The 56,055-nt window shown below is 66.4% G+C and carries 57 protein-coding genes (2 of these 57 only partly in view); 26 read left to right on the forward strand and 31 right to left on the reverse strand.

Annotated features, from left to right (window positions below; genetic code table 11):
* A protein-coding gene (gene queE, locus V9L21_RS01385; RefSeq protein ID WP_337308497.1) for a 7-carboxy-7-deazaguanine synthase crosses the window boundary here: on the forward strand, positions 1-10 show its 3' portion. The gene continues 629 nt to the left of window position 1, outside the view; 10 of the gene's 639 nt are visible here — the last part of the coding sequence; the start codon falls outside the window, past its left edge; it ends in the stop codon at positions 8-10.
* Positions 11-29: 19 nt separating this feature from the next.
* Complete coding sequence (locus V9L21_RS01390; RefSeq protein ID WP_258502028.1) at positions 30-392, forward strand: 6-carboxytetrahydropterin synthase; 363 nt, start codon at positions 30-32, stop codon at positions 390-392.
* Positions 393-516: 124 nt separating this feature from the next.
* Here V9L21_RS01390 and nadA read toward each other — a convergent pair whose 3' ends face one another.
* The 6 genes from nadA to V9L21_RS01420 all read right to left on the reverse strand — a co-directional run bounded on the left by nadA (position 517) and on the right by V9L21_RS01420 (position 4,918).
* Positions 517-1,638 carry a quinolinate synthase NadA gene (nadA, locus tag V9L21_RS01395; protein WP_337308501.1) on the reverse strand — a complete coding sequence of 374 codons (1,122 nt, stop codon included), beginning with the start codon at positions 1,636-1,638 and terminating at the stop codon, positions 517-519.
* An 11-nt stretch (positions 1,639-1,649) separates the two neighbouring features.
* Positions 1,650-2,528: a carboxylating nicotinate-nucleotide diphosphorylase gene (gene nadC, locus V9L21_RS01400; protein WP_337308502.1), complete on the reverse strand. Its 879-nt coding sequence runs from the start codon at positions 2,526-2,528 to the stop codon at positions 1,650-1,652.
* 26 nt (positions 2,529-2,554) lie between these two features.
* A complete protein-coding gene (locus tag V9L21_RS01405; RefSeq protein WP_337308504.1) occupies positions 2,555-3,601 on the reverse strand; it encodes an NAD(P)H-dependent glycerol-3-phosphate dehydrogenase in 1,047 nt (348 codons plus the stop codon).
* 24 nt (positions 3,602-3,625) lie between these two features.
* Entirely contained in the window at positions 3,626-4,090 is a 465-nt protein-coding gene (gene secB / locus V9L21_RS01410) for a protein-export chaperone SecB (protein WP_126748400.1), read from the reverse strand.
* Between the two features lie 127 nt (positions 4,091-4,217).
* A complete protein-coding gene (gene grxC, locus V9L21_RS01415) occupies positions 4,218-4,478 on the reverse strand; it encodes a glutaredoxin 3 (protein WP_126748399.1) in 261 nt (86 codons plus the stop codon).
* A gap of 20 nt (positions 4,479-4,498) precedes the next feature.
* Entirely contained in the window at positions 4,499-4,918 is a 420-nt protein-coding gene (locus V9L21_RS01420) for a rhodanese-like domain-containing protein (RefSeq protein WP_337297164.1), read from the reverse strand.
* Between the two features lie 72 nt (positions 4,919-4,990).
* Between V9L21_RS01420 and gpmA the strand changes: the two genes are divergently transcribed.
* From gpmA to V9L21_RS01435, 3 genes are all read left to right on the forward strand, one after another.
* On the forward strand, positions 4,991-5,734 hold the full coding sequence (gene gpmA / locus V9L21_RS01425; RefSeq protein ID WP_126748397.1) for a 2,3-diphosphoglycerate-dependent phosphoglycerate mutase: 744 nt from the start codon (positions 4,991-4,993) through the stop codon (positions 5,732-5,734).
* A gap of 104 nt (positions 5,735-5,838) precedes the next feature.
* Positions 5,839-7,281: a S41 family peptidase gene (locus tag V9L21_RS01430; RefSeq protein WP_337308852.1), complete on the forward strand. Its 1,443-nt coding sequence runs from the start codon at positions 5,839-5,841 to the stop codon at positions 7,279-7,281.
* 96 nt (positions 7,282-7,377) lie between these two features.
* Complete coding sequence (locus tag V9L21_RS01435; protein WP_337308507.1) at positions 7,378-8,139, forward strand: HesA/MoeB/ThiF family protein; 762 nt, start codon at positions 7,378-7,380, stop codon at positions 8,137-8,139.
* Positions 8,140-8,182: 43 nt separating this feature from the next.
* On the opposite strand, the gene V9L21_RS01440 is transcribed toward V9L21_RS01435, so the two are convergent.
* Positions 8,183-10,195, reverse strand: a complete 2,013-nt coding sequence (locus V9L21_RS01440; protein ID WP_337308509.1) for an AsmA family protein — start codon at positions 10,193-10,195, stop codon at positions 8,183-8,185.
* A gap of 233 nt (positions 10,196-10,428) precedes the next feature.
* On the opposite strand from V9L21_RS01440, the gene V9L21_RS01445 reads away from it, so the two are divergent.
* Positions 10,429-10,833, forward strand: a complete 405-nt coding sequence (locus V9L21_RS01445) for a response regulator (protein WP_281151393.1) — start codon at positions 10,429-10,431, stop codon at positions 10,831-10,833.
* Between the two features lie 67 nt (positions 10,834-10,900).
* Here the strand turns inward: V9L21_RS01445 and V9L21_RS01450 are convergent, their stop codons facing one another.
* Positions 10,901-11,533 (reverse strand): response regulator, encoded by a 633-nt coding sequence (locus V9L21_RS01450; protein ID WP_015866882.1) that lies wholly within the window; start codon positions 11,531-11,533, stop codon positions 10,901-10,903.
* 131 nt (positions 11,534-11,664) lie between these two features.
* On the opposite strand from V9L21_RS01450, the gene V9L21_RS01455 reads away from it, so the two are divergent.
* The 6 genes from V9L21_RS01455 (at position 11,665) to V9L21_RS01480 (ending at position 15,235) form a co-directional block, all read left to right on the forward strand.
* Positions 11,665-12,984 (forward strand): sensor histidine kinase, encoded by a 1,320-nt coding sequence (locus tag V9L21_RS01455; RefSeq protein ID WP_337308513.1) that lies wholly within the window; start codon positions 11,665-11,667, stop codon positions 12,982-12,984.
* Positions 12,985-13,188: 204 nt separating this feature from the next.
* Entirely contained in the window at positions 13,189-13,353 is a 165-nt protein-coding gene (locus V9L21_RS01460) for a DUF1328 domain-containing protein (protein ID WP_157615369.1), read from the forward strand.
* 53 nt (positions 13,354-13,406) lie between these two features.
* Positions 13,407-13,781, forward strand: a complete 375-nt coding sequence (locus tag V9L21_RS01465; protein ID WP_126748392.1) for a hypothetical protein — start codon at positions 13,407-13,409, stop codon at positions 13,779-13,781.
* 35 nt (positions 13,782-13,816) lie between these two features.
* Positions 13,817-14,200, forward strand: a complete 384-nt coding sequence (locus tag V9L21_RS01470) for a hypothetical protein (RefSeq protein ID WP_337308515.1) — start codon at positions 13,817-13,819, stop codon at positions 14,198-14,200.
* Entirely contained in the window at positions 14,187-14,681 is a 495-nt protein-coding gene (locus tag V9L21_RS01475; RefSeq protein WP_337308516.1) for a hypothetical protein, read from the forward strand. The genes V9L21_RS01470 and V9L21_RS01475 overlap by 14 nt, the downstream gene beginning before the upstream one ends.
* A complete protein-coding gene (locus V9L21_RS01480; protein WP_337308518.1) occupies positions 14,678-15,235 on the forward strand; it encodes a ferritin-like domain-containing protein in 558 nt (185 codons plus the stop codon). Before V9L21_RS01475 ends, V9L21_RS01480 begins: the two co-directional genes overlap by 4 nt.
* Positions 15,236-15,318: 83 nt before the next feature.
* Here the strand turns inward: V9L21_RS01480 and V9L21_RS01485 are convergent, their stop codons facing one another.
* The 19 genes from V9L21_RS01485 to serA form a co-directional block, all read right to left on the reverse strand.
* Positions 15,319-15,840 carry a BON domain-containing protein gene (locus V9L21_RS01485; protein ID WP_337308520.1) on the reverse strand — a complete coding sequence of 174 codons (522 nt, stop codon included), beginning with the start codon at positions 15,838-15,840 and terminating at the stop codon, positions 15,319-15,321.
* A 149-nt stretch (positions 15,841-15,989) separates the two neighbouring features.
* Positions 15,990-16,823, reverse strand: a complete 834-nt coding sequence (locus V9L21_RS01490; protein ID WP_337308522.1) for a DUF429 domain-containing protein — start codon at positions 16,821-16,823, stop codon at positions 15,990-15,992.
* Position 16,824: 1 nt separating this feature from the next.
* Positions 16,825-17,706, reverse strand: a complete 882-nt coding sequence (locus V9L21_RS01495; RefSeq protein WP_337308524.1) for a DMT family transporter — start codon at positions 17,704-17,706, stop codon at positions 16,825-16,827.
* A 108-nt stretch (positions 17,707-17,814) separates the two neighbouring features.
* Positions 17,815-18,237 (reverse strand): BLUF domain-containing protein, encoded by a 423-nt coding sequence (locus V9L21_RS01500; protein ID WP_126748385.1) that lies wholly within the window; start codon positions 18,235-18,237, stop codon positions 17,815-17,817.
* Positions 18,238-18,239: 2 nt separating this feature from the next.
* Positions 18,240-18,971 (reverse strand): GTP cyclohydrolase I, encoded by a 732-nt coding sequence (gene folE / locus V9L21_RS01505; protein ID WP_337308527.1) that lies wholly within the window; start codon positions 18,969-18,971, stop codon positions 18,240-18,242.
* 64 nt (positions 18,972-19,035) lie between these two features.
* Positions 19,036-19,788, reverse strand: coding sequence for an endonuclease/exonuclease/phosphatase family protein (locus V9L21_RS01510; RefSeq protein ID WP_337308529.1), 753 nt, complete (start codon positions 19,786-19,788; stop codon positions 19,036-19,038).
* Positions 19,785-20,258, reverse strand: a complete 474-nt coding sequence (nudB, locus tag V9L21_RS01515) for a dihydroneopterin triphosphate diphosphatase (protein WP_337308531.1) — start codon at positions 20,256-20,258, stop codon at positions 19,785-19,787. Before nudB ends, V9L21_RS01510 begins: the two co-directional genes overlap by 4 nt.
* Positions 20,259-20,265: 7 nt before the next feature.
* On the reverse strand, positions 20,266-22,071 hold the full coding sequence (gene aspS, locus V9L21_RS01520) for an aspartate--tRNA ligase (RefSeq protein WP_337308533.1): 1,806 nt from the start codon (positions 22,069-22,071) through the stop codon (positions 20,266-20,268).
* Between the two features lie 33 nt (positions 22,072-22,104).
* On the reverse strand, positions 22,105-22,725 hold the full coding sequence (locus tag V9L21_RS01525) for a DUF502 domain-containing protein (RefSeq protein WP_126748380.1): 621 nt from the start codon (positions 22,723-22,725) through the stop codon (positions 22,105-22,107).
* A 23-nt stretch (positions 22,726-22,748) separates the two neighbouring features.
* Entirely contained in the window at positions 22,749-23,093 is a 345-nt protein-coding gene (locus V9L21_RS01530; protein ID WP_337308536.1) for an FmdB family zinc ribbon protein, read from the reverse strand.
* Between the two features lie 187 nt (positions 23,094-23,280).
* Positions 23,281-24,720, reverse strand: coding sequence for a sodium:solute symporter family protein (locus tag V9L21_RS01535; RefSeq protein ID WP_337308538.1), 1,440 nt, complete (start codon positions 24,718-24,720; stop codon positions 23,281-23,283).
* A 12-nt stretch (positions 24,721-24,732) separates the two neighbouring features.
* Positions 24,733-26,298, reverse strand: coding sequence for a ubiquinone biosynthesis regulatory protein kinase UbiB (ubiB, locus tag V9L21_RS01540; protein WP_337308540.1), 1,566 nt, complete (start codon positions 26,296-26,298; stop codon positions 24,733-24,735).
* Positions 26,295-26,864: a ubiquinone biosynthesis accessory factor UbiJ gene (locus V9L21_RS01545; protein WP_157615399.1), complete on the reverse strand. Its 570-nt coding sequence runs from the start codon at positions 26,862-26,864 to the stop codon at positions 26,295-26,297. The genes ubiB and V9L21_RS01545 overlap by 4 nt, the downstream gene beginning before the upstream one ends.
* A 48-nt stretch (positions 26,865-26,912) precedes the next feature.
* A complete protein-coding gene (locus V9L21_RS01550; protein ID WP_337308542.1) occupies positions 26,913-27,938 on the reverse strand; it encodes a Tim44 domain-containing protein in 1,026 nt (341 codons plus the stop codon).
* 34 nt (positions 27,939-27,972) lie between these two features.
* On the reverse strand, positions 27,973-28,704 hold the full coding sequence (gene ubiE, locus V9L21_RS01555) for a bifunctional demethylmenaquinone methyltransferase/2-methoxy-6-polyprenyl-1,4-benzoquinol methylase UbiE (RefSeq protein WP_337308544.1): 732 nt from the start codon (positions 28,702-28,704) through the stop codon (positions 27,973-27,975).
* A 154-nt stretch (positions 28,705-28,858) separates the two neighbouring features.
* Positions 28,859-29,272: a gamma-butyrobetaine hydroxylase-like domain-containing protein gene (locus tag V9L21_RS01560; RefSeq protein ID WP_126748373.1), complete on the reverse strand. Its 414-nt coding sequence runs from the start codon at positions 29,270-29,272 to the stop codon at positions 28,859-28,861.
* A complete protein-coding gene (locus tag V9L21_RS01565) occupies positions 29,272-29,793 on the reverse strand; it encodes an HIT family protein (protein ID WP_337308547.1) in 522 nt (173 codons plus the stop codon). Before V9L21_RS01565 ends, V9L21_RS01560 begins: the two co-directional genes overlap by 1 nt.
* The gene (locus V9L21_RS01570; RefSeq protein WP_337308549.1) at positions 29,790-33,668 is read right to left on the reverse strand and encodes an FAD/FMN-binding oxidoreductase; all 3,879 of its coding nucleotides are present in this window, start codon (positions 33,666-33,668) and stop codon (positions 29,790-29,792) included. Before V9L21_RS01570 ends, V9L21_RS01565 begins: the two co-directional genes overlap by 4 nt.
* A gap of 228 nt (positions 33,669-33,896) precedes the next feature.
* Positions 33,897-35,129, reverse strand: coding sequence for a phosphoglycerate dehydrogenase (serA, locus tag V9L21_RS01575; RefSeq protein WP_337308551.1), 1,233 nt, complete (start codon positions 35,127-35,129; stop codon positions 33,897-33,899).
* 226 nt (positions 35,130-35,355) lie between these two features.
* On the opposite strand from serA, the gene ugpB reads away from it, so the two are divergent.
* The 14 genes from ugpB (at position 35,356) to V9L21_RS01645 (ending at position 53,830) form a co-directional block, all read left to right on the forward strand.
* The gene (gene ugpB, locus V9L21_RS01580) at positions 35,356-36,669 is read left to right on the forward strand and encodes a sn-glycerol-3-phosphate ABC transporter substrate-binding protein UgpB (protein ID WP_337308553.1); all 1,314 of its coding nucleotides are present in this window, start codon (positions 35,356-35,358) and stop codon (positions 36,667-36,669) included.
* A gap of 94 nt (positions 36,670-36,763) precedes the next feature.
* On the forward strand, positions 36,764-37,645 hold the full coding sequence (gene ugpA, locus V9L21_RS01585; protein WP_337308555.1) for a sn-glycerol-3-phosphate ABC transporter permease UgpA: 882 nt from the start codon (positions 36,764-36,766) through the stop codon (positions 37,643-37,645).
* 45 nt (positions 37,646-37,690) lie between these two features.
* Positions 37,691-38,539 carry a sn-glycerol-3-phosphate ABC transporter permease UgpE gene (gene ugpE / locus V9L21_RS01590; RefSeq protein WP_258502073.1) on the forward strand — a complete coding sequence of 283 codons (849 nt, stop codon included), beginning with the start codon at positions 37,691-37,693 and terminating at the stop codon, positions 38,537-38,539.
* Positions 38,540-38,674: 135 nt separating this feature from the next.
* Entirely contained in the window at positions 38,675-39,682 is a 1,008-nt protein-coding gene (gene ugpC, locus V9L21_RS01595; RefSeq protein WP_258502074.1) for a sn-glycerol-3-phosphate ABC transporter ATP-binding protein UgpC, read from the forward strand.
* A gap of 6 nt (positions 39,683-39,688) precedes the next feature.
* Positions 39,689-40,435, forward strand: coding sequence for a glycerophosphodiester phosphodiesterase (ugpQ, locus tag V9L21_RS01600; RefSeq protein WP_337308557.1), 747 nt, complete (start codon positions 39,689-39,691; stop codon positions 40,433-40,435).
* A gap of 76 nt (positions 40,436-40,511) precedes the next feature.
* On the forward strand, positions 40,512-42,923 hold the full coding sequence (locus V9L21_RS01605; protein WP_443304491.1) for a DUF3772 domain-containing protein: 2,412 nt from the start codon (positions 40,512-40,514) through the stop codon (positions 42,921-42,923).
* A 134-nt stretch (positions 42,924-43,057) separates the two neighbouring features.
* Positions 43,058-44,200, forward strand: coding sequence for a flagellar biosynthesis protein FlhB (gene flhB / locus V9L21_RS01610; protein ID WP_337308561.1), 1,143 nt, complete (start codon positions 43,058-43,060; stop codon positions 44,198-44,200).
* Positions 44,197-46,284 carry a flagellar biosynthesis protein FlhA gene (gene flhA, locus V9L21_RS01615; protein WP_337308563.1) on the forward strand — a complete coding sequence of 696 codons (2,088 nt, stop codon included), beginning with the start codon at positions 44,197-44,199 and terminating at the stop codon, positions 46,282-46,284. The genes flhB and flhA overlap by 4 nt, the downstream gene beginning before the upstream one ends.
* A complete protein-coding gene (flhF, locus tag V9L21_RS01620; RefSeq protein WP_337308564.1) occupies positions 46,281-48,680 on the forward strand; it encodes a flagellar biosynthesis protein FlhF in 2,400 nt (799 codons plus the stop codon). The genes flhA and flhF overlap by 4 nt, the downstream gene beginning before the upstream one ends.
* Before the next feature lie 8 nt (positions 48,681-48,688).
* The gene (locus tag V9L21_RS01625) at positions 48,689-49,558 is read left to right on the forward strand and encodes a MinD/ParA family ATP-binding protein (protein WP_337308566.1); all 870 of its coding nucleotides are present in this window, start codon (positions 48,689-48,691) and stop codon (positions 49,556-49,558) included.
* The gene (locus tag V9L21_RS01630) at positions 49,515-50,264 is read left to right on the forward strand and encodes an RNA polymerase sigma factor FliA (protein WP_337308568.1); all 750 of its coding nucleotides are present in this window, start codon (positions 49,515-49,517) and stop codon (positions 50,262-50,264) included. The genes V9L21_RS01625 and V9L21_RS01630 overlap by 44 nt, the downstream gene beginning before the upstream one ends.
* 60 nt (positions 50,265-50,324) lie before the next feature.
* The gene (locus tag V9L21_RS01635) at positions 50,325-51,389 is read left to right on the forward strand and encodes a MerR family transcriptional regulator (protein WP_337308570.1); all 1,065 of its coding nucleotides are present in this window, start codon (positions 50,325-50,327) and stop codon (positions 51,387-51,389) included.
* Positions 51,386-52,870, forward strand: a complete 1,485-nt coding sequence (locus V9L21_RS01640) for a carotenoid oxygenase family protein (protein ID WP_337308572.1) — start codon at positions 51,386-51,388, stop codon at positions 52,868-52,870. Before V9L21_RS01635 ends, V9L21_RS01640 begins: the two co-directional genes overlap by 4 nt.
* A 33-nt stretch (positions 52,871-52,903) precedes the next feature.
* Positions 52,904-53,830: a CsgG/HfaB family protein gene (locus V9L21_RS01645; protein ID WP_443304487.1), complete on the forward strand. Its 927-nt coding sequence runs from the start codon at positions 52,904-52,906 to the stop codon at positions 53,828-53,830.
* 51 nt (positions 53,831-53,881) lie between these two features.
* Here V9L21_RS01645 and cheZ read toward each other — a convergent pair whose 3' ends face one another.
* The 4 genes in view from cheZ to cheD are tightly spaced (at most 30 nt apart) and all read right to left on the reverse strand, a layout consistent with a single transcriptional unit that may run on beyond the window.
* A complete protein-coding gene (cheZ, locus tag V9L21_RS01650) occupies positions 53,882-54,538 on the reverse strand; it encodes a protein phosphatase CheZ (RefSeq protein ID WP_258502086.1) in 657 nt (218 codons plus the stop codon).
* A 1-nt stretch (position 54,539) separates the two neighbouring features.
* A complete protein-coding gene (cheY, locus tag V9L21_RS01655) occupies positions 54,540-54,935 on the reverse strand; it encodes a chemotaxis response regulator CheY (protein ID WP_185868148.1) in 396 nt (131 codons plus the stop codon).
* A 30-nt stretch (positions 54,936-54,965) separates the two neighbouring features.
* On the reverse strand, positions 54,966-56,045 hold the full coding sequence (locus tag V9L21_RS01660; protein WP_337308575.1) for a protein-glutamate methylesterase/protein-glutamine glutaminase: 1,080 nt from the start codon (positions 56,043-56,045) through the stop codon (positions 54,966-54,968).
* A protein-coding gene (cheD, locus tag V9L21_RS01665; protein ID WP_337308577.1) for a chemoreceptor glutamine deamidase CheD crosses the window boundary here: on the reverse strand, positions 56,042-56,055 show its 3' end. Its footprint extends 625 nt past the window's final position; the window shows 14 of its 639 coding nt (coding positions 626-639); its start codon lies beyond the right edge, outside the window; it ends in the stop codon at positions 56,042-56,044. Before cheD ends, V9L21_RS01660 begins: the two co-directional genes overlap by 4 nt.

Raw genomic sequence — 56,055 nt, forward strand, 5'->3', positions numbered from 1 at the left:
AATCCGCTGAGCGCGGAGAGACTTTTCAGATGCGATTCACGATCAGCCAACGCTTTTTCTTCGATGCCGCCCACACGCTGAAGCGCGACATCGAGGTGGAAGGCAGCCGCCGTATTCACGGCCATACGTACCACGCCGAAGTGTGGCTCGCGGGCCAGCGCGATCCCATCACCGGCATGGTGGTCGACCTGGGGCTACTGCGCCGCCGGCTGGATGACGTGCGCGAGCTGCTGGACCATCACCTGCTGGACGACGTGGAGGGGCTGCATCCGCCGACGCTGGAAAACCTGTGCCTGTTCATCGCGGATGCGCTGCCGGACTTTCGCGCTTCGCTCGCGCGGGTGCGCGTGTGGAGAGAGGCGCTGGGGGATAGCTGCACGCTGGAGTTCTAGGGTTTTGCTCCCTCTCCCCTCGGGGAGAGGGTTGGGGTGAGGGCCGCGGCAGCAAAGCCAGCGCGATGTTGTGAGGCCGTTGCCCTCACCCTAGCCCTCTCCCGGAGGGAGAGGGAACAAGACTTCAGGCGGCGCCGATGCCTGTGATCAAACTGCCTGCCGCCTGGCCATTCTTCAGGCCCGCAGTAAACGCCAGCATCCGATCAATCGGCACCCGCGCCCGCAGCCCCAGCGCCGGGTCGACATGAATTTCACCCGCCCCCGTTTCCAGCGCATTCGCCAGCTCCACCAGCCCATTCATCGCCATCCAGGGGCAATGCGCGCAGCTCTTGCAGGTGCCGCCGTTGCCGGCCGTGGGCGCCTCGATGAAAGTCTTGCCCGGGTTCAGCGTGCGCAGCTTGTGCAGCATGCCGCTGTCGGTGGCAACGATGAACTCGTTCGCATCCATGCGCTGCGCCGCGTTCAGGATTGCCGAGGTGGAGCCCACCGCATCGGCGAGCGCAATCACGTCGGCCGGCGACTCGGGGTGCACCAGCACCTTTGCGGCGGGGTGCGCCTTCTTCAGCAGTTCGAGTTCCAGCGCCTTGAACTCGTCGTGCACGATGCAGGCGCCGTTCCAGCTGACCATGTCGGCGCCCGTCTGGCGCTGGATATAGTCGCCCAGGTGGCGGTCGGGGCCCCAGAGAATCTTGCGGCCTTGCGCGTGCAGCGCGCTCACCACGTCGAGCGCGCAGCTGGAGGTGACCAGCCAATCGGCCCGTGCCTTCACAGCCGCGCTGGTGTTGGCGTAGACGACCACGGTGCGGTCCGGGTGCTGGTCGCAGAACGCGCTGAACTCATCGACCGGGCAGCCGAGGTCGAGCGAGCAATTGGCGTCCAGGTCGGGCATGAGCACGCGCTTCTCGGGCGAGAGGATCTTGGCGGTTTCGCCCATGAAGCGCACGCCCGACACCACCAGCGTCTGCGCCGCGTGGTCGCGGCCAAAGCGCGCCATTTCGAGCGAGTCGCTCACGATGCCGCCGGTTTCCTCGGCCAGATCCTGCAGGTCGGGGTGCACGTAGAAGTGCGACACCATCACCGCATTGCGCTCGCGCAGCAGGCGGCGAATGCGCTCCTTCAAGGCGATGCGCTCGTCGGCCGAAGGTTCGGGCGGCACGCGCGCCCATGCGTGGCGGGTGCCGCAGGCCGAGCCGGCTTCAGCCACCGGTTGTTCGTAGTCGACGTCGATGACGAAAGAAGAAGCCACGCCCGTCGCCCTCAGCTTTCCTGAAAGCGCATCGAGAAATCGATCGCCTTCACGTCCTTGGTGAGCGCGCCGACCGAGATTCGGTCCACCCCCGTTTCGGCCAGGGCGCGCAGGCCTTCGAGCGTGACGCCGCCCGATATCTCGAGCACGGCCTTGCGTTCGCTACCGGCCGCGTCGTTGATGCGAACCGCCTCGCGCAGCGTGGGCAGGTCCATGTTGTCGAGCAGCACCATGCGTGCACTGGCATCCAAGGCCTCGCGCAGTTGCGCCAGCGTTTCGACCTCGACTTCGACAAAGGCCGCTCGATCCGCCACCGGTGCCACGGCACGCAGCGCCGCGGCCACGCCGCCGGCCGCCGCAATGTGGTTTTCCTTGATGAGCACCGCGTCGTAAAGACCGATGCGGTGGTTCACGCCGCCGCCGGTGCGCACCGCGTATTTCTGCGCCAGGCGCAGGCCCGGCAGGGTCTTGCGGGTGTCGACGATGCTTGCGCGCGTGCCGCGAACGGCATCGGCATAAACCGCGGTCTTGGTGGCGACCGCACTCAGCAGCTGAAGAAAATTGAGCGCGGTGCGCTCGGCCGTCAGCAACGCGCGGGCCGAGCCTTCGATCTCGAGCACCGTCTGGTCGGCCGCGCAGCGCTCGCCCTCGGCGCACAGCCATTCGATGCGAGCTTGCGGATCGAGCTGCCGCACCGTGGCTTCGACCCAGGGCGCACCGCACAGCACGGCCGATTCGCGCGCCAGCACGCGGGCGCGGGCCCTGCGGCCCGGGTCGACCAGGGAGGCGGTCAGGTCGCCGTCGGCCACGTCTTCCTGCAAGGCGCGGGCAGCATCGGCTTGGGCCAGCGCGGCCAAGGCCGGCGCCGAAAAATCAAAGCGAGGGCTCATGGCTCTTTTTTGTCTCTTCTGTCTTGTCAGGGTGAACCGTGGGCCCCGTGGGCACGGACGGTTTCAGGCACCGGGTCGCGACCGGTCAGCGAGGCGACGGCTTCCCGCGGGCTCACCCGGCCGTCGAGCAGCGCAACCACGCCTTCGGCGATGGGCATTTCCACGCCCAGGCCGCGCGCGCGCTGCACCACGGTGCGTGCGCAATACACGCCTTCGGCCACATGGCCGAGCGAGGCCACCGCTTGCGCCAAGGTTTGCCCTTGCGCCAGCAGCAGGCCCACCTTGCGGTTGCGCGACAGGTCGCCGGTCGCGGTCAGCACCAGGTCGCCCAGGCCCGAAAGGCCCATGAAAGTCTCGGCCCGCGCGCCGAGCGCCAGCCCGAATCGGGTCATTTCGGCCAGGCCGCGCGTGATGAGCGCGGCGCGTGCATTGAGCCCCAGCGCCAGGCCGTCGCACAGCCCGGTGGCAATGGCCAGCACGTTCTTGACCGCGCCGCCCACCTCGACGCCGACGATGTCGTCGTTGGCATAGACGCGCAGGGCCGGGCCGTGGAATGCCTCGACCAGCGCATCGCGCACCACGGCATGCGGGCTCGCGGCCACCAGCGCGGTGGGGCGGCCTTCGGCCACTTCTTGCGCGAAGCTCGGGCCGCTGAGCACGCCCGCTATCAAATCTGGAGCAACCTGCGCCCAGATCTCGTGGGCAAGCAGTCCGAAGGATGAGGGGGAAGAAGCGTCGAGCGCGGGCTCCACGCCCTTGCAGAGCCATGCGACGGGCACGGTGCAACCGCGCAGCGCAATGAGCTGTTCACGCAGGGCCGCCATGGGCGTGGCCACGATGACGAGGTCGGCGCCGGCATGCGCCTGGCCGATGTCGCCCGCATGCACCGCGAGCGAGGGCGGCAAGGCCAGCCCCGGCAGGTAGCGGGTGTTCTCGCGCGCCTTCGAAATGGCGTCGGCCTGGGCGGCGTCGCGCGCCCAGAGCGTGACCTCGTGGCCGACGGCGGTGTTGAGGGCCGCATTGACGGCCACCGCCGTGCCCCAGGCACCGGCGCCATGAACGCAGATCTTCATCGGCGTTGGCGGCGTTGTGCCGGTTTACTGTGCGAGGGTCGGGGCGGGCTGGCCGGCGGCCTGCGCCTGCTGCTGCTCGTACATGGCCTGGAAGTTGATTTCGGCCAAGTGCACGGGCGGGAAGCCGCCGCGCTGGATCACGTCGGCCACGTTGCCGCGCAGGTACGGGTACACGATCTGCGGGCAGGCAATGCCGAGGATCGGGCCCATCTGGTCTTCGGGCAGGTTGCGGATCTCGAAGATGCCGGCTTGCTTGGCTTCGACCAGGAACACGGTCTTGTCCTGGATCTTGGTCTGCACGGTGGCCGACACGGTGATCTCGAAGATGCCTTCAGCCACCGGCTGGGCGTCCACGCCAAGCTGGATATCGACCGTGGGCTGCTCTTGTTCGAGCAGGATGCCGGGCGAATTGGGCTGTTCGAGCGACAGGTCCTTGAGGTAGACGCGCTGGATCTGGAAAATGGGATCTTGGGCTTGCTGGTCGGCCATGGCTGAACTTTCGAGAATCAAAACAATGCCCGCCGGGGAGAGGTTCCCGCAGCGGGCTGCAGATGAATGAGCAGGCGATTATCGCCCGGCGCCCGGACCGCTTCCGTGACACCCGGCCGATTCGTTTTCAGGCGGCTTGCAGCAGGGGCACCAGGCCGCCGCGGCTGTCGAGCGCCATCAGGTCGTCGCAGCCGCCCACGTGGGTGTCGCCGATGAAAATCTGCGGCACCGTGCGGCGCTGGGTGATTTCCATCATGGTGCTGCGGGCCTCGGGATCGGTGTCGATGCGAATTTCTTCGATCTCGTCGACGCCCTTGGACTTGAGGATCTGCTTCGCACGAACACAGTACGGGCAGAACGCGGTGGTGTACATCTTTACGGCTTGCATACACAGTACCTTGGGAAGACTTAAGCTTTTTCAACCGGCAGGTTAGCCTCTTTCCACGCCTTGAGGCCGCCGGAGACGGCTTGGGCCTGCTCGTAACCGAGTTTCTTGGCCATGGCCACGGCGCGCTGGGCGCGGGCGCCGGTGGCGCACACCAAGAGCAGCGGCACATTCTTGTTCTTGACCGCGCCGGTCAGCTTTTCTTCCAGCAGGTTGAGCGGCACGTTCTTGGCACCGATCATGTGGCCGGTGGCGAACTCTTCGGGTTCGCGCACGTCGACCAGCACCGCGCGTTCGCGGTTGATGAGGTGCACCGCGCCCTGGGCCGTGAGGGTGCCGCCGCCCGCTCCGCCGCGAATCAGCGGCCAAGCCAGCATGCCACCCGAGCTGAGTGCGATCAGGATCAGCATCCAGTTCGCGGTGACGAATTCGATCAATTTCACGGGGGTTCCTTGGATGGCAAACCCGGGATTTTAGAATGCTGGTTTTCCCAAGCGCTGCCAAAGGCCTCCCACATGCACAAACTGGTACTGATCCGCCACGGCGAATCGACCTGGAATCTCGAAAACCGCTTCACCGGCTGGACCGACGTCGACCTGACCGAAACCGGCATCGAGCAGGCCAAGCAGGCCGGCCGGCTGCTCAAGGCAGAGGGCTACGACTTCGACGTGGCCTACACCAGCGTGCTCAAGCGCGCCACCCGCACGCTCTGGCACACCCTGGACGAACTCGACCGCACCTGGCTGCCCGTGGTGCACTCGTGGCGCCTGAACGAGCGCCACTACGGCGCCCTGCAGGGCCTGAACAAGGCCGAAACCGCCAAGAAATATGGTGACGAGCAGGTTCTGGTCTGGCGCCGCAGCTACGGCACCCCGCCGCCGGCCCTGGAAGCCGACGATCCGCGCAGCGAACGCAGCGACGTGCGCTACGCCAAGCTCTCGCCCGAGCAGATTCCGCTCACCGAGTGCCTGAAGGACACCGTGGCGCGCGTGCTGCCGTTCTGGAACGAATCGATGGCGCCGGCCATCCGCACCGGTCGCCGCCTGGTGGTGGCCGCGCACGGCAACTCGATCCGGGCGCTGGTCAAGTACCTCGACGGCATTTCGGACGACGCGATCGTGGGGCTGAATATTCCCAACGGCATTCCGCTGGTCTACGAGCTCGACGACGACCTCAAGCCGCTGCGGCACTACTACCTGGGCGACGCCGCAGCCGCCGAAAAGGCCGCCGCGGCGGTTGCCTCGCAAGGCAAGGGCTGAAGAATTAAAACCCCTCGGCGGCGCTCCCCCGTGGAACCCCGGCAGGCAATTTGCTTCCAAGCTGTGTATATTGGTTCGACAGCCGACAAGGACAATCACTCATGATGGGCCACAAATTGAAGATTACCGGCTGGGTCGCCGCCGGCGCCGTTGCCGGCGTCTTGACCACCGTCTCTTTGCAGACGGTCGCACGCGGCTCGCTCGCGCCGCTCCCGCTCGAGGAATTGCAGCAACTCGCCGCCGTTTTCGGCATGGTCAAGAGCGACTATGTCGAACCCGTCGATGAGAAGAAGCTCATTTCCGACGCCATTTCCGGCATGGTCGCCGGCCTCGACCCGCATTCCCAGTACTTCGACAAGAAGTCCTTCAAGGAATTCAGGGAAGGCACGACCGGCCGCTTCGTCGGCGTGGGCATCGAAATTTCGCAGGAAGACGGTCTCATCAAGGTGGTGTCGCCCATCGAGGGCTCCCCGGCCTTCCGAGCGGGCCTGAAGCCGAACGACCTGATCACCAAGATCGACGACACCGCCGTGCGCGGCCTGTCGCTCAACGAGGCCGTTAAGCGCATGCGCGGCGAGGCCAACACCAAGGTGCTGCTGACCATCTTCCGCAAGGACGAAAGCCGCACCTTCCCGGTCACGATCACGCGCGAGGAAATCCGTACCCAGTCGGTGCGCGGCAAGGTCGTGGAGCCGGGCTACGGCTGGATCCGCCTGTCGCAGTTCCAGGAACGCACGGTGGACGACTTCGTGAAGAAGGTCGAAGACATCTACAAGGAAGACCCCAACCTGAAGGGCCTGGTGCTCGATCTGCGCAACGACCCGGGCGGCCTGCTCGACGCGGCGGTGGCCATCTCGGCGGCCTTCCTTCCCGAGAACGTGACCGTGGTCTCCACCGACGGCCAGCTGGCCGAAAGCAAGTCGGTCTACAAGGCGGCGCCCGAGTTCTACCAGCGCCGTTCGGGCAGCGACCCGCTGCGCAACCTGCCCGCGGCCCTCAAGACCGTGCCGCTGGTGGTGCTGGTGAACGAAGGCTCGGCTTCTGCGAGCGAAATCGTGGCCGGCGCGCTGCAAGACCACAAGCGCGCCACCATCATGGGCAGCCAGACCTTCGGCAAGGGCTCGGTGCAGACGGTGCGCCCCCTGGGACCGGACACAGGCCTCAAGATCACCACGGCGCGCTACTACACGCCGAGCGGCACCTCGATCCAGGCCAAGGGCATCGTGCCCAACGTGCTGATCGACGAGAGCGCCGAGGGCAGCCCCTTCGCCGCCCTGCGCATGCGCGAGGCCGACCTCGAAAAGCACCTGGCCAGCGGCCAGGGCCCCGAAACGAAGGACCCGGAACGCGAAAAGGCACGCGACGAAGCCCGCAAGCGCCTCGAGGAAGAAGCCAAGAAGCCGCCGCAGGACCGCAAGGTGCCCGAGTTCGGCACCGACAAGGACTTTCCGTTGATGCAGGCGCTCAACCGCCTCAAGGGCCAGCCGGTGCTGGTCAGCAAGACGCAGGTCATCGTCGACAACAAGGAAGAGAAAAAAGAGAACTGATCGGGAGCTCGGCGCTTTCAGATCCGGAAATACCGCGGAACCGGCGCTGCCGGGCCGCGGTATTTTTTCGTTTGGCACAAGCCGGGGTGAGCCACCATGAATGACGACGACCTGCTGCGCTATTCGCGCCATATCCTGCTCGAAGAATTCGGCATCGACGGCCAGGCGCGCGTCAGCGCCGGCCGCGCGCTGGTCATCGGCGCGGGCGGCCTGGGCTCGCCGGTGGCGCTGTACCTTGCCGCGGCCGGTGTCGGGCACGTCACGCTGGTGGACGACGACGAAGTCGACCTGACCAACCTCCAGCGCCAGGTGGCCCACACCCATGCGCGGGTGGGCAGCCTGAAGGTCGAATCGGCCGCACAGGCCATGCGCGACATCAATCCCGGCATCTCCATCGAGACGCACGCCACCCGTGCCGACGAGGCGCTGCTGTCACGGCTCGTCGAGGCAGCGGACGTGGTGATCGACTGCTGCGACAACTTTGCGACGCGGCACGCGGTGAACCGCGCCTGCGTGGCGCACGGCAAGCCGCTGGTGGCGGGCGCCGCCATCCGCTTCGACGGCCAATTGAGCGTCTACGACACGCGCGATGAAGCCTCTCCCTGCTACGCCTGCATTTTTCCGCCCGATGCGGCCTTCGAGGAAACGCTCTGCGCGGTGCTGGGCGTGTTCGGTCCCGTGGTGGGCACCATCGGCACGCTGCAGGCGAGCGAGGCGCTGAAGCTGCTGGCGGGCATCGGGCCGTCGCTGGCGGGCAAGCTGCTGATGTTCGACGGGCGCCGCACGGCGTTCGACACGCTGCAGGTGGCGCGCGACCCGCACTGCAGCGTGTGTGCGCACCGCAAAGGCGCCGCCTGACGGCAGCTCATTCCTTCGGCGCTCTCCTCGTTTTTTCCCGGCTTCAGCGCTGCTTGGCGCCCTTGGCCCTAGCCGCTCCGGCGGCCGCCGCGCCGGTGCTGGGCTTATTGGCCTGCGACAGCACTCCCTTGCAATCCGCGTCTTCGCCCGGCCCGGTCTCGATGGTCGCCGCCAGCGCCAGCAGAGGGTTGAGCGCGCCCAGCACCAGCGCTGCCAGGCCGCGCTCCGCCAGCGGAACCACCTGAACCCCGCCGGACGGCGAGCCGAAGGTGCCTCCGATGACCAGCGGCGTGCGCAGCGAGAGGAAGCTCGCGTCCTTGGGCTCGGGCCGCACCACGAAGTCGAGCTTCTCGGTGGCAAGGTTGGCTTGGCCGGTGGCATAGAAGACGGTGTCGGCGGTGTCGAGCACCACGCTGCGGCTGGTCATGAGGCCCTTGTTGACGTCGAACGCCATCGCGGCGCAGCGCAGTTCGACGTTCTGGTCGCCGCGCAGCAAAAACTTGATGATCTCGGCGCCGTCCAGCCCCATGAACTCCAGCAGCAGGTTGCTGAACCGCCCTCGCCCGGTCAGGGCGGCCACGTCGCCCGAGGCGCCGCCGAGCCAGCTGGCCACCGAGTTGCCCCGCCCCGCAAGGTTGACCCGGCCGTCGAGCCGGCTGAAGCTGCTGCGCATGGTCTCGATCTTCGGCACCACGCGGTTGAGCTGCATGTTGCGCAGGTCGAGCGAGGCGCGAATGTCCGCCGGGTTCTGGGTGGCGTCGATTCGGATGGCACCGGCCAGCTTGCCGCCGGCCACGCCCAGGTCGAGCGGGTCGAGGGCGAGCACGCCGTCGGTGAGCTTGACCTGCACGCTGCCGCGGTCGAGCGGCACGTCGCGCACGTTACGGATGCGATCGGCCGTGTACTTCACGTCGGCGTTCATCGCGCGCAGGCGGTCGAAGTCGAGCGTGGCAGTGGGCAGCACCTTGTTGCCCGCCGCCCGCTTGGCCTGCTTGATGGTGGGTGGCGGCGCCACGCCTTCGACCGCCTTGGCGGAGCGCTCGGTGGGCGGCAAGCCGATGAGGGGGCCCAGGTCGTCCATGTCCATCAGTCTCGACCGCAACTCGCCCGCGAGGCGCGGCAGCTTTCCGGCCTGGTCGAAGCGCATGTCGCCGGCAATGTCTGAAAGGCCGAGCCTGCCCTTGAGCCCCGCCACTTCCCACAGCTTGGCGCGCTTGCGCAGGTCGCCGCTCAGTGCATAGGGCGAGGTCTCCGGCAGCGCGATGCCAAGCAGCGGAAACAGGGCACCAAGCGTCTGGCCCTTGAGTTCGAACTTCGCGTCGATGCCGTCGAGGTCGGCAAAGTCGGTCACAGTGCCTTCGGCCTTGAAGCGGGTCTGCCCCGCCGCGGCATCGATCTCCATCGGAAACGGCTGCTGGCCGGCCGACTTGAGCTGCAGCACGTTGCCGGTGCGACCCTCGGCCGTGAGCGGCTGGCCCTTGTAGCGGCCCTTGATGCGGTAGCTGAGCGGCAGCGTGCCGCGGCCCGTGTCGTAGCTCACGTCGGCGTGCAGATCGACACCCAGGTGCGTGGCCAGGAAATCGATCGTGCCGTTGTCGACCTGCATCAGGCCAATAACAGGCACGGTTCCGGGATCGGAGGTGTCCTTGCCGAGCGCCCATGTGCGGCGCCCGTCCGGTTCCATCTGGAGCCCCAGCGTCGGCGAGAACAGTGCCAGGCGCGGAATCACGATCTTCTGCGTGAGCAGCGGCCACAGCCGTATGTCGAACTCGGCGCGCTCGGCCTTCACCAGATAGGGATCGCGCGCCCACGGTGGATTGGCAAACTCGATGCCGTCGAACTTCACCGTGGCGCCGCGCAGCCCCACGCCCACATCGAGCCGGCGCGTGATCTCGAACTTGCGTCCCGTCTTTTCGCTGACGTAGCGGTTGATGGGCTCGCGCAAGGTGTCCCACGGAAAGAACGCGATCACCACCGCCAGCGCGGCGAACAGCAGCACCAAAGCCGCGAGCAGCTTGAGCCAGAGCGGCCGGTTGCGAAGGACGTTCGTTGCCATGGAGTCTGGATATACCCGCCCGCTCTTGCGCCGGGTCGGCAATGGACCGCAAAAACCGTGCGGCATTGCCTACGGAAGGGCTTCGCGACGCCGGCTCGTCAGAACCCGCCTACAACACCCATCCTCCGAACCCTGCATGATGCGTGTCGGCGACGCCTCAATCTTCGATGCGCAGGCAATCGCCAGCAGGGGCATTCGCGAGACACCTGCCAACAGAGGAAGCGCGGTTCGGCATGGATACCAGATTGCAGACATACATCGTCGAAGACAACCTCACGATCCGTGAAAACCTCATCGGTACCCTGGAAGAACTCACCTGCACGACGGTTGTCGGCTTTGCCGAGACCGAAGCGCACGCGCGCCAATGGCTGCAGGACCACAGCGACGAGTGGGACCTGGCGGTGGTCGATCTTTTTCTCAAGCAGGGAAGCGGCCTGGGCGTGCTCCAGGCCTGCACCTCGCGCCGGCCGAACCAGAAGGTGGTGGTGCTCAGCAACTACGCCACGCCCGACATCCGGCGGCGCTGCGCCGAATTCGGAGTGGATGCGGTGTTCGACAAATCGAACGAGATCGACGCGCTGGTCGACTTCTGCATCCTGGAGGCGGTGGCTCACCGCCCCGCCACCGGCACGGAATGAAAAAGAGGCAGAAGAAGCCCCGTCGGACCTCCCCGCCTCCTTCTTCAGCCGCCGGCTGTTTGTCTGCTCAATCGATCAGCTTGTTCTTCAGCGCGTAGTACGTGAGGTCGCTGTTGGAAGACAGGTTCATCTTCTCCATGAGGCGCGTGCGGTAGGTGCTCACGGTCTTGACCGACAGCGACAGCGTCTTGGCGATGTCGCCCGCGGTCTCGCCCTTGGCAAGCTTCAGGAACACCTGGAATTCGCGCTCCGAGAGCTGCTCGTGCGGCGCGGCGTCGTCCTTGCGGTCGAGCTGGCGGGCGAGCAGTTCCGCCACGGCCGGCGTGATGTAGCGGCGGCCCAGCGAGATGGTGCGGATCGCGTTGACGATCTCCATCGGGTCGCACTCCTTGTTGAGATACCCGCTCGCGCCCTGACGGATGAGGTTCATCGCGTAGTGCTCTTCGGGGTAGCCGCTGAGAATGAGAATGCCCACGTCCGGCGCCTTGGCGCGGATCATTGCAAGCGCGTCGATGCCGCTCTGCCCGGGCATGGAAAGATCCATCACCAGCACGTCGAGTTCGGTGGTGCGCACCAGCTCGATGGCCTCGCGCCCGCTGGCGGCCTCGCCGGCCACGCGCAAGTCGACGTGTTCAGAGAAGAACTGCCGCAGGCCCGAACGCACGATAGCGTGGTCGTCCACAATTCCAATTTTGATCATCTGTTACTTTCTTCGTTGTGTCGTGGCCGAGGAAGCCGCAACATGCCGATCCCCTGGTTGTTATCAATTATTCACGAACTTGTGCTGAAAGCACCTTTGAAAGTTTCATGCACTGGCTAGCTCCTCCAAAAATGGCCGTGAGCCTACTGCTCGCGGCACTGGCTGCGCTGGCCCTCGTCGGTATCAACGAGGCCGGCTACCGCCAGTCGACCCAGGCCCTGGCGAACATCGACGAGGCGCAAAAAGTGCGCGCCACGGTCAACCTGATCCTGCAAAGCATGCTCGATGCCGAAACCGGGCAGCGAGGCTACCTCCTGACCGGTGAAACCAGCTACCGCCAACCCTACGACACGGCCGTCAAGCAGGTCGACGGATACCTTGCCACACTGCGCCAACTTTACGCCCAACGGCCGGCCGAGCGTACCCAATTGGCGGAGCTCTCCAAGCACGTGCTGCGCAAGATAGCCGAAATGGACATGAGCGTGCGCCTGCGGCAGGACGGCAAGGAGGATGCCTGGAAGTTCGTCATCACCACGGACGTGGGGCGCGAGGAAATGGACGCCATCCGCAACAGTGCCCACCACCTTGTGGCCGCGAGCAACAAGACCCTGCAGGAAAGCCAGGTGCAGGTGATGAATTCGCTGCGGCTGTCGCGTATCGGCACCGCCATCGTGGCCCTTGCCGCCCTTATCGCGTTCTTCCTGTACCTGCGGCAGACGCATGCACTGCGCTCCATTGGCGAGCGCCAGCAGGAAACGCTGCAGCGCGAGCGCAACGCACTCGAAGACGAGGTGCGCGAACGCACAGCCTCGCTGGCCGAGCTGGCCACCCACCTGCAGGACGTGCGGGAAACCGAGCGCGGCTATCTCGCACGGGAGCTTCACGACGAACTCGGCTCGCTGCTGACCGCGGCCAAGCTCGACGTCGCCCGCCTCAAGTCGAGGCTGCTGGAGGCGCCGGACGCCACGCAGCGGCTGCAGCACCTGACCGAGCTGCTGAACAGCGGCATCGCGCTCAAGCGCCGCATCATCGAGGACCTGCGGCCGTCGTCGCTGTCGAACCTCGGGCTGGTGGCGTCGCTCGAGATCCTCGGGCGTGAGTTCGCTGAACGCTCGGGCATCCAGGTGCAGATGGCGCTGGAGCCCGTGACCATGGACGAGTCGCGCCAGCTCACCATCTACCGCATGGTGCAGGAGAGCCTCACCAACATCGGCAAGTACGCCGAAGCCAGCGAGGCGACGATCGTGCTGAAGAACTACGAGAACCACGTGATCGTGGAAGTTGCCGACAACGGCAAGGGCTTCGACCCCCGGCGCATCCACCCTTCGACGCACGGCCTCGCGGGCATGCGGCACCGGGTGGAGGCCGCACGCGGCAAGCTCACGATCTCTTCGACGCCGGGCCGGGGCACGCGCCTGAGCGCGATGCTGCCGGTCGTCAAGCCGCTCTGACGCACAGCCGGCTGCGCGGCCGGTGCGAACGGCGGCACCCATGCGCGGCAGGTGAAGGGGGAACTCGGTCGTCTCCTACGTTCCACGCGCCCAGCCGCTGACAGGGCCTTGCAAGGGCGCCACTTAAGGTTGCTCCTGTGCCGTTCATTTCATCTCTTGAACGCGCAGTCCCACAACAACGAGCGAAGTCTCGAAGGAGTCCACATGTTGCATTACACGGTGGTGTTTCTGGTCATTGCGCTGATTGCCGCAGTGTTCGGCTTCGGCGGCATTGCCGCCAGCGCGGTAGGAATCGCAAAGATCCTTTTCGTGATCTTCGCCGTACTTGCCATTGCCAGTTTCCTGGCCGGCTTGCTCAGGCGCAAGTAGCGTAGTTACGATCAACAGGCTCCCGCAATTCATCTCCCCGGAAAGGAAATTCTATGAACACGACCAAGACTCCCTCGCAACTCGCCGACGACGCACGCCAGACCGCCAACGAGGCTGTCGAGTCCACCCGCGCCTACGCACAGAACGCCGTGAATGCGGCCGGCGAGAAGGTCCGCGAACTGCGCCGCGACGCAGAACCGGCGGTCGAACAGCTGGCAGCGCGCGTGCAGCAAGCCGTGCAGCGCGGCCTCGACGCCGCCTCGACCACCAGCGCACGCGCACAGCGCCGCCTGGAGCAGGCCGCTGACGTCACGGGCCGCTACATCTCCGACCAGCCCGTTCGCTCGGTGCTGATTGCCGCCGCAGCCGGCGCCGCAATTACCGCACTCATCGTGCTGGCCAGCCGCAGCCGCCGGGACGAATACTGATCTGCTGACGCCCCGTTCCACCGATTCCGCGCACCATGCTTCATCCGATTTTTTCTACGGTGCTCGGGCATCCGGAACTCATCGCCGAACACGCAGCCAACTACGCGGCTCTCGTGAGGCAGGAGGCCTCCGAGGCGGGGCGCGGGCTCGTCGCCCGCATCATTGCCGGCGTGGTCGCTGCCGCGAGCGCCATGCTCGCGCTCGGGCTCATCGGGGTTGCGGTATTGATGGGCGTGCTGCATGGCAGCTTCCATTGGGTGCTCGTGGCGGTGCCGGGCGTTGCGCTGGTAATTGCCGGCATTTGCGCCTGGGTGGCAAGCCGGCCGTTTTCGGGCTACGCGTTCGACGATCTTCGCGCCCAGGTCGACGCCGACCTGCAGGCGTTGCACGAAGCAGGAGCCCGCCATGAACGGCACTGACCGAAGTTCGCTCACGCCGCAGGAACGCCTTGCGCTTTCGCGCCGCGCGCTCGTGCGGCATCTGAACGGCGAAGACGACGAGCCGCGCGAGAACCGCCGCGGCAGGCGGTACGCGGCACCCGAAGACCATCCGGAGATGTACGCCGCAGAAGGCGCGCAGCAAGAGTCGCCGCCGCGCAGCAGCCGGCATCGTTGGACGTCGATGGCGCGCAGCATGACCGAGCGCTGGTGGCGCCGGCATCCGGCCCATGCGGTGGGCCAGCTCGCGCGCCCGTTGCTCGAGCACTATGCGCGCAAGGAGCCGGCCAAGCTCATGGCCATTGCCGCCGCCACGGGCGCCGCCATCGTGCTGGTCAAGCCATGGCGCCTGCTCTCGTTCACGGCGGTGCTGGCAGCGGTGCTCAAGACATCCGATGTGGCAGACGTCGTCAACACGTTGATGCATCAGAAAAACACCAGCCCACGAAAGGACCCTCCATGAATGCGAATTCCCCGGGTACCAACCCGGCAAGGCACGAGCACTTGGTGCTCGACGAAAAAGCCATCGAGGCGGCGGCCAACAGCCTCGACGAAGGCGCGGTCACGCCGAGCTACGGCCCGTGGCGCGACGATGTCGTTAAGCTGCTGAACGACGCGCTGGCCACCGAACTGGTGTGCGTGCTGCGCTACAAGCGCCACTATTTCACCGCCAACGGCGTGTCGTCGCCCGCCATTGCGGAAGAATTCCTGGTGCACGCCAACGAAGAGTCGGCCCACGCCGACCGCATTGCCGAACGTATCGTGCAACTGGGCGGCGAGCCCGACTTTGCCCCCACGCACCTGCTCGAACGCAGCCACGCCGGCTACGACGAATCGACCGACCTGCAGGCCATGGTGCGCGCCAACCTCGTGGCCGAGCGCATTGCCGTGGAAACGTACCGGCAGATGATCGCGCTCATCGGCGACAAGGACCCGACCACACGGCGCATGCTGGAAGACATTCTTTCCGACGAGGAAGAGCACGCGGACGAGCTCAAGGACTGGCTCGGCCACTGATCTCCAAGGGCCCCTCGCCCAGGGGCTGTGCAACAAAAAAGCCCGGACGATCCGGGCTTTTTGTTTGGGACAACGCAGCGCGCTCAGCTCTTCACTTCCAGCTGGTTGTCCACCGAGGTCACGCCCTGCACGCCCTTGGCGATTTCCTCCGCGCGCGCCTTCGCAGCGGCCGTGGGTGCCGGGCCCTTCAGGCTGACGGCGCCGGCCTTGGTGTCCACGTCGATCTTGATCGCGCTCAGGTCGGGGTCCTTGGCCAGGCCTGCGGCCACCGATGCGGTGATCGCGGCATCGTCCACCGTCGCGCTCGCGGCTGTGCCGGCTCGCTTTGCGGCGTCCGTCATGTTGGCCATGCCGTCCTTCACTTCGGCGGTGGTGCCGGAGGCATCGATCTTGGCCTTGGCGTCCTTGACGGCTTCCCCCGTCTTGGCGGCGGCAGTCTCGGCCGCCTTCTCGGTCTTTGCGATGGCGCTGTCGAGCTTCTCGCCCGCGGTGCGGTTGTCCGAGGCGTCGCAAGCGGCAAGCGTCAATGCCGCGCCCGCCAGCAACAGCACGGTGAGCCATGCGCGCGAAAACGGCATGGCGATGGTGTGACCAGTTTTTTTCATTGAATCCTCCGTTTCGCTCCGAAGAGCGGGTGACGCGCGCAGGTTGCGCGCAGGGGGTCCGGACAAGGCCGGAGCGCCTTTTCAATCTAGCTTTCGGGCCAAAGACGCGGGAGTCGCGGCCGGCGCGAAACCCTGTAGGACAAGGAGGCTCAGGCCGTGACGATCCATCCCTCGATCGGATCGACGCTCTCCGGCAGCCCGAAACCCGGCCCGGGCGTGGAGGCGCGCTGTGCGCTCCACGCAGCCTGGACAAGGCACAGCACCGCATCGATGTGATCGCCGCGCGCATCGCCCAGCAATTCGGTGCGTTGCGCCTTGCTGAGCGCCACCCGCAGGCCCAGCCGCGTGGTGCCTGCCCCGAGCGCGGCGAGCAGGCTCGTGCGCGCCGCCAGCCGCTCGGGCGTCTGCTTGGCCGCCTCGTCGCTCTTGTAGCTGCGGCGGCCGATCAGCTCGCGGGCCAGCAGCCCGGGATAGGCCTCGAGCGCGATGCGGTTTTTGTTGCTGCCGATGTGCAGCCCCGGAAGGCTCGCGCCGACGGCCAGGAGCGGCGGCACGCCCGCATGAAGCATGAACGCCACCGGCGGGTTGACCCATTTCATCGACGTGCTCGAACCGGCAGGCGCATCGGTAGCGCGGTGCGCAAACTTGCCGCCGACCGGGCGCGCGGCACAGAAGGCGGCAAAGGTGGCGCGGATCTCCGCGCGGCTCAGGCTCGCATAGTGGGCCATGAGCGCGTTCCATTCCCGGGGCCACCGCAGATGCTCGACCAGTTCGCGCGGCAGGCCGAACGGAAAATCGAAGCCGCCGATCCACGCCGGCTCGCTACCCAGCCACTCGGCCCAGGCGTCGAGGGTGGTGAAGCGCTGGAGGCCCGTCAGCGCCAACTCTCCCGCGTCGCCCATGCGGCCGCTCGCAATGACGATCGGTTTGCGCGACGTGGGCGCGCAGGAAAAATCGCATCCGAACAGCAGCGGCGCGTTCATCTCACCCCAGCGCGAGCGCCACCACCCCGGCGGCAATGAAGGCGGCGCCCAGCAGCCGCAGCAGGCGGTCGCCCTCGCGCAGCAGATGGCCGCCGATCAGCGCAGCGAAAAGCATCGAGACTTCGCGCGCCGGTGCGACATGGGAAATGGGTGCCTGCTGCACCGCATAGAGCACCAGCACATACGAAACGGGGCTGATCACCGCCACCAGGAGCGCATATTTCCACTGCGCGCGCCACATCCGCGCGGTTTCGGCGCGGTCGTGCAGCCCGGCGGGCAGCAGCAGCCCCACGCGCACCAGGTTGCCGAAGTAGTCGAGCAGGATCGGGGACATGGCCAGGAATTTCACCGCATAGCTGTCGGCCACCGTATAGGCCGCGATGAAGGCCCCCGTCAGCATGCCGTAGCGAACGCCCTTGTGAACGCGCGCACGCTGGGCCGGGTCATGCTTCTTTCGCCACAGGCCCGGTCCGCCGGCCACAAGGAACACGCCCAGCACCACGCCCGCAATGCCCGCAACGCCAACCAGGCTGATGCGCTCGCCGAGAAACAAGATCGCAACCAGGGACGACAGCAGCGGGCCCGAACCGCGCGCCAGCGGATAGACCACGGTGAGATCGGACTTGCGGTAGCCGCGCAGCAGAATGACGTAGTAGATGACATGCAGCACGCCGCTCAGCGCGACGAAGCCCCACTCGGTGACACCCCAGGTCGGCACCACGCTCCAGCCCAGCGTAAGGCCCACGGGGGCCCACACAACGGCCATGAAGACGCCGCTTTGCAAGGCGAAGCGCGCGTCGCCGTTCGCCTTCTTGGCGGCGATATTCCAGCTGGCGTGAATGATCCCGGCGAGCAGGATCAATGCGAAGGCGGAGAGCGGCACCCAGTAGACGCGCTATACGCGACCGAGCGCCGCCGGGCCGCCCCAAGGCGCGAGCGGCCCCCTCGGGGGGCAGCGAGGACACGAAGTGCCGAGCGTGGGGGCCACGCCTCAGTGGCGGCCGACGATGGCCGCGGTGGCCATCAGTTCCTCGAGCAGCGCCAACGAGACCTTGCCCGACACTGCGTACGGATTCAGCTCGGGCTTTTCCGAGTACTTGAGCAGCGTCGAGGCGTTGAGCTTGGAGAGGTTGACCTGCCCCATGGTCCAGCCGCCGAAGCGGCGCTCGGAAATTTCTTCGTAGTGCAGCAGCACCACATCCTTGTGGCGGGCATCGCGCTGGATGTGGCCGTAGAGTTCGCTCACGGCCATGCGTCCACCTTCGATGGCCTGCAGGAAGGTGCCCGCGCCGTAGCAAAGAATGCCCGTGATGCCGCAGGAAGGGTTGTGCGTGCGCGATTGCGCGAGGATGGCGTCGATGGCCTCGGGGCTGGTGTCGACGGCGCGGCTGGCGTAGAGAAGTCGCACGAGCATGCTCAGCTCCTCCTCGGCAGCAGGGAAAGAAATTCGCGGCGCAGGCTCGGGTCTTTCAGGAACACGCCGCGCATCACGGAGTTGATCATCTTGCTGTCCATTTCCTTCACGCCGCGCCAGGCCATGCAGAAGTGCTCGGCTTCCATGACGAGCGCCAGGCCGTCGGGCTGGGTTTTTTCCTGGATCAGGTCGGCCAGCTGCACCACGGCCTCTTCCTGGATCTGGGGCCGGCCCATTACCCATTCGGCAAGGCGCGCGTACTTCGACAACCCGATCACGTTGGTGTGCTCGTTGGGCATGATGCCGATCCACAGCTTGCCGATGATCGGGCAGAAGTGGTGCGAGCACGCGCTGCGCACGGTGATCGGGCCGACGATCATCAGCTCGTTCAGGTGCTCGGCGTTGGGAAACTCGGTGAGCGAAGGCGGCGCCACATAGCGGCCCCTGAACACTTCGTTGAGGTACATCTTGGCCACGCGGCGGGCGGTGTTGCCGGTGTTGTGGTCGTTCTCGAGGTCGATCACCAGGCTTTCGAGCACGCCCTTCATCTTCACTTCGACTTCGTCGAGCAGCGACTCGAGCTCGCCGGGTTCGATGAACTCCGCGATGTTGTCGTTGGCGTTGAAGCGCCTGCGCGCGGCAGTCAGGCGTTCACGGATCTTCACCGAGACGGGGGTGCCCTCGTCGTCGTTGTTTCCGTCAGGGCGCGGTTCCACGTCGGTTTTCCTCAGCATCCGCGCATGGTATCAGCGAACGCATTTTGCAGACTCCGCAGGGAGAAGCCAGCGAAAGCGGGACTCATGCCAGCACAAAGTCGGCGACCAGCGGCAGATGGTCGGACATGCGCGCCCAGATCGGCCCGCGCGGCACCGAGCAGGCCACCGGCTCCAGCTGACGCCCATAGACGAAATCGAGCTGCGCCACCGGCAGGCGCGAGGGATAGGTGAGCGTTCGCGCACCACGCAGGTCGCTGGTGTCGCGCAGGCCCATGGCGTTCATGGCGTAGCGCATGCGCGCGCCCCAGTCGTTGAAGTCGCCCGCGACCACCACCGCCTCGCCGGCCGGCACTTCGCGTTCGATGAACTCGCGCAGCCGCGCGACCTGCCGCACGCGGCTGCCCTTGATGAGCCCCAGGTGCACGACGATGGCATGCACGGGCCGGCCCTCCACCTCGATGACGACGTGCAGCAGCCCGCGCTGCTCAAAGCGATGGTCGGAAATGTCCTGGTGGCCGGTGCGGATCACCGGCCAGCGGGTCAGCAAGGCGTTGCCGTGCTCGCCGTGGCGGGTGATGGCGTTGGTTTCATAAACGGCGGTGTAGCCCTCGGGCGCCAGGAAGTCGGCCTGCGGAAGCTCGGGCCAGCGCTCAAAGCGGAGCGCGGCCTGCCGGTTCATCTTGCGCACCTCCTGCAGGCAGACGATGTCCGCGTCGAGCTGCTCGATGGCATGCCCCAGGTTGTGGATCTCCAGGCGCCGCGCCGGGCCGATGCCCTGCACACCCTTGTGGATGTTGTAGGTTGCGACCCGGAGGGTGTGTGCCGGCAGGTTCATCGGGCAAATTCTGGCAGCAACAGAATGGCTTCGGCGTTCGACGGAGAAAAGCACGCGTCGGCCGCCTCGCGGTAGGGCAGCCACTTCCAGTCGGTGTGCTCGCGCGGCGCCAGGGTGGGCACCAGGCGGTCGGGCACGCACAGGCCGAACAGGTGCTCGGTGTTGTGCGTCACGCCCGGTTCATAGCGGGCCCGCCAGCCCGGGTAGATTTCGTAGACGTTGCTCAGCTGCCAGTCGACCAGCCGCTGCGCCAGGGGTGTGCCCTCTCCGCACTGGATGCCGGTTTCCTCGGCCACCTCGCGCGCTGCGGTGAGCATGAGCGGCTCGTCGGCGAGGTCCTTGCTGCCGGTGACCGACTGCCAGAAGTCGTTGGCATCGGCGCGACGGATCAGCAGAACGTCGAGCGCCGGGGTATGAATGACAACCAGCACCGACTCCGGAATTTTCCAGGGCCGGACGCTCGTCGTCATGGGCGCATCAGGCGGTTTGGGGCGTGTTGCGCAGCTTGATGTGCAGCTCGCGCAACTGCTTCTCGTCGACCGGGCTCGGCGCCTGCGTGAGCAGGTCTTGCGCGCGCTGGGTCTTGGGGAATGCGATCACGTCGCGGATCGACTCGGCGCCGGTCATGAGCATGACGAGGCGGTCGAGGCCGATCGCGATGCCGCCATGCGGCGGGGCGCCGTATTGCAGTGCGTCGAGCAGGAAGCCGAACTTGAGCTGGGCGTCTTCGGCGCTGATCTTGAGCGCGCGGAACACCTTGCTCTGCACTTCCTCGCGGTGGATACGCACCGAGCCGCCGCCCATCTCGATGCCGTTGAGCACCATGTCGTAGGCCTTGGCAATGCACTTCTCGGGCGCGGTGTCCATGAGGTCTTCATGGCCGTCCTTCGGTGCGGTGAACGGGTGGTGCACGGCGCTCCAGCGCTGGCCTTCCTCGTCGAACTCGAACATCGGGAAGTCGACCACCCACAGAGGTGCCCAGCGGTCGTCGAACAGGCCGGCCTTCTTGCCGAAGGCGCTGTGGCCGATCTTCACGCGCAGCGCGCCGATGGCGTCGTTGACGACCTTTTCCTTGTCGGCACCGAAGAACAGGATGTCGCCGTTGCGCGCGCCCGTGCGGGCAATGATCTCGGCCAGCGAGGCGTCGTCGAGGTTCTTGACGATCGGGCTCTGCAGGCCTTCGCGGCCGGCGGCTGCGTCGTTGACCTTGATGTAGGCCAGGCCCTTGGCGCCGTAGATCTTGACGAATTCCTGGTACGCGTCGATTTCGCCGCGCGACAGGCCGCCTTCGGCACCGCCGCCGGGCACGCGCAGCGCGACCACGCGGCCGCCCTGCATGGTGGCGGCGTTGGAGAACACCTTGAATTCCACACGCTTCATGAGCTCGGTGAGCTCGGTGAACTCGAGCTTCACGCGCAGGTCGGGCTTGTCGGAGCCGTACTTGAACATGGCGTCCGCGTACGTCATGGTCGGGAACACCGGCAGGTCGATGCCCGCGGCATTGCGGAACACGTTGCGGATCATGCCCTCGAACATCTCGCGGATTTCTTCTTCGGCGAGGAACGAGGTCTCGATGTCGATCTGCGTGAATTCAGGCTGGCGGTCGGCGCGCAGGTCTTCGTCGCGGAAGCACTTCACGATCTGGTAGTAGCGGTCGTAGCCGGCCACCATCAGCAGCTGCTTGAAGAGCTGGGGCGACTGCGGCAGCGCAAAGAAGCTGCCGTCGTGCACGCGGCTGGGCACCAGGTAGTCGCGCGCGCCTTCGGGCGTGGACTTGCCGAGCATCGGCGTCTCGATGTCGATGAAGCCGTTGGCGTCGAGGAACTTGCGCGTTTCCATCGTCACCTTGTAGCGCAGCATCATGTTGCGCTGCATGGCCGGGCGGCGCAGGTCGAGCACGCGGTGCGTGAGGCGCGTGGTTTCCGACAGGTTGTCGTCGTCCAGCAGGAACGGGGGCGTGACCGAGGGGTTCAGCACCTTGAGCTCATGGCACAGCACTTCGATCTTGCCACTCTTGAGCTGGTCGTTGGTGGTGCCTTCGGGGCGCGCGCGCACCAGGCCGGTGATCTGAACGCAGAACTCGTTGCGCAGGTTCTCGGCCACGGCAAAGGTGGAGGCGCGATCGGGGTCGCACACCACCTGCACGTAGCCTTCGCGGTCGCGCACGTCGATGAAGATCACGCCGCCATGGTCGCGGCGGCGGTTGACCCAGCCGCACAGGGTGACGGTTTGGCCCATCAGGGCTTCGGTCACAAGACCGCAATAGTGAGTACGCATGGCCATATCTTGATTTCCAGCGCCGCAAAGGCGCGTTTCTTACTTGTTCGCGAGGGTCGAGGGGCCGCCGGGAACGACCACGCCCATCGAGACGATGTATTTGAGCGCTTCGTCCACGCTCATCTTGAGTTCGATGCAGTCGCTGCGCTTGAGCATCACGAAATAACCGCCCGTCGGGTTGGGCGTTGTGGGTACATAGACGCTGAGGTAGTCGCCGCCGCCCAGGTGCTCGACCACGTCGCTACCCGGCGCGCCGGTCACGAAGGCGATGGTCCACACGCCCTCGCGCGGCCACTGCACCAGCACGGCCGTCCGGAAGGCATTGCCGTTCTCGGAAAAAAGCGTGTCGGAGACCTGCTTGACGCTGGAATAGATCGAGCGGACGACCGGGATGCGCCGCACCACCGCGTCGCCCCAGCCCAGCAGGCGCTTGCCCACGAAGTTGCTTGCAATGGCACCCACGCCCAGCAAGATGGCCAGCGTGAGCAGCACGCCCAACCCGCGCACGTTGTTTTCGTGCAGCCATGTTTGCCAACCCAGCGGCAGCACCCAGAGCGTCTGGTCCAGCGTGTCGATGATCCACTTCAGCACCGCCAGGGTGATGAACAGCGGAACGATGACCAGCAAGCCGGAAAACAGCCATTTGCGCAGGGCGAGCATGGTGTGTTGTTCTCGGTCGCTCGTCAGTCGCTCTTGGCCGCGGCAGCTGGCGCCGGCGCAGGGCTGGAGGCAGGGGCGGGTGCAGGCGCGGGGCTGGAAGCCTCTGCGGTCTTGGCGGCTGGCGCAGCGGCGCTGTCGCCATTGTTCGCGGGTGCAGCGGTGGCGGCTTCGGCCTTCTTGCCGCCTCCATCGCGGAAATCGGTCACGTACCAGCCGGAACCCTTGAGCTGGAAACCGGCGGCGGTGACCTGCTTTTCGAAGGCACTCGCGCCGCATGCCGGACACACCGTGAGCGGCGCATCGGACATTTTTTGCAGGGCGTCCTTGGCAAAGCCGCAGGCGCTGCACTTGTAGGCGTAAATGGGCATGGAATTGAGTAAAAAAGCGGCGCAAAAACCGAGCAGAGGCCGCTCGCAAAGCCCTCGATTATAAGGGTGCCCCCGCCAGGCATGAACCCGCATGGCCCGGCCAGTGCACCCGTGGAACCGGCTCTGCCGGGCCGCCGGGTGCGCCCCCCAGTGGGGGGAGGCGCCAAGGGCGCTTCGGGGGGCGTTCCTAGGCTGCGAGCATCCGGTGCGGGGTGCGGGTGTTGGTCACCCACTGCGGCGCCAGCGATCCGGCCACCATGCCGCCGAACGAGGCGAGCACGCCGGCCAGCTGGGCCGGAAACACGGCGCTCCAGGGCATGGACAGGAACAGCAGCCAGGTGCCGATGCCGAACAGGATCGAAGCGAGCGCCCCCTGCGTGGTGGCGCGGCGCCAGTAAAGCCCGCACACCAGCGGCACGAAGGCGCCGACCAGCGGCACTTGGTAGGCGCCCGACACCAGCTCATAGATGGGAGTGCCCTGCATGCGGATGGCATAGGCCAGCACGGCCGCACTGAAGACCAGCACGGTGATGCGCATGGTCATGAGGTTCTGGCGGTCGGTGCCCGACGGGCGGAACTGGCGCCAGATGTTCTCGGTGAAGGTAACGCTCGGCGCCAGCAGCGTGGCCGAGGCGGTCGACTTGATGGCCGACAGCAGCGCGCCGAAGAACAGCACCTGCATCACGAAAGGCATCTTCTCGAGCACCAGGGTCGGCAGCACCTTCTGCGGATCGTCCTTCAGCAGCGCGGCAGTCTGCTCCGGCATGATCAGCAGCGCGCTGGCCACCAGGAACATCGGCACAAAGGCGAACAGGATGTACGCCACGCCGCCGATGACCGGCCCGCGCGTTGCGGCCTTGACGCTGTTGGCCGACATGACACGCTGGAACACGTCCTGCTGCGGAATGGAGCCGAGCATCATCGTGATGGCCGCGGCAAGGAAGAACACCATGTCGTGCCAGTTGGGCTCGGGCCAGAACTTGAAGAGGTCCTTGCTGACCGCGAAGGCCACCACCTTGTCCGCCCCGCCAGCCATGTTGCCGGCGAACACGGCAATGATGGCAAGCCCCGCGACGAGGATGATCATCTGGATGAAGTCGGTCACCGCCACCGACCACATGCCGCCGAACAGGGTGTAGGCCAGGATGGAAACCACCCCGATCACCATGCCCACCGGAATGCTGATGGCGCCGGCGGAAAGCACGTTGAACACCAGCCCCAGCGCCGTGACCTGCGCCGACACCCAGCCCAGGTAGCTCAGCATGATGATGAGCGAGCAGGCCACCTCGACGCCGCGGCCGTAGCGCTCGCGGTAGTAGTCGCTGATGGTCAGGAGCGTCATGCGGTAGAGCTTGCCCGCAAAGAACAGCCCGACCAGGATGAGGCAGGTGCCCGCGCCGAACGGGTCTTCGACCACGCCGTTCAGCCCGGTTTCGATGAACTTGGCCGGAATGCCGAGCACCGTTTCGGAGCCGAACCAGGTGGCGAAGGTGGTCGTCACGATCATGAAGAGCGGCAGGTGCCGCCCCGCAATCGCGAAGTCGGTGGTGTTCTTCACCCGCTTGGCGGCGTAGAGGCCGATCGCAATGGTGACCAGCAGATAAACGACAACCAGCGTCAGCAACACGGGGACTCTCCTCTAGAACAACTTCACGCGCACCAGCACCTGCATGGCGAGCAATCCCAATACAAATCCTATGCCACCGTAGATGATGGTCTGCAGCAACCGGTTGGTGCGCTTTTGTGCGGCCAGCAGTTCGAGCAGCTCGCGGCGGTTGTCGGCGGGCCGATTCTCAAGGAAATCGTGCAGCAGCCGCGGCAGTTGCGGCAACAGTTTTGCGTAGCGCGGCGCCTCGGCCTTAAGCTGCTGGAACAGCTTCTTGGGGCCGATCTGGTCGACCATCCACTTCTCGAGGAAGGGCTTGGCGGTGTGCCAGAGGTCGAGCTCCGGGTCGAGCTGGCGGCCCAGGCCCTCAATGTTGAGTAGGGTCTTCTGCAGCAGCACCAGCTGCGGCTGAATCTCGACGTGGAAGCGCCGCGAAGTCTGGAAGAGCCGCATCAGCACCATGCCGAGCGAGATTTCCTTCAACGGCCGGTCGAAATACGGCTCGCACACGGTGCGGATCGCCGCCTCCAGCTCGTCGATGCGGGTGCCTTCGGGCACCCAGCCGCTTTCCAGGTGCAACTCGGCCACCCGCTTGTAGTCGCGCCGGAAGAAGGCCACGAAGTTCTGAGCGAGGTATTCCTTGTCCGACTCGGTGAGCGTGCCGATGATCCCGAAATCGAGCGAGATGTAGCGCCCGAAGGTCTCCGGCGCGAGGCTCACCTGGATGTTGCCCGGGTGCATGTCGGCGTGAAAGAAGCCGTCGCGGAACACCTGGGTGAAGAAGATCGTGACGCCGTCGCGAGCGAGCTTGGGAATGTCGACACCGGCCGCGCGCAGCCGGTCGAGCTGTGCAATGGGCACGCCGTTCATGCGCTCCATCACGATCACCTCGGGGTGGCAGAAGTCCCAGAACATCTCGGGGATCAGCACCAGGTCGAGTTCGGCCATGTTGCGGCGCAGCTGGGCCGCATTGGCCGCCTCACGCACCAGGTCGAGCTCGTCGTGCAGGTATTTGTCGAACTCGCCGACCACCTCGCGCGGCTTCAGGCGCTTGCCGTCGGGCGAGAGCCGCTCGACCCAGCCGGCCATCATGGCCATGAGCGCGAGGTCTTTCTCGATCACGCCGCGCATGCTGGGACGCAGCACCTTGACGGCAACCTCCCGCACTTCTCCGTGGTTGGTGCGGATGGTCGCGAAGTGAACCTGGGCGATCGATGCGCTGGCAATCGGCGTTTCGTCGAACTGCACGAACACGTCGCCCACTGGCCGGCGGAAGGCCCGCTCGATGGTGGCGATGGCCACGGACGACGGGAACGGCGGCACCCGGTCCTGCAAGAAGGCAAGCTCGTCGGCAATGTCGGGCGGCAGCAGGTCGCGCCGGGTGGAGAGCACCTGGCCGAACTTCACGAAGATGGGGCCCAGCCGCTCGAGCGCCTCGCGCAGGCGCTGGCCGCGCGGCGCGTCGAGGTTGCGGCCGATGGAAACGACCCGCGCCACCACGCGCAGCCAGGGCTTCTGGAAGCTCGTGAGCACGAGCTCGTCGAGGCCGTAGCGCAGTGCGACCCAGACGATGAAGAATCCGCGGTAGAAGCGCCTCATTCGGCCGTGCTCGCCGGGCCGGCCGCCGAACCGCCGGCTTGCGGGGGCTTGCCGCCGACGAACTGGCGCAGCGCGCCCGCCACCTTGCGGGCGCCGTTGGCAATGGTGTGCGCCGGCACGTCGCCGATCAGGCGCGCAAGGTCGTCCTCGACATCCCAGCGCACATGATCGACCAGCCAGTTGACCTCGGCCGCGAGCTGCACGTCGCCGATGATCTGCACTGAAGGCTTGTCGCCGCGCAGCGTGGCGCGCGCCAGGTCGAAGGGGGACTCATCCGTGACGGTGAGGGTGAGCTCGGGCACCGAGCCCGGCGGAGCCAGGTCGAGCAGGCCGGCGGGCGTGGCCACCAGCTCCATCGTGACAAAGCGCCACTGGAAGCGCACCACCCGCCCCTGCTGCCGCAGCAGCCGCTGCTGGGCCTCGGGCTCCTGCTGCAGCACATGGTTGAGAAACAGCACCGCGCGGTGCTGGATCTCGTGCACAGCCCAGGCGGGCGGCTGCAGCCGTTCGCCGATGCGATTGAACAGGTCGTCGAGAAAAGAAAATGGGGACGATGGTGTGGCCATGTCCCCATTATCGGTTCTGTAAGCGGCCTCATGGCCGCCGGAATGCGCTTACTGCAGCGCTTGCACGCCTGCCACCAGCCAGCCGCTGTTGCCGCTGACGGGCTTGGTCATGTTCCAGACTTCGCGGAACGGACCCGGGCCGGCCGAGTCGTCCTCGCGGATCATGCCGGAGAACTCCACGCTGGCCATGTAGGCGTCGGCCAGTTCCTCGATACCGAGCAGCTTGGCGTCGAGCATCACCACCTCGGTCTTGTTCGGCGCGCCGCCGGTGTGGCTGGCACGGTCGGCCAGCTGCGTGCGGATCTCGTCGACCATGCTGTCGGTCATCATGGAGCGCAGCGTGGTGACGTCGGCGCGGTCCCAGGCGTCTTGCAGCGTGACGAAATTGCGCTTGGCGGCGCCAAGGAAGCCGTCCACGTCGAAGCCGACAGGAATACCCCACGACTGCGAGCCCGAGAGCGCCGAGCCGATCATGCTGCCGCCGGCCGCGGCACCCGCCGCGGAAAGGCTGCTGCCATGCCGCTCGTCAGCCTGGGTGGGCGATGCATCAAAAGCGGTTGCGTTGCGCTCCCACGGCCGTGCCGAGGCGTCGTTGCCGACGTTGGCGGGGCTGTACTGCGCAGGCGCGCTGGCGTTGGCCGGGTTGCCCGCGCCCTGGAAGGCGAAGCCGCCCTGGCGGTTGGCGCCCGACGAGGCGGCCGAACGCGCCTTGAACATGCGCCACACAAACAAGCCGGCCATGACCAGCAGGCCGATCAGCAGGATGTTGGCAAAGCCGGCGCCAAGGCCGAGCGAATTTGCGAGCCAGGCCAGGCCCAGGCCGGCGGCCAGGCCGCCGAGCATTGCACCCCACGGGCGCTTGGGCGCCGCGGCAGCGGGCGCCGGCGTTGCGGGCCGCGGCGCGGCATTGGTTGCGTTTTGCTGCGCGGGCGCGCTGGGCGATGCGGATTCGCGCTGCGTCACGTTGGACGATTGGCGGCCGACCGACTTGCCGCCGCCGATACGGGCGGCGTCGGCCTGCACGCTGACCAGGGCCAGCACGCAAGCCAGGAACAAAGAACTCAAACTTTTCATGTCGTCTCCTCTTTAGAGCGAAGAATTCGCGTCATCAACACTTGATTCCAACATGAAGGGCGACCACGCCCCCCGTCATGTTGTGATAGTCCACATGCCCGAAACCGCCCTCTTTCATGAGGGTCTTGAGTTCGTCCTGCGCGGGATGCATCCGGATCGACTCGGCCAGGTAGCGGTAGCTCGCGTCGTCGCCCGCCACCAGCTTGCCCAGGCGCGGCAGCACACTGAACGAATACCAGTCGTAGGCCTTTGCGAGCGGCTTGGCCACCTTCGAGAACTCGAGCACCAGGAGCTTGCCGCGCGGCTTGAGCACGCGGTTCATTTCCTTCAGTGCAATGTCCTTGTGCGTCATGTTGCGCAGGCCGAAGGCGACGGTCACCACGTCGAAGTGGTCGCTCGGGAAGGGCAGCTTTTCGGCGTCGCACACCAGCGTGGGCAGCGCGACGCCGGCATCGAGCAGGCGGTCGCGGCCGGTGCGCAGCATGGCTTCGTTGATGTCGGTGTGCACCACCTGGCCGCTGGCGCCGACCTTCTTCGAGAAAGCCAGTGCGAGGTCGCCGGTGCCGCCCGCGATGTCCAGCACGCGCGAGCCTTCGCCCACATTGGCCACCATCACGGTGTACGCCTTCCAGGCGCGGTGCAGCCCCATCGACATCAGGTCGTTCATGAGGTCGTAACGCGTGGCGACGGAGTCGAAGACGCCGCGAACACGTTGCGCTTTCTCGCTTTCGTCGACTTTTTCGAAGCCGAAGTGGGTGGTGCTCATTGGCCTGATATTAGGCCGGAAGCACACACCTCAAGATGGCGACCCTGCGAAGACGCCGGGCATTTGTTGCTTTTTCTTCAAATAGCGGGGCGCTGCAGAGCGCGCCGCGCCTGCCTGCGCGGCTATCTTTTCGGTAGCGGAGGCCGCTTGGGGCTCAGTGGCTGCTGCAGGCGGAGCCGCCCTTGTCGATCATCGGCGCGTCGCGGTCGACGCCCGCGGCGGCAAGCCGGCGTTCGTACTCGGCCCAGAGCTCGGCCTGCTTGGCACCGAGTTCGTACAGCAGGTTCCACGAGAAGATGCCCGTGTCGTGCCCGTCGCTGAAGACCGGCTGCACGGCGTAGTTGCCCACCGGCTTCAGGTCGACCAGTTCGACTTCGCGCTTGCCGGTCTGCAGCACTTCCTGGCCCGGGCCGTGGCCCTGCACTTCTGCGGACGGCGAATAGATGCGCATCAGCTCGAACGGAATGCGGAACGTGGCGCCGTCGGAAAACCCGACCTCGAGCATGCGCGACTGGCCGTGCACGGTGATCGATTGCGGCGTCGGTGCGCCGGCTTGCAAACCTGCCATCAGAAGCTCCTTGTGCCCAGTCGGGCAATCATCTCACTCTCGAGCGCGGGCAGGCGCGCGGCCACGGCGGCCTCTTGGGCCGGGCTCGGCTCGCGCTGCACTGGCGCCCACACGGAGCCGGGAAAATGGGTGTCGTCGGCAAAGCGCGCGATCACATGCCAATGCAGGTGCGGCACCATGTTGCCGAGCGCCGCAAGGTTGATCTTGGCCGGCGAGAGGTGCTCGCGCAGGCACTGCTCGACCACCGCGACGGCTTCCATGCACAGCACGCGGTCGGACGCGTCAAGGTCGGAAAACTCCGCCGCATGCTCGCGCCAGATCACACGGTAGAAGGCCGGGAAGCCGGCCTCTTCGGCATGGATGACGCGAAGCTTCGCGCCTTCGAACACGATGCGACCGCCGGGGCCTTCACAGAACGGGCAGCCTTGCACCGAGCCGCCGCCGGGCCGCCCCAAGGCGGCGAGCGCCCCCTCGGGGGGCAGCGAGGACACGCCAGTGCCGAGCGTGGGGGCCACATTCATACGAGCACCCGCTCGATGCCGCCGTTGTTGGCAGCGGCCACGTATTCCGGCATCCAGTCGTTGCCAAGAATCTTGTTGGCCATCTCGACCACGATGTAGTCGGCCTCGAGCAGCCCGTTGTTCAGGTCGTTGCCGTAGCGCGAGAGGCCTTGCAGGCAGCTCGGGCAGCTGGTGAGGATCTTGACGTTGTCCTTCTCGCCGACCTGGCCGTTCGCGCGCAACGCGGCCTCGCCCTTCTTGAGCTCTTCTTCCTTGCGGAAGCGGATCTGCGTGGAGATGTCCGGCCGCGACACGCCCAGCGTGCCCGACTCGCCGCAGCAGCGGTCGTTCTTGAGCACGTTGTCGCCGACCAGCGCCTTCACGGTCTTCATCGGGTCCTGCAGCTTCATGGGGCTGTGGCAGGGGTCGTGGTAGAGATAGCCACCACCCGCGGCATCGGCCAGCGTGATGCCCTTTTCGAGCAAGTACTCGTGGATGTCGATGATTCGGCAGCCCGGGAAGATCTTGTCGAACTGGTAGCCCTGGAGCTGGTCGTAGCAGGTGCCGCAGCTCACCACCACCGTCTTGATGTCGAGGTAGTTGAGCGTGTTGGCGACGCGGTGGAAGAGCACTCGGTTGTCCGTGATCATCTTCTCGGCCTTGTCGAACTGGCCGCTGCCGCGTTGCGGGTAGCCGCAGCACAGGTAGCCCGGCGGCAGCACGGTCTGCACGCCCGCATGCCAGAGCATCGCCTGCGTGGCCAAGCCCACCTGCGAGAACAGCCGCTCCGAACCACAGCCCGGAAAGTAGAAGACGGCCTCGGTTTCCGAGGTGGTCGCCTTGGGGTTGCGGATGATCGGCACGTAGTCGGCGTCCTCGATGTCGAGCAGCGCGCGCGCCGTCTTCTTCGGCAGGTTGCCCGGCATCTTCTTGTTGATGAAGTGGATCACCTGCTCTTTCACCGGCGCCGGGCCCAGCGTAGCCGGCGGCGCGGCCGTCTGCTTGCGGGCAAGCCCGCGCAGCAGATCGTTGGCCAGGCGCTGCGCCTTGAAGCCGATGCCCACCATGCCCGCGCGCACCGCCTTGATGGTCTGCGGATTGGTCGCGTTCAGGAAGAACATCGCGGCCGCGTTGCCGGGGCGGAAGCTCTTCTGCCCCATCTTGCGTAGCAGGTTGCGCATGTTCATCGACACGTCGCCGAAGTCGATCTTCACCGGGCACGGCGTGAGGCACTTGTGGCACACGGTGCAGTGGTCGGCCACATCCTCGAACTCTTCCCAGTGCTTGATGCTGATGCCTCGGCGGGTCTGCTCTTCATAAAGGAAGGCCTCCACCAGCAGCGAGGTCGCCAGGATCTTGTTGCGCGGGCTGTACAGCAGGTTGGCACGCGGCACGTGCGTGGCGCACACCGGCTTGCACTTGCCGCAGCGCAGGCAGTCTTTCACGCTGTCGGCAATGGCGCCGATGTCGCTCTGCTGCATGATCAGCGACTCGTGCCCCATGAGGCCGAAGCTCGGCGTGTAGGCGTTGGTCAGGTCGGCATGCAGCTCGATGTTCTGGCCGGCGGGCGCACGCAGCAGCTTGCCTTTGTTGAAGCGGCCTTCGGGGTCGACGCGCTGCTTGTAGTCCATGAAGGGCGCGAGCTCTTCGTCGCTCAGGAATTCGAGCTTGGTAATGCCGATGCCGTGCTCTCCCGAAATCACGCCGTCGAGGCTGCGCGCCAGCGCCATGATGCGCACCACCGCGGCGTGCGCGGTCTGCAGCATCTCGTAGTTGTCGCTATTGACGGGAATGTTGGTGTGCACGTTGCCGTCACCCGCGTGCATGTGCAGCGCCACCCACACACGGCCCTTGAGCACCTGCTTGTGAATGGCGGTGCACTCGGCCAGGATCGGCGCGAACTCGGCGCCCGAAAATATTTCCTGCAGCGGCTGGCGCAGCTGGGTCTTCCAGCTGGCTCGCAGGGTGTGGTCCTGCAGCTGCGGAAACAGCGTGTCGACATCGCGCAGCCATTCGGCCCAGAGGGCACGCACGCCCTGCACCATCGCCACCGCCTGTGCCACGCGATCTTCGAGCAGCTCGGCGGCCGGAATCTCGTGCGCATCGTCGGTCTTGCCGAGCGGCAGGTTGCCGCGCAGCAGAAACGCCTCGAGCGCATCGGTGAGCGCGAGCTTGTTCTGCAGCGAAAGCTCGATGTTGATGCGCTCGATGCCGTCGCTGTACTCGGCCATGCGCGGCAGCGGAATGACCACGTCTTCATTGATCTTGAAGGCGTTGGTGTGCTTGCTGATGGCCGCCGTGCGCTTGCGGTCGAGCCAGAATTTCTTGCGCGCCTCGGGGCTGATGGCAATGAAGCCTTCGCCGCTGCGCGAGTTGGCTATGCGCACCACTTCCGAAGTAACGCGCGCCACCGCATCGGCGTCGTCGCCCGCGATGTCGCCGAACAGCACCATCTTCGGCAGGCCGCCATGCTTCTTCGACTTGGTGGCGTAGCCCACGGCCTTCAGGTAGCGGTCGTCCAGGTGTTCAAGGCCGGCCAGCAGCACGCCGCTGCGCTTCTGCTCGGCGAACATGAAGTCCTTGATCTCGACGATGCTGGGCACCGCGTCTTTCGCGTTGCCGAAGAATTCAAGGCACACGGTGCGCGTGTGCGCCGGCATGCGGTGCACCACCCAGCGGCAGCTGGTAATGAGGCCGTCGCAGCCCTCTTTCTGGATGCCCGGAAGGCCCGAAAGAAACTTGTCGGTCACGTCCTTGCCGAGGCCTTCCTTGCGGAATGTGCGGCCCGGAATGTCGAGGCGCTCGGTGCGCAGCTTGGTCTTGCCGTCGGCGGCGTAGTACTGCAGCTCGAACACGGCGTTTTCGGCGTCGTGGATCTTGCCCAGGTTGTGGCCGATGCGCGTGACTTCGAGCCATTCGGCCTGCGGCGTCACCATGCGCCACGAAGCCAGGTTGTCGAGCGCCGTGCCCCAGAGCACGGCCTTCTTGCCGCCCGCGTTCATTGCCACGTTGCCGCCGACGCACGAGGCCTCGGCGGAGGTGGGGTCAACCGCGAACACATAGCCCGCGCGCTCGGCCGCGTCGGCCACGCGCTGTGTGACGACGCCTGCTTCGGTCCAGACGGTGGCCACGGGCGCTTCCAGGCCGGGCAGCGAGACCATCTCGACCTCGGTCATGGCCTCGAGCTTTTCGGTGTTGATGACCACGCTCTTCCACGTGAGCGGAATGGCGCCGCCGGTGTAGCCGGTGCCGCCGCCGCGCGGAATGATGGTCAGGCCCAGCTCGATGCAGCCCTTGACCAGCAGGGCCATTTCGGCCTCTGTGTCGGGGCACAGCACCACGAACGGATATTCGACGCGCCAGTCGGTGGCGTCGGTCACGTGCGACACGCGCGAGAGGCCGTCGAACTTGATGTTGTCCTTTGCCGTGAGGCGGCCCAGCACGCGCGTGGCCTTGCGGCGCAGGGCCGCCACGTCGCGAAACGCGGTGTCGAAGGCGGCAACGGCCTGCCCGACGAGCCCCGTGAGTTCGCCCACGAGCTGGTCGCGCGGCAGGTCGCTGTCGGGCGTGCGGCGCTTCTGTACTTCGGCCAGGCGGTGTTTGAGCGCATCGACCAGCTGGCCGCGGCGGCGCGGGTTGTCGAGCAGGTCGTCGACGAGGTAGGGGTTGCGCTGCACCACCCAGATGTCGCCGAGCACTTCGTACAGCATGCGGGCCGATCGGCCGGTGCGGCGCTCGGCGCGCAGGGTCTGGAGCAGTTCCCAGCCGCGCTCGCCCAACAGGCGGATCACGATCTCTCGATCGGAAAAGCTGGTGTAGTTATAGGGGATCTCGCGCAGTCGTACAGGCTCTGCGGCCTGCGACAACAGCGTGGTCAACGCGGTCGGAGCATTCATCGGGGGTGGCACCTCGGCCGGGCGCTGCGCGCCCATAGCCGGGGGTGGGGATTTTAGGGCAGGGACGGGGGCCTTGCCTTGGGGCGTCGCCGTTCCCCTATTGAGAGGCGACCGGCAGGCGGTACGGGCGGTCGGTCGCCTACCGGGCGCTTGCTGCGTCGTGGATGTCGCTGCCCTCACCCCAACCCTCTCCCAGAGGGAGAGGGAGGAAAACCGGAAAAGGCCCTCTTAGAACAGCACGCGGCTCCGGATCGTCCCGTTCACCTTGGCCAGCTTTTCCAGCGCCAGGTCGGAATAGGCCGCGTCGATGTCCGTCACCACATAGCCGATCTTCTCGTTGGTCTGCAGGAACTGCGAGGAGATGTTGATGTTGTTGTCCGAGAAAATCTTGTTGATTTCCGACAGCACGCCGGGCACGTTGCGGTGCACGTGCAGCAGCCGGTGCTTGCCGGGGTGGGCCGGGAGCGCCACTTCCGGAAAGTTGACCGACGAGGTCGAGGTGCCGTTGTCGCTGTACTTCACCAGCTTTTCCGCCACTTCGAGGCCGATGTTGGCCTGCGCCTCCATGGTCGAGCCGCCGATGTGGGGGGTCAGAATCACGTTGTCCAGGCCCCGCAAAGGCGACTGGAACTCGTCCTTGTTGGTGCGCGGCTCGACCGGAAAGACGTCGATTGCGGCGCCCAGCAGCTTTTTCTGCTTCAGGGCCTCGGCCAGCGGCTCGATCTCCACCACCGTTCCGCGCGAAGCGTTGATCAAGATGGAGCCCGGCTTCATGGCGGCGATTTCGGCCGCGCCAATCATCCACTGGGTGGCCTGCGTCTCGGGCACATGGAGCGTGACGATGTCGCTCTGCGCCAGCAGCTGGTGCAGCTCGCGCACCTGGCGCGCATTGCCCAATGGCAGCTTGGTGACCACGTCGAAAAAAGCCACCTGCATGCCCAGCGCCTCGGCCAGCACCGACAGCTGGGCGCCAATGGAGCCGTAGCCCACGATGCCCAGCGTCTTGCCGCGAATTTCGAAGGCGTTCTCGGCCGACTTGAGCCAGCCGCCGCGGTGCGCCACCGCGCTCTTTTCAGGCACGCCGCGCAAGAGCAGGATGGCTTCTGCCAGCACCAGCTCGGCCACCGAGCGGGTGTTGGAATAAGGCGCGTTGAACACCGCCACGCCGTGCTCGCGCGCGGCTTCCAGGTCGACCTGGTTGGTGCCAATGCAGAAGCACCCCGCCGCCACCAGCTTCTGGGCGGCCGCAAAAACCTCAGCCGTCAGTTGCGTGCGCGAGCGGATGCCCAGGAAGTGAACGTCGGCGATCTTCGCCTTGAGCTCCGCGTCGGGGAGCGCGCCCGGCAGAGATTCCACGTTGGTGTAGCCCGCGGCATGCAGGACCTCCACGGCGGAAGGGTGGATGCCTTCGAGCAAAAGGAACTTGATCCTGCTTTTGTCGAGGGAGGTTTTGCTGCTCATGACGTACTCGCGAAAGCCCCGGCCACGGCAACAGGCTAGGCCGAAAAAAGGGGAAGGCGATGCTAGCATGCTGCGCCGCAGCATGAGGGAGCCCACCCTGCTGGAAGCCTTGTGCCAAAGGGGTTTTCCCGATTGGAAAATGACAACGGTCCGTGCGCCAATGTGACGCGGCTGTGTCATCCACATGGCCTAGCATCCGCGCTTTCATTTCCCATCAGGAGTCTTCATGCGATTCAAGACGCTCGCGCTGGCATCGGCGCTGGCAGCCACCACGCTGTTCAATGTGGCCCACGCCCAAACCGAAATCCAGTGGTGGCATTCCATGAGCGGCCCGCTCGGCGAATGGGTCAACGACCTCGCCAAGCAGTACAACGCCAGCCAGAAGGAATTCAAGGTCGTGCCGACCTACAAGGGCCAGTACGACGAATCCATGACGGCCGCAATCGCAGCCTATCGCGCCGGCAATGCGCCGGACATCCTGCAGGTGTTCGAGGTTGGCACCGCCACCATGATGGCCTCCAAGGGCGCCATCAAGCCCGTGGGCGAAGTCATGAACTCCGGCGGCGCCAAGTTCGACCCGAGCGTGTACGTGCCCGCCGTTTCGGGCTACTACACCGCGCCCAACGGCCAGATGCTGAGCTTTCCGTTCAACAGCTCGACGACCATCTTCTATTACAACAAGGACGCCTTCAAGGCGGCCGGCCTCGACCCCGAGAAGGCACCCACCACCTGGCCCGAAGTGATTGCCGCGGCCGACAAGCTCAAGGCCAGCGGCCACAAGTGCCCCTTTACCACCAGCTGGATGAGTTGGACCCAGCTCGAGAGCTTCTCGGCCTGGCACAACACGCTCTATGCAACGCAGAACAACGGCTTCGGCGGCACCTCGGCACGCCTGGCCTTCAACTCGCCGCTGCAGGTGAAGCACTTCGAGAACCTGGCGAAGATGTCCAAGGACGGCACCTTCGTCTACAAGGGCCGCAACAACACGGCCGACGCCGCCTTCCCCTCGGGCGAATGCGCGATGATGACCGGCTCTTCGGGCCTGTACGCACGCGTGGCCAAGGACGCCAAGTTCAAGTACGGCATCTCCACCCTGCCCTACTACCCCGACGTGAAGGGCGCGCCGCAGAACACCGTGATCGGCGGCGCCAGCCTCTGGGTCATGTCCGGCAAGCCGGCCGACCACTACAAGGGCGTGGCCAGCTTCTTCACCTTCCTGTCCGACACCAAGGTGCAATCCGAAAGCCACAAGCGCACGGGCTACCTGCCCATTACCACCGCCGCCTACAAGCTGACCGATGCCTCGGGCTTCTACAAGGACAACCCCGGCACCGACGTTGCCGTGACGCAGATGATCCGCAAGACCACGGACAAGTCGCGTGGCGTGCGCCTGGGCAGCTTCGTGCAGATCCGGACCATCATCGACGAGGAAACCGAGCAGATCTGGAACGGCAAGCGCACCGCCAAGGAAGCGCTCGATGCCGCCGTCAAGCGCGGTAACGAGCAGCTCGAACGCTTCGAGAAAGCCAACAAAGGCTGACGCTCCGTTCGGCTCGGCGCCGAAGTAGACTCGCCCGCCCGCCACTGCAAAAGCCGTGGGCGGGCGTTTCGTTTTTTGAGGGATTCGAGGGGCTATGGAAAAACGCGTTCTATTTCGATCGGCATGGCTGCCATGGCTGCTGATCGCGCCGCAAATGGCGGTGATCCTGGTGTTCTTCTTCTGGCCCGCCAGCCAGGCAATCTGGCAATCGATGCAGACCGAGGACGCCTTCGGCACCTCCACCGTCTTCGTGGGCCTGGAGAACTTCAAGCACCTGTTCGACGACCCCGCCTACATCGAGTCGTTCAAGGTCACCGCGCTGTTCTCGGTGCTGGTGGCCGGCATCGGCATCGCAATATCGCTGCTGCTGGCGATCTTTGCCGACCGCATCCTACGCGGTTCGCTGTTCTACAAGACCTTCCTGATCATTCCGTACGCAGTGGCGCCGGCCATCGCGGGCGTGCTGTGGGTGTTCATGTTCTCGCCCAGCATCGGCGTGGTGAGCTACGGCCTGCGCAAGATGGGCATGGACTGGAACCACCTGCTCAATTCCAACCAGGCGCTGTCGCTGATCGTCGTCGCCGCCATCTGGAAGCAGATTTCCTACAACTTCCTGTTCTTCCTGGCCGGGCTGCAGTCCATTCCCAAAGCACTGATCGAGGCCGCGGCTATCGACGGAGCCGGTCCGCTGCGCCGCTTCCTGACCATCCAGTTTCCGCTGCTCTCGCCCACCACCTTTTTCCTGCTGGTGATCAACGTGGTGTACGCCTTCTTCGACACCTTCGCGATCGTGCATGCCACCACCGAAGGCGGCCCGGGCCGCGACACCGCCATCCTGGTCTACAAGGTCTGGCACGACGGATTCCGGGCTCTGGACCTGGGCGGCTCGGCCGCGCAGTCCGTGGTGCTGATGGCGATCGTTGTCGTCCTCACGGTGGTCCAGTTCCGCTACGTCGAAAAGAAGGTCCAGTACTGATGGCGCACTCTTTCCCTTTTGCTTTTTTCCTCCGGAGCAACCGCCATGATTGAACGCCGGCCCGGCCTCACCGTCCTTTCGCACGTGGTGCTGATCCTGGGCATCGCCATCGTGGCCTTTCCCATCTACCTGGCCTTCGTCGCCTCGACCCACACACGCGACGAAATCCTGCGCGTACCCATGCCCCTTGTGCCTGGTGCGCACATGGTCGAGAACTACACCGCGGCCCTCCTTGGCACCGAGACGCAGGGCGCGCGCGTGGTGGTGGGCCGCATGATGTGGATCAGCCTGGTCACGGCGCTGGTCATCAGCATCGGCAAGATCGCCATCTCGCTGCTCTCGGCCTTTGCCATCGTGTATTTCCGCTTTCCGTTCAAGAAGATCGTCTTCTGGATGATCTTCGTGACGCTCATGCTGCCAGTGGAGGTGCGCATCCTGCCCACCTACAAGGTGCTGGCCGACCTGAACATGCTCAACACCTACGCGGGCCTGACCGTCCCCTTGATTGCGTCAGCCACGGCGACCTTCCTGTTCCGGCAGTTCTTTCTCTCGGTGCCCGACGAGCTGGTCGAGGCCGCACGAATAGATGGCGCCGGGCCGATGCGCTTCTTCAAGGACATCCTGGTGCCGCTGTCGCAGACCTCGATCGCCGCGCTCTTCGTGATCCAGTTCATCTACGGCTGGAACCAGTACCTCTGGCCGCTCCTGGCCACCACCAGCGAGGACATGTACCCGGTGGTCATCGGCATCAAGCGAATGATCGCCTCGGGCGACGCCGCGGTCGACTGGAACCTCGTGATGGCCACCGCCATGCTGGCGATGATTCCTCCGGCCATCGTCGTGGTGCTGATGCAGCGCTGGTTCGTCAAGGGCCTGGTCGACACCGAGAAATAAGCCCCCCCCGAAGCGGCTCACTTCGTGTAGCCGCCTCCCCCTCGAGGGGGCAACACCGGCGGCCCGGCAAAGCCGGTTCCGCGGTGTTTCCCGGGCAGGCCTGCCACCACAACCTGATATTCACAACAGAACAACATGTCAGCCATTTCCTTTCGCAACGTCATCAAGCGCTACGGCAAGGGTGCCAAGGCCAACCAGGTCATCCACGGCGTCTCGGCCGAGGTGAACAAGGGCGAATTCGTCGTCATCGTCGGGCCTTCGGGCTGCGGCAAGTCCACGCTGCTGCGCATGGTGGCCGGCCTCGAAGATATCTCTGCCGGCGACATCGCCATTGGCGGCCGCGTGGTGAACCAGCTCGAACCTTCCGAGCGCGACATCGCCATGGTGTTCCAGAACTACGCCCTCTACCCGCACATGAGCGTGTTCAAGAACATGGCCTATGGCCTGAAGATCGCCAAACTGCCCGAAGCCGAGATCAAGACCCGTGTCGACAAGGCCGCCAAGATCCTCGAACTGGGCCACCTGCTCGAGCGCAAGCCGCGCGAGCTTTCGGGCGGCCAGCGCCAGCGCGTGGCCATGGGCCGCGCCATCGTGCGCCAGCCGCAGGTGTTTCTGTTCGACGAACCGTTGTCCAACCTCGACGCCAAGCTGCGCGCGCAAACCCGCCTGGAGATCCAGAAGCTGCATCGCGAACTCGGCATCACCTCGCTCTTCGTCACGCACGACCAGGTCGAGGCCATGACGCTCGCGCAGCGCATCATCGTGATGAACGGCGGCGTGATGGACCAGTTCGCAACGCCCGAAGAGGTCTATAACCGGCCGGCCACTACCTTCGTGGCCAGCTTCATCGGTTCGCCGCCGATGAACCTGCTGCAGCATGCCCCCGGCGTGCGGGCGGGCCAGATCCTCGGCATCCGCCCCGAGCACATGAAGCTCGACGAAAGCGGCTGGTCCGTGCAGGTCGAGTCGGTCGAGCTGCTGGGCGCCGAACGGCTGGTGTATGGCCGCATCGGCGACGAGCAGATCATCATGCGCACCGACGAAGGCGATCATCCACCGGTTGCGGGCGACACGGTGAAGATTGCGGCGCGCGAAGACAAGCTGCACTGGTTCGACGCCGGCTCCGGCAAGCGCGCGGACTGAAGCACGATGCCGGAACTGAAACCCTGGCCCTACCCGCGCTGGGTAGCGCACCGCGGCGCCGGCAAGCTGGCGCCCGAGAACACGCTGGCCGCGTTCCGGCTCGGCGCCGCGCACGGCTACCGCATGTTCGAGTGCGACGCCAAGCTCAGCGCCGACGGCGTGGCCTTTCTCATGCACGACGCCGAGCTCGACCGCACCACCAACGGCCACGGCATCGGCGGAGAGCAGCCGTGGCGCGCGCTCTCGCAGCTCGACGCGGGCGGCTGGCACTCGCGCGCCTTTGCGGGCGAACCGCTCGCCACGCTCGAGAACCTGGCCCGCTTCTGCCTGGCCAGCAACCATCTGCTCAACATCGAGATCAAGCCTACGCCCGGTACCGAGCGCGAGACCGGCGAAGCGGTGGCGCGGCAGGCAGCACGGCTGTGGCAGGGCGCGGCCATTGCGCCTCTGCTCACGTCCTTCCAGGTCGAGTCGCTCAAGGGCGCCCAGGCGGTCGAGCCCGGCTTGCCGCGCGGGCTGCTGCTCGACAAGCTCTGGAACGGCTGGCTGGAGGCCGCCATCGGCCTGGAGTGCGCCGCCATCGTCTGCAACCACAAGCTCTGGGACGCCGACACGGTGGCCCAGGTGCACGGCGCCGGCATGCGCGCGCTGAGCTACACCGTGAATGACGAACAAGCCGCGCAGCGGCTGATCGCCCTCGGCACCGACGGCATCATCACCGACCGGGTCGACCTGTTCAGCCCCGCCGCCTGATCGCCCCGGCCACCGGCCGCGGCCGCTCGACACACGCTGTCACGAGCCGCGCCGCGGGCCGCAAATGGCGCCTTCTATGATGGCAGCCATGAGTTTCATCCCACGCCTGATGGCCCTTTGGCTGGCGGCCCTGCTGTGTTGCGGTGCCGCAGTGGCGCAGCCGGACACCGGCATCGGTGGCAACAGCGCCGCCGCCGCGGCGCTCGCGCCCGAACCCACGGTGGCCGAACTGCGCGAGCAGCTCTCCAAGATCACCGCTTCGCCCGATTCCGATGCGGATGTGCGCAAGCTCGTCGCGCAGATCAACGAGATCGGCACCCAGGCCGACAAGTTCGTTGCCGCACGCACCGGCGAACTGGCCGACCTGAACGCCCGGCTCGGCGAGCTCGGCAACCCGCCGGCCGCCGGCACGACGGAAGACCCCGACATCACGCGCCAGCGCGCCCGCCTGACCAAGGAACGCAACGCACTCGATGCGGACATCAGGCTCGCGCGCCTCCTGACCATCGACGTGCGGCAGCGCAGCGCCGAGCTGCTCACCCAGCGCCGGGCGCTTTTCGAGGCGCAGATCACCGAGCGTGCCCCTTCTCCGCTCGGCGGCGAGTTCTGGCGCGACCTGCGCGAGGCATGGCCCAGCGATCTCGAACGCCTGAGCGCGCTGGCGTCCGGCCTGCAAGACGGACTTGCGCTGGCCATGGAGCAGGATGGACCCCGAACGGCAGTGCTCGGCGCACTGGTGCTGGCGGTGCTGCTCGCGATACTCGGCAACTGGGTGGCCGAGCACCTGCTGACGCGCATTGCCGCGCGGCTGCTGCCGGCGGGCCGGCTCCGGCGGTCGCTGCTGGTCATCGCCATCGTGGCAAGCCATGTGCTGCTGGTTGCCATCGCGGCGCACGGCTTCGTGTGGGTGCTCGAGGAATACGCCACCTGGGAGCCGCAGGCACGCAAGGCCATGCGCTCGATGGCGCAGGCGCTGGTGTTCATGGCCTTCGTCATCGGGCTGGGCCGCGCGCTGCTGGCCACCAAGCGACCGACCTGGCGCCTGCCGCCCATTCCCGATGCGATGGCTACACGCCTGGCCGCGCTGCCGTGGCTGGTCGCGCTGGTGGCCGCGCTGGCCTGGACGCCGGCTGAAATCAACCAGCTGGTGAACGCCAGCTTCGCCGCCGTGGTGGCCACCCATGTGCTCACGGCGCTGGTGCTCACGGCGCTGGTCGGCGCGGTGATGTATCGCCTGAAGGCGCTGCGCGCCGACGCGCCCGAGGCCGGCCTGCCCGAGCGGCCGATGTGGGTGGGCCTGCTGGTGGCATGCATCGGCGTGCTCATCGTGACGATCTGGGTGCTGGTCGCGGTCGGCTATGTGGCGCTTGCGAGCTTCCTGGCCTCGCAGCTCACCTGGAGCGGCATCGTCGCGGCGGCGTTCTATGTGCTGTTCAAGTTTGCCGACGACGTTTTCATGGCCGGCGTGTCGTCGCGCAGCACCTTCGGCCAGCGCCTGCAAAAGAGCTTCGGCCTTGCGCCGCAAACGCTCGACCAGGCGGCCACGGTGCTCTCCGGCCTGAGCCGCGTGGCTCTGTTCTTCTACATGCTGATCGCACTGGCGGCGCCCCTGGGCACCGGGCCCGGCGAAGTGTTCCAGCGCAGCGGCAAGTTCGGCACCGGCGTGAAGGTGGGCGAGTTCCAGCTGGTGCCCGGCGCCATCTTCAGCGCCATTGCCGTGGCGCTGGTGGGCTTCATCGTGCTGCGGGTGTTCAAGCGCTGGCTGGCGCGCAGCTACCTGCCCAGCACCCAGTTCGAGCCGGGCATGCAGAGTTCGATCACCACGCTGCTGGGCTACGTGGGCGGCATCCTGGTGGTTGCGTTCTCGCTCTCGGCGCTGGGCATCGGCATCGAGCGCATCGCATGGGTGGCCAGCGCGCTGTCGGTGGGCATCGGCTTCGGCCTGCAGGCCATCGTGCAGAACTTCATCTCGGGCCTCATTCTCCTGGCCGAGCAGCCGGTGAAGGTGGGCGACTGGGTGGTGCTGGGCACCACCGAGGGCGATGTGCGGCGCATCAACGTACGCGCCACGGAAATCCAGCTCGGAGACCGCTCGACGGTCATCGTGCCCAACTCCGAGTTCATCACCAAGACCGTCCGCAACATGACGCTGGCCAATGCGGAAGGCCGGGTGCTCATTCGCCTGCCGCTGCCGCTGACCACCGACGCCCAGCGCGTGCGCGACCTTATCCTGGAAGCCTGCCGCGCGCACGAGGGCGTGCTCGAAACCCCCGCGCCTTCGCTCACGCTCGAAGGCATCGAGGGCGGCCTGCTCATCTTCCAGGCCATTGCCTATGTGCCCAGCCCACGCCTGGCGGGCAGCGTGCGCAGCGACCTGCTGTTCACCATCCTGGAGCGCCTGCGCGCCGAACGGATCGAGCTGGTGCCCTATGCGGCCGTGGCGCCGCCGGTTGCCGCTTCGGACGGCACCGCGCCGGCCGCGGCCTAGCCGCCTGTTACATCCCGATCACCCAAGCAGGGGGCAAATGCCCGCCCTGATCGATCAATTGTCCGGAGCCCTGAAAACGAACAATCTACAGCCATGAGCAGGCGATCTCTCGCCAAGGCTCGCCCGGAGCATGAATGGCTGAAGAAAGCGACCTCGAAAAAACGGAACCCGCCTCACCGCAGCGCCTTGAAAAGGCCCGCGAGGAAGGGGACGTTGCCCGGTCGCGGGAGCTGGTCACCTTCGTAATGCTGGGCACGGCGGTTGCCGGCCTGTGGCTCACCGCGGGCTCGCTCGGGGGCACCCTGCGCGGCGCGCTGGCCCAGGGCATGCATTTCGACCGGGCCTCGGCGTTCGACCCCGCCTACATGATGTCGCGCGCCGGACTCTTGGCGTATGAGGCGCTGATTGCGCTGGCGCCCCTGTTCGGCATGATGGTGGTAGCCGCGGTGGTCGCCCCCATGATGCTCGGCGGCTGGCTGTTCTCGGCCAAGGCGATCGGCCCCAAGTTCAACAAGCTCGACCCGATTGCCGGCGTCGGCCGCATGTTCTCGACGCAGGCGCTGTCGGAGCTGATCAAGGCGCTGGCCAAGTCGCTGCTGATCGGCTGGGTGGCCTGGCTGGTGATCATGGGCAACATCGACGAGGTCAATGCGCTCATGGCGCAGTCGGAGCGCGCCGCGCTGCCGCAGATGATCGCCCTGGTGGCGCGCAATTGCGCCCTGATTGCCTCGGCGCTGCTGCTGGTGGCCCTCATCGACGTGCCCTACCAGCTGTGGAGCTACCACCGCAAGCTGCGCATGTCGCGCGAAGACCTGCGCCAGGAGCACAAGGAAAGCGAAGGCGACCCGCACATCAAGGCGCAGATCCGCCGCCAGCAACAGCAGATGGCGCGCCGCCGCATGATGGCCGAGGTGCCCAAGGCCGACATCGTGGTGACCAACCCCACGCACTTTGCGGTAGCGCTCAAGTATGTGGACCATGACATGCGCGCGCCGCGCGTGGTGGCCAAGGGAAGCGACCTCATCGCCGCGCGCATCCGCGAGCTTGCACGCGAGAACAACGTTGCCATTCTCGAAGCGCCGCCGCTCACGCGCGCGCTGTTCAAGCACACCCGCCTGGGCGACGAAATTCCGGCCGGCCTGTACACCGCCGTGGCCGAGGTGCTGGCCTGGGTCTACCAGCTCAAGCGCTGGAAGAGCGAAGGCGGCGAAGCGCCGCGCACGCCCGTCGACCTGCCCATTCCCGAATCGCTCGAATACTCGTTGGACGCCGCATGAACGCCACGCTGACCCGCCTGCAGGCGCAACTGTTCTCCGGAACCCAGTGGAAGGGCCTTGCCGGCCCGGTGCTGATCGTGCTCATCCTGAGCATGATGGTGCTGCCGCTGCCGGCCTTTCTGCTCGACCTGCTGTTCACCTTCAACATCGCAATGTCGGTGATGGTGCTGCTGGTGAGCATGTACACCATGAAGGCGCTCGACTTTGCGGCCTTTCCCGCGGTGCTGCTGTTCTCCACGCTGCTGCGCCTGTCCCTTAACGTGGCCTCCACCCGCGTGGTGCTGATACACGGCCACACAGGGCCCGACGCTGCAGGCAAGGTGATCGAGGCCTTCGGCCACTTTCTCGTGGGCGGCAACTTCGCGGTCGGCGTTATGGTGTTCATCATCCTTGTGCTCATCAACTTCATGGTGATCACCAAGGGCGCGGGGCGCATTGCCGAGGTGGGTGCGCGCTTCATGCTCGACGCGATGCCGGGCAAGCAGATGGCGATCGACGCCGACCTGAATGCCGGCCTCATCGGCGAAGACGTGGCGCGCAAGCGCCGGCAAGAAGTCGCGCAGGAAGCCGACTTCTACGGCTCGATGGACGGTGCCAGCAAGTTCGTGCGCGGCGACGCGGTGGCCGGCCTGTTGATCATGGTGATCAACATCATCGGCGGCCTGGTGGTCGGCATGGTGCAGCACGGGCTGGACTTCAGCACCGCCGGCAAGACCTACACGCTGCTGGCCATCGGCGACGGCCTGGTGGCGCAGATTCCGGCACTGGTGATCTCCACCGCCGCCGGTGTCATCGTGTCGCGCGTGACCACCGACGAAGACGTGGGCGGCCAACTGACCGGCCAGCTGTTCTCCAACCCGCAGGTGCTCTTTCTCACGGCCGGCATCATTGGCCTGATGGGCATGATCCCGGGCATGCCGAACCTGGCGTTCCTGCTGATCGCGGGTGGCCTGGTGTGGCTGGGCCGGCGCCTTCTCAAGCGCGCGCCGCAGGTCGCGGCCGAGCAAGCCGCCGCGGCGCAGGCCGCTGCCGCACCGGCGGTGGAAGCGCCCGAGGCAACCTGGGACGACGTGGCGCTGGTCGATCCGCTCGGCATGGAAGTCGGCTACCGCCTGATTCCGCTGGTGGACCAGACGCAGAACGGCGAACTGCTCGGCCGCATCAAGAGCATCCGCAAGAAGACCGCGCAAGAAATCGGCTTTCTGGCGCCGGTGGTGCACATCCGCGACAACCTCGAGATTGCGCCCAACACCTATGTCATCAGCCTGAAGGGCGTCGAGATCGGCCGCGGCGAGGCCTTCCCCAACCAGTGGATGGCCATCAACCCCGGCCAGGTGACCGGCACCCTGCCCGGCACGCCGACGCAGGACCCGGCCTTCCATTTGCCCGCGGTGTGGATCGACGCCAGCCTTCGGCAGGAGGCGCAAGTGCTCGGCTACACGGTGGTCGATGCCTGCACCGTGATGGCCACGCACCTGAACCACCTCATCCACACCAACGCCGCCGAGCTGCTGGGCCGCCAGGAAGTGCAGCAGCTGCTCGACCAGATCGGCAAGACCGCACCCAAGCTCACCGAAGACCTGGTGCCCAAGATCATCTCGCTGAGCACGCTGCACAAGGTGCTGCAGAACCTGCTCGACGAAGAGGTGCCGATCCGCGACATGCGCACCATTCTCGACGTGATGGCCGAGCACGCGCCCACCGTAAAGGACGCGGCCGAGCTCACCTCGCTCACGCGTCTGGCGCTTGGCCGTGCCATTACGCAGCAGCTGTTCCCGGGCGATTCCGAACTTCAGGTCATCGGCCTGGACGGCGCGCTCGACAGCGTGCTGCAGCAGGCGCTTGCCAACAACAACGGTATCGAGCCTGGCCTTGCCAACAGCCTGATGCAGCAGACCCGCGCCGCGATTGCGCGCCAGGAGCAGATGGGCCTTGCGCCGGTGCTGGTCGTCCAGCATTCGCTGCGAGTCCTGCTCTCGCGCTTTTTGCGCCGCAGCTTCCGTCAACTCAAGGTTCTCTCGCACGCCGAGATACCTGACACCCGCAACATCAAGATCACCGCCACCATCGGAGGAAGAGTTTGAACACCCAGACAGACGTGCGGACCAGCGCACGCAAGTTCGTCGCCCCCACCAGCCGGGAAGCCCTGCGCCTTGCGCGCGAAGCACTCGGCGCCGAAGCGATGGTGCTGACCAATCGCGTGGTTGCCGAAGGCGTGGAGATCGTCGCCATGGCACCGGACGAAGTGGAAGAAGTGCGTGCGAGCGCACCCGCGGCGCAGGCTACCGCGCAGCCCACGCCCGCTCCTGCAGCAGCTCCTGCAGCAGCTCCTGTTGCAGCTCCTGCAGCCGCCCCCGCGTCCGCCTTCATGCTCACCCCGGCGCCCGCCCCTGCACCCGCGGCGGCCCCCGTTGCAGTCGAGAGCGTGCTCGGAGAGCTGCACTCGATGCGCTGCATGATCGAAGAACAGCTCGCCGGCGTGGTGTGGAACGACAAGCAGCGCCGCGACCCGATGCGCGGGCGCCTGCTGCGCACGCTGCTCGGCGCCGGTTTCAGCGCGCGGCTCTCCAAGGCCATGCTGGAGCACCTGCCCACGGGCCAGAGCTATGCCCAGGGCATGGCCTTCGTGCGCTCCGAGCTGATCCGGACCCTTCCGGTGCATGAAGACGAAGACGCGCTGCTGGCGCAAGGCGGCGTGTATGCGCTGATGGGCCCCACCGGCGTTGGCAAGACCACGACCACGGCCAAGCTCGCCGCGCGCTGCGTGATGCGCTTCGGCGCCGAGAAGCTGGCGCTGGTCACCACCGACAGCTACCGTATCGGCGCCTACGAACAGCTGCGTATCTACGGCCAGATTCTCAATGTGCCGGTGTACGCCGTGAAGGATGCGGCCGACCTGCACCTGGTACTGCAAGACCTGCGCGACAAGCACATGGTGCTGATCGACACGGTCGGCATGAGCCAGCGCGACCGCGCCGTCTCCGACCAGATCGCGATGTTCTGCAACAGCCAGCGGCCCGTGAAGCGGCTGCTGCTGCTCAATGCCGCAAGCCATGGCGACACGCTCAACGAAGTGGTGCACGCCTACCGCAACGGCGGCGGCAACGAGCTGGCCGGCTGCATCTTCACCAAGGTCGACGAGGCCACCCACCCCGGCGCGCTGATCGACACCGTCATTCGCCATCGCCTGCCGGTGCACTACGTGTCCAGCGGACAGAAGGTGCCCGAGAACCTGATGCGCGCCGATCGCGCCCAGCTGGTGGACAGCGTGTTCCAGGCCAACAGCCGCAGCGCGCTCTTCGTTCCTGGCGAAAGCGACATGCAGGACGGATCCGCGGCAAACGCCGATGCCTCAGCCGCACAGGCCGAGGCCGAACGGCAGCGGCTGCGTTACCGCCAGCTGATTCGCGCCATGGCGCACGACGCGCAAGAGGTGGCCGCCGCCGCGGCTGCGCTCACAAATGCGCCGCTCGGCTTCGAGCAGTCGCGCGCGCTCTGGCGCCAGGCCGCCGATGAAAACGTCGGCCACAAGGCGGTGCTGCAAGCGCTCATGATGCATGCCACGAGCGAGATCGCTACCGGCTGCGACACCCATCTGCTCGCGCTGTCGAGCCAGGTGAGTCTCAAGTCGGACGAAGGCGGCGACGCCTATCAATGCCATGGCAGCCTGCTGCTTTCGGACCGCACCGGCATGCCGCTGGCCGCACCCAACCAGTGGCTTTCCACCGGCACGGTCCGCAACCCCGCCGACCCGGCGCGCAGGCCCGGCGTGCGGCAAGTGCAGTGGCTGCGCCAGCAGGACTTCGGCAAGACCGTGGTGCACGTGCTGTCGCGGCTGCCCGCGGCCGAGCTCATGCTGCAGTGGAAAGTGCAGCGCCAGCAGTGGCTCGCGCGCGCACCCGGCTCCACCGCGGTCATCGACCCACGCACCGGCGAATACGCCACCCTCACGGGGCTGGACTTCTCGTTCGGCGAAGAACGGCCGGTGACCTTCAAGGGCCGCCCCGCGCTGCAATCCGAAGCCCAGGCCCACATCACGCTGCGCACCGACGGCGGCCCGCCCGGCCTGCGCTGCGTGGTCACCCGCATCACCGATCCGCGCAGCCGCAAGGTGCTGGCGCAGACCTATGCGCTCTCCAACGTCGGCCAGGAAGTTTCCGTGCTGCAGCTTGCGCAATGGCAGGCCTGGGCCGCCGAAGCGGAGCCCTGCTTCCGCCTGCTGCGCCAGGGCCTCTCGGTCATCGGCGGGCTCGGCGAGGCGGGCGATCCGCACATGATGAAGCGCCTGCTCATCGCCGGCCAGGTCACCACCACCGTGTGGCGGCTGCTGCAGGCAGATGGCGACTGGGCCGGCCGCACGCGTGCGCTGCTGGGCCAGCTGACCGGCCGCCCGGTGCGGCCCGGCCGCGCCCTCTCGGGCAACGTGTTGTATGCAGGCATGGGCAAGCTGTTCTTCCTGCTGGAGGCGCTGGACACGTGAGCAAGCTGGTGCCGGATCAAGCCGACGGACTGCGGCGGCTGCTCGCGCAGTCGTCCGTGCGGCTCATCGCCATCGCGGGCATGGAGCGCCGACAGGGTGCTACCACCGCGGCAATGAACCTGGGCGCGGCCCTGGCCCACATGGGCAAGGACGTGCTATTGCTGGACGAGCACAGGGCCGGCGCGAACTCGGTTCGCGGCGCGTGGGCCGTCGACCCGCTCGGAACGCTCGCCGACGTCGCCACCCGGCGGCTCACCTGCGAAGGCGCGGCCGCGCGTGCCGAGTGCGGCGTCAACGTGCTGCCGGCGGTGCCGGGCGCCCAGCCCGACCATGTCGACCCGCGTCTGTTCTGGGACGGCGACGTGGTGCTGATCGACGCGGCGCTCGACAGTGCCGGCCACTTGTCGCCGCTGGCGCGGTTGGCGGACGACCTGGTGGTGGTGCTCCAGCCCAACCCCGCGTCCATCACCGCCACCTACTCGGGCATCAAGCGGCTGCACTACGCGCACGCGCTGCACCAGCTGCGGTTGCTGGTCAACGGCGTCGCCGAACCCGACGCGGCCCGGCGGCTCATGGCCAACCTGATCGACACGGGTAGCCGCTACCTGGCGATTTCGATGCATGCCGCGGGCTGGGTGCGCGCCGATCCGCACCTGAGCGATGCAAGGCGCCTGCGCCGGACCGTCGTCGAGGCGTTCCCGACCAGCCCGGCGGCGGTGGACTTCCGCGTCATCGGCGCCGACGTTGCGCAATGGCCGTGGCGCCCATCGGTTCGCGCGCGGGACGCGGAGCCGGCGCCCTGGCGGCCGGAGGCACTGGCGCCGCAACAAGCACATGAGGAAAGGGAAGGCCGTGTACACCGCTCAGGGCAATATTGAAAAGTCTCATCTGCTGAAGCAGCACCAGCCCATGGTGCGCCGCATGGCGCTCCAGATGCTGGCCAAGCTGCCCGCCAGCGTCGAGCTCGACGACCTGATCCAGGCCGGCATGATCGGGCTGCTGGACGCCTCTACCCGCTACCAGGACAACCGCGGCGCGCAGTTCGAAACCTTTGCGAGCCAGCGCATCCGCGGCGCCATGCTCGACGAACTGCGTGCGAGCGACTGGGGCTCCCGCAACCTGCGCCAGCAGGCCCGCAAGGTCGAACAGGCGATCCAGTCGCTGGAGCACCGGCTGGGCCGGCCCGCCACCGAAGGGGAGATCGCCAAGGAACTGAAGATGGACCTGGATGACTACCAGTCGCTGCTGCAGGAGATCCAGGGCTGCCAGCTGCTGTACGTCGAAGACTTTGCGCAGGAGGGCGAATCCGACAACCCCTGGCTCGACCGCCAGGCGCGCGGCGGCCGCCCCGGCGCCGACGACGACCCGCTGGCGCAGCTGCTCGAGGCCGGTTTTCGCCACGAGCTGGTCGACGCCATTTCCGCCCTGCCCGAGCGCGACCAGCTGCTGCTGAACCTGTACTACGAAGAAGAACTGAACCTGCGCGAGATCGGCGCCATCCTGGAAGTGACCCAGTCGCGCGTGTGCCAGCTGCACGCCCAGGCCATCAGCCGCCTGCGCGCGCACCTGAAACATTCGCTCTAGCGCCGCTTGACCCTCACGTAGCGGCAGGGTCTACGATGCCTTCAACTTGAGAGGGAAGGCATGTTCTTGAAGATCGGCGAACTCGCCCGGCGCACCGGGCTGACGGTTCGCGCATTGCGCCACTACGACGACATCGCACTGCTGGTGCCGTCCGAAAGATCCAGCGGCGGCTATCGCCTGTACGGCCGAAAGGACGTGGCGCGGCTCTACCGCATCCAGGCGCTGCGGCGGCTCGACCTGCCGCTTGCGGACATACAGCAACTTCTCGATGACGACGCCGGAGGGCTTCCGGAGGTCGTGGCCCGGCAGGTCGCGCAGCTCGACGACGAGATCCTGCGGGCCTCCGCTCTGCGCACCCACCTGCTCGCGGTGCAGGGCCTGCTGCAGGCCAGCGAAGAGCCCGGCATCGACGACTGGCTGCTGGCACTCGAAAGCATGGTTGCGGGCGCAAAGTACTTCAGCGACGACGAGCAGCGCACGCTCGAGGCGCAGCGCCGCGGCGCGGCCGATGCCCTGGCTCCAGAGCGCGCGGAATTGTCGGCCTGCCTGCATGGCCTCATGGCGGCCGGCGCATCGCCCGAAAGCCCGCAGGCCCTGGCCCTGGCGCGGCGCTGGATTGCGCTGCTGCTCGAAGAAGCCGGCGGCGACGAGGGCCTGCTGATGAAGCTCTACGCCATGCACTGGAACGAGCCGTCGCTCCATGCGCTCACCGGCGTGGACCGCGCGGGCATCCGCTACATCTCGCACGCCATGGCGTTCGCGCGCCTGCAACTCTATGCGCCCTACTGCAGCGAGGAAGACATGGCCACGCTGCGCCGGCACTACGCTGCGCAGACCGATGCGTGGCCGCCGCTCATCGCGGAAGTCCGGCAGCAGATGATGGCGAAGGAGCCCACCCACGGCCCGGCCATGCGCGCGCTGGCGTTGCGCTGGCAGGCGCTGTCGCTCGCCAAGGCCGGCGGCGACGCGGCCCTGCATGCCAGGCTGCAGCACGCATTTCGCCAGGACGCGGCGCTGCGGGCCGGTTCGGGTATCGACGAGGCGTTGGCCGCCTATGTCGGGCAAGCGATTGCACAGCTCGACGGCACGCCGCCTCTCATGAACAAACCCCAAGGCCCCCAGTGAACGCAGCAGCGCAGAAGAACCCTCACTTCTTCACCGGCAACTACGCGCCGCTGACCGAAGAGCACGACATTGCCGCGCTCGAGATCCAAGGCGCGCTGCCGCCCGGGCTCTCGGGCAGCCTCTACCGCGTCGGCCCGAACCCGCAATTCACACCGCGCGACGACAGCTACCACTGGTTCTCCGGCGACGGCATGGTGCATGCCTTTCATATCGGCGAGGGCAAGGTGTCTTACAGCAACCGCTGGGCGCGCACGCCCAAATGGCAGCTCGAGCATGAAGCCGGGCACGCGCTTTTCGGCACCTTCGGCAACCCCGCCACCAGCGACCCGCTGGCGCATGGCCAGAACGGCGGCACCGCCAACACCAGCATGCTGTGGCATGGCAACCGGCTCTTCGCACTCGAAGAGTCGCACCAGCCTTTCGAGCTCGATGCGTTCACGCTGGCTTCCAGGGGGCATCAGAGCTTCGGCGGGCGCGTGGCCTCGCGCTGCACCGCGCACCCGAAGATCGACCCCGAAACCGGTGAACTGCATTTCTTCGCGTACTCGCCCGACGGTCCCTGCTCGCCGACCATGCTCTACGGCGTGATGGACCCGCATTGCGAAGTCACGCAACTGCAGTCGTTCACCGCGCCGCATGCCAGCATGGCGCACGACTTCATGCTGACGCGCGGGCACGTGCTCTTTCCGGTCACGCCGCTGACGCTCAGCATCGAGCGCGCGATGCAAGGCAAGCCGCTGCTCGCGTGGGACGCCACCAAGCGCACCCATGTCGGCGTGATGCGCCGCGGCAGCGCGGTCGACACCCTGCGCTGGTTCGAGACCGACGCCTGCCACGTGTTCCACGTGATGAATGCCTGGGACGACGGCGAGACCATCGTGGCCTATGTAATGCAGTCGGACACCGCCCCCGGCCTGCCCGATGCCGAAGGCCGCCCCGGCGACCCGCACGCCATGGCTGCGCGCCTGTGCCGGTGGACCTTCGACCTGGCCGGTGAGAGCAACGGCTTCCAGCGTGAATACCTGGACGACCTGGCGGCGGAGTTTCCGCGCATCGACGAGCGCTACACCGGGCGCCGCAACCGCTACGGTTTCTACACCTGCCATGCGACGCCGCGCGCGCGAGACGACTCGCAGAGCGTGCTCTACGACCGCCTGGCCCGGTTCGACTTCGATACCTCCACGCGCAGCCTGTACACGCTGCCGCAAGGAGACGTGGTGTCCGAACCGGTGTTCGTGCCGCGCGCGGCGGATGCGGCCGAGGGCGACGGCTGGCTGCTTGCCGTAGCCTGGCGCGAAAAGGAAAACCGCAGCGACCTGCTCGTGTTCGAGGCCATGCGCTTGTCCGCGGGGCCGGTTGCGGTGGCCCGCCTGCCGCACCGCGTGCCGTTCGGGTTTCACGGGAATTGGCGTCCGTGCAACAAAGTGACTTTAGGCACTGGGGGCAATCGTTCCTTCCCCCTAAATTTGCGCGGGGCCTGATCTCGGCCCTTTGCAACAAACGGGGAGGATCGCATGAAGAAGTCCACGGGCAAGCCAAGCCGGCTCGCGCTTTCAAGATCGGCCATGGCCACGGCGGTAGCCGGGCTCATGGCTCTGGCGGGCTGCCAGAACATGCCCGCTCTCGACATGCAGATGGGCAGCCCATCCGCCAAGACGGTGGCCACCGGCAGCGCGGCCGGCTCGGCCACCGCCGGCGAAAGCAGCCAGCTGGAACGCTGCGAGTCGCCGCTGGGCACCGTCTCGCTGATCGAAAACGTCAATGCCGGCTGGTACACCGTGCTCACCGGCGAATACCGCCTGCCGCCCACGGCCAACCTGCTGCGCTTGCTGGTGCAGCAATCGAACTGCTTCGTGGTGGTCGAGCGCGGCGCGGCGGGCATGAACGCCATGAACCGCGAGCGTGCGCTCATGCAGTCGGGTGAAATGCGCGGGGGCAGCAACTTCGGGCGCGGCCAGATGGTGGCTTCGGACTACGGACTTTCGCCCGAGATCGTCTTCAGCAACAACGACGCGGGTGGCCTTGGCGGCGCGCTGGGCGGGTTGGTGGGCGGGGGGCGAGGCCTCGCCATCGCCAAGCTGGGCGCGAGCTTGCAGACAAAAGAAGCCAGCGCACTGCTGACGCTTATCGACAACCGCTCGGGTGTGCAGGTGGCAGCGGCCGAAGGCAGTGCTTCGAAGACCGACTTCGCGGGCTTTGCCGGTCTGAGCGGCGTTTCCGCAGCCGGGGGCGTCGGCGGCTACACGCGCACGCCGCAGGGCAAGGTGATTGCCGCTGCGTTCATGGACTCCTTCAACCAGATGGTCCGGTCGCTGCGCAGCTACAAGGCGCAGACGGTACGCGGCCAGGGCCTCGGCGGCGGCGGGCGCCTGGGTGTCGATGGCGGAGCGGCCCCTTCGTCGACTTCGGCGCCGTCTGCGTCGAATCGCAGAGGCAAATAGGCCCGCGGCTCCGGGGCGAATCGCCCTGGCTTCCGGGCCATTGGCAAGCCCTTAGAACCCGAGGCTCTCCAGCAGGTCGTCCACCTGGGCCTGGCCGGTCACGGCGTCCGGGTTGCCGGCCACTACCTGCGGGCCGTTCTGCAGGCTGTTGGCCTCCGCCTCGTGGCGTTTTTCAAGGTGCTTTTCGATGTGCGAGTTGTCGATCAGCACCTGGAGCAGTTGCGTCTCCACGTCGTTGACCACTTCCATCATCTTCTTGATGACCTGGCCGGTCAGGTCCTGGAAGTCCTGGGCCATCAGGATTTCGATCAGCTGCGTGTTGATGGCGCCGGCCTTCTGCGGGACTTCCTGCAGGTAGCCGCGCGTGTCCATGACCAGTTGGCGCGCATGGTCCAGCTCCACCGGGTTTGCAAACCATTCGTCCCAGCGCTTGCTGAGCCCCTTGGCATTGCTTGCAAGGTCTTCCTGCAGCGGCTGCGCCAGGTCGATGGCGTTGAGCGCGCGGTGCGCCGCCCGCTCGGTCATCGAGGCGATGTAGCCCAGCCGGTCGCGCGCATCCGGAATGGCTTGCGCGGCCTTGGCCACCTGCTTGTCGAGCCCCAACTCGCGCAGGCCTTCGCGCAATTGCCGGGTCAGCTGCCCGATGCGCCCGAGCAACTCTTCGGCTGTGTTCCCGTGCTCTACGGGTTCGAGCGCAGCGTGTGTCATTTCAGGCCGCCTCTTTCTGGAGCTTCTCGAAGATCTTGTTGATCTTCTCTTCGAGCGTGGCCGCCGTGAAGGGCTTGACCACATAGCCGTTGGCGCCTGCCTGGGCGGCCGCAATGATGTTTTCCTTCTTGGCTTCGGCCGTGACCATGAGCACCGGCAGCTTGCCGAGCTCGGGGTCGGCGCGAATGGTCTGCAGCATGGTCAGGCCGTCCATGTTGGGCATGTTCCAGTCCGACACCACAAAGCCGAAGTTTCCGCCGCGCAGCTTCTCGATGCCGGCCGCGCCGTCTTCCGCCTCGTCGACGTTCAGGAACTCGAGTTCCTTCAACAGGTTGCGCACGATGCGGCGCATGGTCGGGAAGTCGTCCACAACCAAAATTTTGATGCTCTTATCGATCACGATTTTTCCAACTCCAACAGTTCGTTTTCAAACCCGGTTCGCGCGTTCGCCGAAGGTGCGCAGATGGGCCAGCACGCGGCGCCCCATCTCTCCCAGCGGCGCCACGTCGTCAACGGCCCCCAATGCAATGGCCTCGCGCGGCATGCCGAAGACCACGCAGCTCGCTTCGTCCTGCGCGAATGTGTAGGCGCCCGCCTGCTTCATGCGCAGCAACCCTTCGGCGCCGTCCTTGCCCATGCCCGTCAGGATCATTCCGATCGCGTTCTTGCCGGCATGCCGTGCAGCCGAGTCGAAGAGCACGTCGATGGAAGGACGATGGCGGTTCACCGGCGGCTCCTCGTTCAGCTGGGCCACGTAGTTGGCACCGCTGCGGCTGAGCGACAGGTGAAAGCCGCCCGGCGCAATGTAGGCATAGCCCGGCAGCACGCGCTCGCCGTGCTCGGCCTCCTTCACGGTAATGCGGCACAGGCCGTTCAGGCGCTGCGCAAAAGACCGCGTGAAGCCGGCCGGCATGTGCTGCGCAATGAGCACGGCCGGCGAGTCCGGCGGCAGCGGCAGCAGCACCTCGCGGATGGCTTCCGTTCCGCCCGTGGAGGCGCCGATGATGATGAGCTTCTCGGTACTCAGCAGCGGGCTGCGCAGCATCGGTTCCTGCGGGCTCTCCGGTGCACCCTTCGCGGCGGTGGCGTGCCGGCTCGGCAACAGCCGCGCGGCGGCGGCCGTGCGGATCTTGCCGGCGATGATTTCGGTGTACTGCATGAGCCCGTCGCGCACGCCGAGGCGCGGCTTGGTCACGAAGTCGATGGCACCCAGCTCCAGCGCACGCAGCGCAATTTCCGAGCCGCGCTCGGTCAGCGACGACACCATGACCACCGGCATCGGGCGCAGGCGCATCAGCTTCTCGAGAAATTCCAGCCCGTCCATGCGCGGCATCTCGACGTCGAGCGTGAGCACGTCGGGGTTGGTCACCTTGATGAGGTCGCGTGCCTGCAGCGGATCGGCCGCGGTGCCGACCACCGTCATATCGGACTGGCTGTTGATGATCTCCGTCATCACGCTGCGAATCAGCGCCGAATCGTCGACGCAAACTACCTTGATCTTCTTCATGCGACCCAAC

Origin of the sequence: Variovorax sp. CCNWLW235, from assembly GCF_037204085.1 — a bacterium.
In the GTDB taxonomy this organism is placed as follows: Bacteria; Pseudomonadota; Gammaproteobacteria; order Burkholderiales; family Burkholderiaceae_C; genus Variovorax.

Bases quoted from the DNA above. Each gene is read 5' to 3' on its own strand.
- V9L21_RS01470 (WP_337308515.1), top strand. From the start codon at position 13,817: ATGCTTCATCCGATTTTTTCTACGGTGCTCGGGCATCCGGAACTCATC.
- gpmA (WP_126748397.1), top strand. From the start codon at position 4,991: ATGCACAAACTGGTACTGATCCGCCACGGCGAATCGACCTGGAATCTC.
- V9L21_RS01465 (WP_126748392.1), top strand. From the start codon at position 13,407: ATGAACACGACCAAGACTCCCTCGCAACTCGCCGACGACGCACGCCAG.
- V9L21_RS01635 (WP_337308570.1), top strand. From the start codon at position 50,325: ATGTTCTTGAAGATCGGCGAACTCGCCCGGCGCACCGGGCTGACGGTT.
- V9L21_RS01450 (WP_015866882.1), bottom strand. From the start codon at position 11,533: ATGATCAAAATTGGAATTGTGGACGACCACGCTATCGTGCGTTCGGGC.
- V9L21_RS01475 (WP_337308516.1), top strand. From the start codon at position 14,187: ATGAACGGCACTGACCGAAGTTCGCTCACGCCGCAGGAACGCCTTGCG.
- ubiB (WP_337308540.1), bottom strand. From the start codon at position 26,298: ATGAGGCGCTTCTACCGCGGATTCTTCATCGTCTGGGTCGCACTGCGC.
- nudB (WP_337308531.1), bottom strand. From the start codon at position 20,258: ATGACGACGAGCGTCCGGCCCTGGAAAATTCCGGAGTCGGTGCTGGTT.
- ugpB (WP_337308553.1), top strand. From the start codon at position 35,356: ATGCGATTCAAGACGCTCGCGCTGGCATCGGCGCTGGCAGCCACCACG.
- V9L21_RS01560 (WP_126748373.1), bottom strand. From the start codon at position 29,272: ATGGCAGGTTTGCAAGCCGGCGCACCGACGCCGCAATCGATCACCGTG.
- V9L21_RS01445 (WP_281151393.1), top strand. From the start codon at position 10,429: ATGGATACCAGATTGCAGACATACATCGTCGAAGACAACCTCACGATC.
- V9L21_RS01605 (WP_443304491.1), top strand. From the start codon at position 40,512: ATGATGGCAGCCATGAGTTTCATCCCACGCCTGATGGCCCTTTGGCTG.
- folE (WP_337308527.1), bottom strand. From the start codon at position 18,971: ATGCTGAGGAAAACCGACGTGGAACCGCGCCCTGACGGAAACAACGAC.
- ugpC (WP_258502074.1), top strand. From the start codon at position 38,675: ATGTCAGCCATTTCCTTTCGCAACGTCATCAAGCGCTACGGCAAGGGT.
- flhB (WP_337308561.1), top strand. From the start codon at position 43,058: ATGGCTGAAGAAAGCGACCTCGAAAAAACGGAACCCGCCTCACCGCAG.
- V9L21_RS01405 (WP_337308504.1), bottom strand. From the start codon at position 3,601: ATGAAGATCTGCGTTCATGGCGCCGGTGCCTGGGGCACGGCGGTGGCC.
- V9L21_RS01480 (WP_337308518.1), top strand. From the start codon at position 14,678: ATGAATGCGAATTCCCCGGGTACCAACCCGGCAAGGCACGAGCACTTG.
- V9L21_RS01460 (WP_157615369.1), top strand. From the start codon at position 13,189: ATGTTGCATTACACGGTGGTGTTTCTGGTCATTGCGCTGATTGCCGCA.
- V9L21_RS01645 (WP_443304487.1), top strand. From the start codon at position 52,904: ATGAAGAAGTCCACGGGCAAGCCAAGCCGGCTCGCGCTTTCAAGATCG.
- V9L21_RS01390 (WP_258502028.1), top strand. From the start codon at position 30: ATGCGATTCACGATCAGCCAACGCTTTTTCTTCGATGCCGCCCACACG.
- V9L21_RS01455 (WP_337308513.1), top strand. From the start codon at position 11,665: ATGGCCGTGAGCCTACTGCTCGCGGCACTGGCTGCGCTGGCCCTCGTC.
- V9L21_RS01500 (WP_126748385.1), bottom strand. From the start codon at position 18,237: ATGCTCGTGCGACTTCTCTACGCCAGCCGCGCCGTCGACACCAGCCCC.
- cheZ (WP_258502086.1), bottom strand. From the start codon at position 54,538: ATGACACACGCTGCGCTCGAACCCGTAGAGCACGGGAACACAGCCGAA.
- flhA (WP_337308563.1), top strand. From the start codon at position 44,197: ATGAACGCCACGCTGACCCGCCTGCAGGCGCAACTGTTCTCCGGAACC.
- ugpE (WP_258502073.1), top strand. From the start codon at position 37,691: ATGATTGAACGCCGGCCCGGCCTCACCGTCCTTTCGCACGTGGTGCTG.
- V9L21_RS01435 (WP_337308507.1), top strand. From the start codon at position 7,378: ATGAATGACGACGACCTGCTGCGCTATTCGCGCCATATCCTGCTCGAA.
- V9L21_RS01550 (WP_337308542.1), bottom strand. From the start codon at position 27,938: ATGAAAAGTTTGAGTTCTTTGTTCCTGGCTTGCGTGCTGGCCCTGGTC.
- secB (WP_126748400.1), bottom strand. From the start codon at position 4,090: ATGGCCGACCAGCAAGCCCAAGATCCCATTTTCCAGATCCAGCGCGTC.
- V9L21_RS01430 (WP_337308852.1), top strand. From the start codon at position 5,839: ATGGGCCACAAATTGAAGATTACCGGCTGGGTCGCCGCCGGCGCCGTT.
- V9L21_RS01565 (WP_337308547.1), bottom strand. From the start codon at position 29,793: ATGAATGTGGCCCCCACGCTCGGCACTGGCGTGTCCTCGCTGCCCCCC.
- grxC (WP_126748399.1), bottom strand. From the start codon at position 4,478: ATGCAAGCCGTAAAGATGTACACCACCGCGTTCTGCCCGTACTGTGTT.
- V9L21_RS01490 (WP_337308522.1), bottom strand. From the start codon at position 16,823: ATGAACGCGCCGCTGCTGTTCGGATGCGATTTTTCCTGCGCGCCCACG.
- aspS (WP_337308533.1), bottom strand. From the start codon at position 22,071: ATGGCCATGCGTACTCACTATTGCGGTCTTGTGACCGAAGCCCTGATG.
- V9L21_RS01630 (WP_337308568.1), top strand. From the start codon at position 49,515: ATGAGGAAAGGGAAGGCCGTGTACACCGCTCAGGGCAATATTGAAAAG.
- V9L21_RS01525 (WP_126748380.1), bottom strand. From the start codon at position 22,725: ATGCTCGCCCTGCGCAAATGGCTGTTTTCCGGCTTGCTGGTCATCGTT.
- V9L21_RS01440 (WP_337308509.1), bottom strand. From the start codon at position 10,195: ATGGCAACGAACGTCCTTCGCAACCGGCCGCTCTGGCTCAAGCTGCTC.
- V9L21_RS01530 (WP_337308536.1), bottom strand. From the start codon at position 23,093: ATGCCCATTTACGCCTACAAGTGCAGCGCCTGCGGCTTTGCCAAGGAC.
- ubiE (WP_337308544.1), bottom strand. From the start codon at position 28,704: ATGAGCACCACCCACTTCGGCTTCGAAAAAGTCGACGAAAGCGAGAAA.
- V9L21_RS01660 (WP_337308575.1), bottom strand. From the start codon at position 56,045: ATGAAGAAGATCAAGGTAGTTTGCGTCGACGATTCGGCGCTGATTCGC.
- V9L21_RS01510 (WP_337308529.1), bottom strand. From the start codon at position 19,788: ATGAACCTGCCGGCACACACCCTCCGGGTCGCAACCTACAACATCCAC.
- nadC (WP_337308502.1), bottom strand. From the start codon at position 2,528: ATGAGCCCTCGCTTTGATTTTTCGGCGCCGGCCTTGGCCGCGCTGGCC.
- V9L21_RS01485 (WP_337308520.1), bottom strand. From the start codon at position 15,840: ATGAAAAAAACTGGTCACACCATCGCCATGCCGTTTTCGCGCGCATGG.
- ugpQ (WP_337308557.1), top strand. From the start codon at position 39,689: ATGCCGGAACTGAAACCCTGGCCCTACCCGCGCTGGGTAGCGCACCGC.
- V9L21_RS01570 (WP_337308549.1), bottom strand. From the start codon at position 33,668: ATGAATGCTCCGACCGCGTTGACCACGCTGTTGTCGCAGGCCGCAGAG.
- ugpA (WP_337308555.1), top strand. From the start codon at position 36,764: ATGGAAAAACGCGTTCTATTTCGATCGGCATGGCTGCCATGGCTGCTG.
- serA (WP_337308551.1), bottom strand. From the start codon at position 35,129: ATGAGCAGCAAAACCTCCCTCGACAAAAGCAGGATCAAGTTCCTTTTG.
- V9L21_RS01545 (WP_157615399.1), bottom strand. From the start codon at position 26,864: ATGGCCACACCATCGTCCCCATTTTCTTTTCTCGACGACCTGTTCAAT.